The sequence below is a fragment of the Pseudomonas sp. PICF141 genome (assembly GCF_002286815.1).
Taxonomy (GTDB): Bacteria; Pseudomonadota; Gammaproteobacteria; order Pseudomonadales; family Pseudomonadaceae; genus Aquipseudomonas.
Genome location: NZ_MUNM01000024.1, coordinates 1 through 57671, shown reverse-complemented (window position 1 = coordinate 57671; position 57671 = coordinate 1). Strand labels below are relative to the sequence as shown.

Below are 57671 nucleotides of genomic sequence, written 5' to 3'. Positions count from 1 at the left end.
ATGCGTGTAGGGTGGGGCCAATTGCCTTTGCGATGAGGCCGCACGGATCTGCCGATCTCTGCTATCTATAAGAGGTTGTGCAATGTATCTGCGGAACTATCCATCAGAATATTTCTCTATGATGGCATCGGTTAGCCAGCGCGGGGCATTGTAAGGTGCACGCCGCCTGATTAGACTGCGCCGAAACTCGTACACACAGCCCTTTCAAGGACTTATATGATCAAGAAATGCTTGTTCCCAGCAGCCGGTTACGGTACTCGCTTCCTGCCAGCGACTAAAGCCATGCCCAAAGAAATGCTGCCGGTGGTAAACAAGCCACTGATCCAGTACGGCGTTGAAGAAGCACTGGACGCCGGGTTGACCGAAATCTCCATCGTCACCGGTCGTGGCAAGCGTGCTCTGGAAGACCACTTCGATATCAGCTACGAGCTGGAAAACCAGATCAAGGGCACCGACAAAGAGAAATACCTGGTCGGTATCCGCAAACTGCTCGACGAGTGCTCGTTCTCCTACACTCGCCAGACCGAAATGAAAGGCTTGGGCCACGCGATTCTGACGGGCCGCCCACTGATCGGCGACGAACCGTTTGCCGTAGTACTGGCGGATGACCTGTGCGTAAACCTGGAAGGCGACGGTGTACTGACCCAAATGGTCAAGCTGTACAAGCAGTTCCGCTGCTCGATCGTTGCCATTCAGGAAGTCGACCCGCAAGAAACGCACAAGTACGGTGTGATTGCCGGTGAGATGATCCGCGACGACATCTACCGCGTTCACAGCATGGTTGAAAAACCAAAGCCTGAAGATGCACCGTCGAACCTGGCGATCATCGGCCGTTACATCCTGACCCCGGACATCTTCGACCTGATCGAACAGACCGAACCAGGCAAGGGCGGCGAAATCCAGATCACCGACGCCCTGATGAAGCAGGCACAGAACGGCTGTGTCATGGCCTACAAGTTCAAAGGCAAGCGTTTCGACTGCGGTGGCGCCGAAGGCTACATCGACGCGACCAACTTCTGCTTCGAGAACTTCTACAAGACGGGCAAGGCCTACTGATAGCGCCTGAGCTTGTATTGAAAAGCCACCTTCGGGTGGCTTTTTCATTTTCCGGCCCCCAAATAGTTTGCAACGTTTGCCCAACGGCCGCCCGCAGGTATGCTGGTGGCCTGCCGAGGAGATAGAAATGGCCTACGATTTTGACCTGTATGTGATTGGCGCCGGTTCCGGCGGTGTGCGGGCTGCGCGGTTTGCGGCCGGTTTCGGCGCGAAAGTCGCCGTGGCCGAGAGCCGCTACCTGGGCGGTACGTGTGTAAACGTCGGTTGCGTGCCGAAAAAATTGCTGGTCTACGGTGCGCACTTCGCCGAAGACTTCGAGCAATCGCAAGGCTTCGGCTGGACCCCGGGCGAGGCGAAGTTCGATTGGGCGACGTTGATCGCCAACAAGGATCGCGAAATCAATCGCCTGAACGGCATCTATCGCAACCTGCTGGTCAACAGCGGCGTGACCTTGCATGAAGGCCACGCGAAAATCGTCGATCCACATACCGTCGAGTTCGATGGCAAACACTACACCGCCCAAAATATCCTGATCGCTACCGGTGGCTGGCCGCAGATCCCGCAGATTCCGGGGCACGAGCACGCGATCAGTTCCAACCAGGCGTTCTTCCTTAAAGAGTTGCCCAAACGCGTTCTGGTGGTGGGTGGTGGTTATATTGCGGTGGAGTTTGCCGGGATTTTCCACGGGCTGGGCGCTGAAACCACCCTGTTGTATCGCGGTGATCTGTTTCTGCGCGGCTTCGATGGTGCGGTGCGCAAGCATTTGCAGGAAGAGCTGACCAAGCGCGGCATGGGCCTGCAATTCAATGCCGACATCGAGCGCATCGACAAGCAAGCCGATGGCAGCCTGATAGCTACGCTCAAGGACGGTCGTAAGCTGGAGGCGGATTGTGTGTTCTATGCCACTGGCCGGCGTCCGATGCTCGATAATCTGGGGCTGGAAAACACTGGCGTCAAACTCGACCAGAAAGGTTTTGTCGAGGTTGATGAGCTGTATCAAACCGCAGAGCCATCGATCCTGGCTCTCGGTGACGTGATCGGTCGTGTGCAATTGACGCCGGTCGCGCTGGCCGAAGGCATGGCAGTGGCGCGGCGCTTGTTCAAGCCCGAGCAATATCGCCCGGTGGATTACAAGATGATCCCGACCGCCGTGTTCAGCTTGCCGAACATCGGCACTGTCGGCCTGACCGAAGAAGAGGCGCGAGAAGCCGGGCACGAGGTAGTGATCTTCGAAAGCCGTTTCCGGCCGATGAAGCTGACCCTGACCGAGTGCCAGGAACGCACCTTGATGAAGCTGGTGGTGGACGCCAAGACCGATAAGGTCCTGGGCTGCCACATGGTCGGTCCGGAGGCTGGCGAAATTGTCCAGGGATTGGCAATTGCGCTGAAGGCGGGCGCGACCAAGCGTGACTTCGACGAAACCATCGGCGTGCATCCGACTGCCGCCGAAGAGTTCGTCACCATGCGCACGCCGGTCGCGAGTTAATCGTCCTTACGCGCTGATGCGTCTGGCCCTGTCGCAACGACAGCGGCCAGTCGCGCGCTTTCATCCAGGCTTGCCTGCAACTTGATCAGTTCAATTTCCAGTGATTTGTTGATATGCGACTGTTCGTCGATGCTCTGCTTGAGTGACTGATTTTCCAGCAGGGCAATGCGCAAGCGTTCCTGGAGTAGGGTGCGTTCGCTGTCGATACGGTTGACCTGTTCCAGCAACTGATCCTGTCGGCTGTTGGTGTGCTTGAGTTGCTCTTGCGACAGGCTCAACTCTCGCAACGTTCCGCGGTTTTCCGTCAACAAGCGCTCGTTGTCGCGATGCAGTTGGGTGATTTCATCCTGGCGAACCAACGCGCTTTGTTGTGCCTGACGCAACTCCATCTGAATCTGCTGAACCTGACCTTCGTGGCGGCGCTGTTCTTGCTCGCGCTGGTCTTTGACGGCATTGCGGTAGTGCTCCAGTGCTTCGCGAGCGTGCAGGTGCTTTTCTTCCAGCGAGCGAATCTGCTCCTCCTTGTCCTGCAAGCGTAATTCGAAATCCGCCAGCGCCTGATTCAATCCAGCGTTGCGGGTCTGCTCGCCTTGCAGCATGGAGCGGGCGTCTTGCAGTTCTGCCGATTCCTGGGTCAGCGCCAGGCTTTGAATTTCGTATTGCTGCTGCAATTCGGTATTGGTTTCGTGCGCCTCGTGCAGCTGGGTGTCCAGCTCTTTTCGTTGTTGCTCGAACTGTTCGCGTGCCTGATCGATGGGCTCTTGTGCCTGTTCTTTCAGGCGTTGTGCCAGGCGCGACACCAGGCTTGTCAGCTCATCGTCGATAGGCTCGGAAGGTGCTTGTGCGGGCTCGGTGCCGTCCTCGAGCTCCTTCATATAGCGATGGATGGTGGTTTTTGAACCGGTATTGCCCATCTCGATTCGCACTGCATCGATGCTTGGGTGTTCGCCCCGGGCGAGGATTGCTGAGCGTGCTGCTTGCACCAATGCCTTGTTTACGCCGCCACGTGCCATGAATACTCCTACGATTTGATACTGTGGTACGTACCACTAATATATGCACGATACCATGATATGGTAAAAGTTAAAAATTCGTGATTTATCATGCGGGATATACTGGTATTACCCCGTGTGATGCGCTGTAATCCAGGTTTCATCCGCCAAAACGGTACGTTTTAGAGAGCTGGACCCATGACTGAGCTGGATCGCTACCTGCAAGCCGCCACCCGCGACAACACCCGTCGCAGCTATCGCGCGGCCATCGAGCATTTCGAAGTCAATTGGGGCGGGTTCCTGCCCGCGACCAGTGACAGCGTGGCGCGCTATCTCGTGGCCTACGCAGGCGTCTTGTCGATCAATACCTTGAAGTTGCGCTTGTCCGCGCTGGCCCAGTGGCACAACAGTCAGGGGTTTGCCGATCCCACCAAGGCGCCGGTGGTGCGCAAGGTTTTCAAGGGCATTCGCGCCCTGCACCCGGCGCAGGAGAAACAGGCCGAGCCATTGCAGCTTCAGCAGCTGGAGCACGTGGTGGCCTGGCTGGAGCAGGAAGCCCAAACCGCCAAGGAACAAGGCGATCAACCAGGTTTGCTGCGGGCCAAGCGCGACACGGCGTTGATCCTGCTGGGCTTTTGGCGCGGTTTCCGTAGCGATGAGTTGTGTCGCCTGCAGATCGAACATGTGCGGGCCAGCGCCGGCTCAGGCATCACCCTTTACCTGCCTCGCAGCAAGAGCGACCGCGACAACCTCGGTCAGACGTACCAGACGCCAGCCTTGCAGCGTTTGTGTCCGGTGCAGGCCTACATTCAATGGATCACTGAAGCCGCGCTGGTTCGCGGGCCGGTATTTCGGGGTATTGACCGCTGGGGCCATTTGAGCGAGGAGGGATTGCATGCCAACAGCGTAATCCCGTTGTTGCGCCAGGCCCTGGAGCGCGCCGGTATTGCGGCTGAGCATTACACCAGCCACTCCTTACGGCGTGGGTTTGCCACCTGGGCTCATCAAAACGGTTGGGATTTGAAGTCGTTGATGAATTACGTGGGCTGGAAGGATATGAAGTCCGCCATGCGCTATGTTGAATCCAGCCCGTTTATCGGGATGACCCGCATCGCTGAAAAGCCATTGACGCTGTAGATCACGTTTTCTTCTATTAATACTGTCTGCTAATAGCGAAAACCAATCAGCAACATCAGGTTTGCCAATGAGCCAATCGGCGATCGACTGGTTAGGATTCACGCCATCAACTTCTTAACCCCTGACGGAGAGTCAACGATGCCTATCATCAATAGCCAAGTTAAACCGTTCAAAGCTACCGCCTACAAAAATGGCGACTTCGTACAAGTGTCGGACGCTGACCTGAAAGGCAAGTGGTCTGTCGTGTTCTTCTACCCAGCCGACTTCACCTTCGTTTGCCCGACCGAACTGGAAGACCTGGCTGACAACTACGCCGAGTTCCAGAAACTGGGCGTCGAGATCTACAGCGTTTCCACCGATACTCACTTTGCCCACGCTGCCTGGCACAACACTTCGCCAGCCATCGGCAAAATCCAGTACACCATGATCGGCGACCCTACTCACGCTATCTCGCGCAACTTCGACGTGCTGATCGAAGAAGCTGGTCTGGCGGACCGTGGCACCTTCGTGATCAATCCGGAAGGCCAGATCAAAATCGTTGAACTCAACGACGGCGGTGTAGGTCGTGATGCTTCCGAGCTGCTGCGCAAAATCAAGGCTGCTCAGTACGTTGCTGCTCACCCAGGCCAGGTTTGCCCTGCCAAGTGGAAAGAAGGCGAGGCCACTCTGGCTCCGTCCCTGGACCTGGTCGGCAAGATCTAAGTCTGTGACGCGCTTCACCAGGGCGGAACTCCGCACCTCCTAAGTAAGCTGCACCGCCCTCAAAAACGCCCGGGCGAGATTCGCTCGGGCGTTTTTTTTCGACACGAATAAAGGAAATCGCCCGTATGTTGGACGCCAATCTTAAAGCCCAGTTGAAATCGTACCTGGAACGGGTCACCCAGCCGATCGAGATCGTTGCCTCCCTCGATGACGGTGCGAAATCCCAGGAAATGCTCGCATTACTCAAAGACGTTGCCAGTCTTTCTACCCAGATTACGTTGCTCGACAACGGTGACGACGCACGCAAACCATCGTTCTCGATCAACCGCCCGGGAGCCGACATCAGCCTGCGTTTCGCCGGTATCCCGATGGGCCACGAATTCACATCCTTGGTGCTGGCCCTGCTGCAAGTGGGCGGCCACCCATCGAAGGCCGGCGTTGAAGTGATCGAACAGATCCGCTCGCTCAAAGGCGAGTTCCACTTCGAGACTTACTTCTCGCTGTCGTGCCAGAACTGCCCGGACGTTGTCCAGGCATTGAACCTGATGGCCGTGCTGAACCCGAACATCCGTCACGTCGCCATCGACGGCGCGCTGTTTCAGGCTGAAGTCGACGAGCGCCAGATCATGGCCGTGCCAAGCATTTACCTGAATGGCGTCAACTTCGGCCAGGGCCGCATGGGCCTGGAAGAGATTCTCGCCAAGATCGACACCAGCGGCATCGAGCGTCAAGCCGAGAAAATCAGCGCCAAGGAAGCCTTTGATGTATTGGTCGTCGGCGGTGGCCCGGCCGGTGCTTCGGCGGCGATCTACGCTGCTCGTAAAGGCATTCGCACCGGTGTGGCGGCGGAACGTTTTGGTGGGCAGGTGCTCGACACCATGGCCATCGAGAACTTCATCTCGGTGCAGGAAACCGAAGGGCCGAAACTGGCTGTGGCGCTGGAAGAACACGTCAAGCAGTACGACGTGGACATCATGAATCTGCAACGCGCCGACAAGCTGGTGCCAGGCCAGAATGGCGAGCTGCACGAAATCCATTTCGCCAGCGGCGCTTCTTTGAAAGCCAAGACCGTGATTTTGGCGACCGGCGCCCGGTGGCGTGAAATGAATGTTCCCGGTGAACAGCAATACCGCAACAAGGGCGTGGCGTACTGCCCGCACTGTGACGGTCCGTTGTTCAAAGGCAAGCGTGTGGCAGTGATTGGCGGCGGTAACTCCGGCGTTGAAGCGGCCATCGACCTGGCCGGTATCGTGTCCCACGTGACCCTGCTGGAGTTCGACGTACAACTGCGCGCCGATGCCGTGCTGCAACGCAAGTTGCACAGCCTGCCGAATGTGACCGTGATCACCAGTGCGCAAACCACTGAAGTGACCGGCGATGGCCAAAAGGTCAACGGCTTGCGCTACAAGGATCGTCAGTCGGACGAGTTGCGCACTGTCGAGCTGGAAGGGATCTTTGTGCAGATCGGTCTGTTGCCTAACACCGACTGGCTCAAAGGCACCATCGAGCTGTCGCCGCGTGGCGAGATCATCGTCGATGCCCGCGGTGAAACGTCGATGCCTGGCGTGTTCGCGGCCGGTGACGTGACCACTGTGCCGTACAAGCAGATCGTGATTGCAGTGGGCGAGGGCGCCAAGGCTTCCCTGAGTGCATTCGATCACTTGATTCGCACCTCGGCGCCGGCATAAACGCCGACGCCGAAAACACAAAACCCCATGAATGATCATGGGGTTTTTTTGTGTCTTGCTCTGATCGTTACCACACAGAGCGTGGGAACGATCATTTCTGTGCGTGGGGCTTACAGCGGTGCAGGCTGAATGATTTCGACCCAGTAACCGTCCGGGTCCTTGATGAAGGCCAGGCTTTTCATGCGACCGTCGTTCAGGCGCTTCTGGAAATCGCAGCCCAGCGCTTCAAAACGCTCGCACGCGGCGCGAATGTCCGGCACCGAAATGCAGATATGGCCGAAGCCTCGTGGGTCGGTGTTGCCATTGTGATAGGCAAAATCCGCGTCGTTCTCGGTGCCGTGGTTGTGAGTCAGCTCAAGAATGCCGGGAATTGACTTCATCCATTCGGTGCGCGCCGCGGCATCGGTCGGGATCTGGTTTTTATCGACCAGCGCCAGGAAATACAGGCTGAATTCGGCTTCCGGGAAATCGCGTTTCTCCACCAGCGAAAAACCCAGAACGCGGGTGTAGAAATCCAGCGATTGAGTAATGTCCTTGACCCGCAGCATGGTGTGGTTGAAGACGAACTTCTGGGTGGCGGTGTCGGGTTGGGCGGTCACACCGGGGAATGTATTGAGTTCGTGCAGGCTCATGGGGCCCTCCGGAAAATCCAAGAATGGTCACAATGATACGCAAGGGCTGCGGCATCGCCAAACCAAAACCGCAGGCTTGCCTGGCGGCCAGGTGAGGCTCAGACTTTACGGCTCAATTCGTGAGTGTCCATTGCAATGACCCGATTCTGTCAAACGATGTTCGTCCTGATGTGTCTGCTTTCAGCTGTTACTCCTGCTTATGCAGAGGCTCCAGTCGTGACCTGGCCAAGCGGGTGGGCCGTCGAGGCTATTGCGCAAGATGAGGCCAAGCCACAGGTATCCCGGCAACGTGCAGTAAAACATGATCAGGACGGCACGCCGGTGATGGTGATGGAGTTGACCATGACGCAAGTGGAAACCGGTCACCAGGTGAATTTGGAAGGCGTGCTGCTGGAAATGCGCAAGTCGGTACAAAAGGACTTTTTTCAGAGTGGGTATCAGAGCGTTTGCACTAAAATTCACCAGACTACCTTGAGCCGGCTATCGGCACTGGAAACTACCTGCACGATTACGCAGAACGGTCGACATGTGTTGTCTCAAACATTGGTCGCCGCGGTAGACGCCGATAAGGCCTATGTTCTTTCCTACGCGGGGCAGGCAGAGGCTTATAAGGCAAGTCAGGACGACATAGCGGCTGCTCGAAACAGCTTGATACTTTAGTTTAAGGTTTGCGTATCAGTAAATTTCAGCGTGTGCGGAATTTTTTAGATAACCAAAGGGATTAGCAAAAAGTTGGGCGATATGTAACGAGTTGATCGGCGACTTTCGTTGCATTTAGACGCGGACCATGAAAAAGCCCTGCATTGCAGGGCTTTTTTATGAGCGCGAGTGCTTAGCCTCGCAGCCAGGAATCAACGGTGGCAGCACCGTATTGTTCCTTCCAGGCTTTCAGGCCGCGATGATTGCCGCCTTTGGTTTCAATCAGTTCACCGGTGTGCGGGTTCTGATAGACCTTGACCACGCGAGCGCGGCGGGTTTTAGGCGCTGCTGCCTGCTGCAGGCCGGATTTTGCCGGGTTCGGATCGAGGATGGCGATGATGTCGCGCAAGCTCTTGCCGTAGGTTTTCATCAGCCCCTGGAGCTTTTCTTCGAATTCGATTTCTTTCTTGAGCCCGGCATCGTTTTTCAGCGACTCCAACTGCTTGAGCTGTTCTTGAAGGGCCTTTTCAGCTGCACGGAATTCAGCGAGTCTGGACAATATCTTTACTCCAATAGTGTGTTTGGCTGATACCAACCGCAAACAAAGCTATAAGCCAAGAGCCTTGAAGCGACTCGGTGATAATGGCGCACCTGCCAATTCAGCACAGGCATGAAAAATTGTAGTAGTTAATCGGCCAAGAGTAAATCCTGACTTTTTCTTCATGTAACAAGAGTAGTCTATTGGTGCGCATCTTCATGACGTTGACCCTTAGAGCGGTTAGTTAACGATCACTTAATGCGCTAATGAAGTCTGCGCCGGGCATCGGTCGAGCAAACAGATAACCTTGCAGGAAGTCCACGCCGTGGGCCGTCAGATAATCACTCTGTTCTACGGTTTCCACGCCTTCGGCAACAATACCCAGATCGAGTTTGGCCGACAGTTCGATGATGCTGTCCAGAATGTGCCGGGACAGGGCGTCGACCCCAATCATGGCGACAAAACTCTGGTCGATTTTCAGAAAGTCCACATTGAATTGACGCAAATAACCCAGGCTTGAGTGGCCCGTTCCGAAGTCATCGATCGCGACCATCACGCCCATCCCGCGAAGCTGTTCGAACAATTGCACAGTGATGGCTGTCGGCTCGATGAGTTCGCGCTCAGTCAGCTCCAGCACCAGGTTGATGCTGCCCGGGGCGAAAGCGCTGAGGAATTCACGGCAGTCTTCGACCAGTTCCAGATCCCGGCAGTGACTGGCGGTGATGTTGATGCCAATGTGAAATGGCTCCGAGAACGAGGCCGACAAGGGTGCCAGCAATACGGCAGTCTGTCTCATCAGGGAGCGAGTCATCGGCACGATCAGCCCGGAATGTTCGGCAAACGGGATGAACAGATCAGGGCGCACAAGGCCTTCTTTGGGATGTTGCCAACGCATCAATACTTCGGCGCCGGACCACTGCTTGTTGGCGCCATGCACCACGGGTTGAAAATAAGGAATGAACTCTGCTGCCTCCAGCGCCCGCTGCATTTCACGGCTCGGCGACATCGAGCGTTTCTGCAGCACATGTCCGATCGAGCCGGACACCACACCAAAAAACATCAATAGACTGAACAGCGGCGGGTACTCACTGCGCATGTAGCGCCAGGTTTCTCCTTCGGGAAAACCTGCGGCGACAGTAAAGGGATAGCGCGAGGATGCCAGTATGTTCTGCGCCACCGGCAAGGTGGGCAGGGCGTCTTCGTGGACCTTGCCGTCGGCCGACAACCAGTAAGGGCCGACTTGCAACAACAATAATGTCTTGCGACCGATCAGGCGCAGCACGTTACTGAGGTGATAACCGTCCAGCGTGGTCAATGCGCCCTGGTCTCCATCGCTCAGCCGATACACCAGCAACGCGGTATGGGGCGTGACAGGGTTGCCGTTCATGAGCCATAGCTTGCCTTGGGTGTAATCGCCGGGATTGATCTTTTCCTGGTACCCACCGAACAACGAACTGCAATAGAGGTTGGTATTCCATACAAGATTGGTCGAGCGCACGAAGGGTCGGCGGGTGACTTGTTCACGCAGGGCCAGTTTGACGTCGTCGCAATTCTGGCCGGCCAGCGGCAGTAGTTCTTGCGCCGCCTGTGCGGTGTTGTCGAGCATCAGCTCGAATTGGCGAACGGCTTCTTCGCCCGTCAGTTCAGTACTTTGCTTGAGCGTACGTTCAGCCTGCAGATAGAGAATGGCGCCCCCCAACACCATCGGGAGCAGTGCGCTCAGAATAGTCACGACGATCCGGGTACCGCGTTTGCGGCGGCTTTTAACGCTCAGTGGCATTCGCAAATCCATCGCGACAAAAGAAGGCTTTCAAAGGCTGGCAGGGCGACCCCCCTTCCAGAAGCGTTCAGCCATGATAGTTGGCCGACAGCACTTATGCCGTTCAATGTTCATTCAGGCTCGAAGCCAGTTTGATAAAGGCCAGCGTCGCAGGTGATGACTGGCGCTGATCGAGCACCGCCAGCCCGACCAAGCGGCTGACCGGTGGCGACAGCGGTTTTCTCACGTAGCGGTTGTCGTTGTGGTCAGGCAAAGAGCCTTCGGCGACAACGGTCAGGGCATCGCCTCGGGCTACGGTGTCCAGCGTGCTGAGCAACTGCGAGCAGCGATACCGAATATTCGGCGTCAACCGCGCGGCATTGAATAAACGCGACACCAGTTCCGAAGAGCCGGCTTCGGTCAGCACAAAAGGGTCGTGGCACAAATCGCTCAAGCTCAAGCTGTCATGACCGGCCAGCGCATGGTCGGCTGGCAACAGCGCGACCATTTGGTCCTCGATCAGTCTGAACGTGTCGAAACGTTCCTGGGGCAACACCACGAAGCCGATATCGATACGCCGTTCTTCCAGCCACTGGATCACCTGGCGATCCGGCCCCTCATCGATATGTACCTCGATGCCCGGGTGTGCGGCGCGGTAACGCTGAAGGATTTTCGGCAGCAGTTTGATCGATGAAGTGGGGCCAAACGAGCCGATGCGCAGGGTGCCGCGTTTCATTCCTCTGGCATCCGCCGCTTCCTGGCGCAACGTGTTGGCCAACCCGAGCATCGCCCGAGCGCGCAATAGCAGCTGCTGGCCGATGTCACTCAGCTCTACCTGAGACTGATGCCGGCGCAGCAGTTCAACGCCCAACTCCTGTTCCAGCGACTTGAGTGCGTGGGATACCGCGGATTGGGAAATCTCCAAGCGATGGGCCGCCGCCGTGAAGCCGCGCAGTTCGGCGACCAGCGAAAAAATCTCGAGTTGCGTAAGAGTCATGAGTGTTTACTCATTTTACGATGATCTGGCATTAGTCGAATGATACGCCATGTGCCGAGGGCGGTCTCGCAGATCCCTGATCTTGCGACTGCTGCGCAGCCGAACGCAGCCTCGCGGGCTCGGCAGCTGCTACGGGTGCGTTATGGCTTACTGACTGGTTATGCCATGTACCCGATTTCTGATGGGGAGACTTAATGACTACGTACGAACAGACACTTGCGAAAACTTCTGATGTACCGGTTTATTTGAAACTGGCTGCGGTCACCATGATCTGGGGCGGGACGTTCGTCGCCGGGCGATTTCTGGCCGACAGCCTTAGCCCGTTATTGGCCGCGAGCCTGCGGTTCTTGCTGGCGAGCGTGGCGTTGCTGCTGTTTTTGCTGCTGGCGCGGGTGCCTTTGGTGCGACCCAATCCTGGGCAATGGCTACAACTGATGCTGCTGGGTTTTTTCGGCATCTTCTTCTACAACCTGTGCTTCTTTTACGGGCTGCACTACATCAATGCATCACGGGCGTCGTTGATCGTGGCGTTGAATCCGGCTGTGATTGGCCTGGCGTCGTGGCTGTTGTTCAAGGAACGACTGAGCGGGGCAAAAGTGGCCGGTATTGCGATCTGCATTGCCGGCGCCAGCCTGGTGATCGTCAGCCGTAATCCGCAATTGCTGGCCGGTGGTACGGATGCCTGGATCGGCGATCTGCTGATTTTCGGCTGCGTGCTCGGCTGGGGCATTTATTCCTTGTTCTCCAAAGGCCTGAATCAAACGTTGGGGCCGGTGCAGACAGTGACGTACTCGATTTTGCTGGGCACGCTGATGCTGTGGGTGACCAGCGCCGTGCGGGGTGAGCTGAATGTCGCGGCGTTGGCTGAACTCGGCACGCAACAATGGTTGAGCCTGTTGTACCTGGGCGTACTGGGTTCGGCATTGGCCTATATTGGCTATTACGACGGCATCCGCAAAATCGGTGCGACGCGTTCGGGTGTGTTCATTGCCTTGAACCCGCTGACCGCCGTTCTGTTTGGCGCATTGTTGCTGGGCGAGCAATTGACCCCGGTGATGTATCTGGGCGGAGGACTGATTCTGGCGGGGATTTTTCTGTGCAACAAACCGCTTGCGCAAGCCGCAAAAAGGGGGATTTTATAAGAAGGCGGACAAATTGATTTACGCTGTGTAGAATCGGTTTACGCATATAAGAATAATCGTCTTCTGGCAGCAGAAGCCTCGCCCGTAATAGCCTTGGGTCGACAATGAAGAGTTTTGGGTTTCAATTGATCTACGGTGACTTCCTCGCCCGCAGCGTGCGGGGCATCTCCTGCGCGCCACCCGCCAGTCTCAGCATTGCTAGCAACTAACGATCGGTTAATTGATAAGAAATGATGAGGCGCCAAAATGGCAGATTTATACGAAAACCCAATGGGCCTGATGGGCTTTGAGTTCATCGAATTCGCATCGCCAACCCCTAACACCCTGGAGCCGATCTTCCAGATCATGGGCTTCACCAAGGTCGCGACCCACCGTTCCAAAGACGTGCACCTGTATCGCCAGGGCCAGATCAACCTGATCCTCAACAATGAGCCCAACAGTGTGGCGTCGTACTTCGCGGCCGAGCATGGCCCGTCGGTGTGCGGCATGGCGTTCCGGGTCAAGGATTCGCAAAAGGCCTACAAGCGTGCCCTGGAACTCGGCGCCCAGCCGATCCACATCGAAACCGGCCCGATGGAACTGCACCTTCCAGCGATCAAGGGCATTGGCGGCGCGCCGCTGTACCTGATCGACCGTTTTGGTGAAGGCAGTTCGATTTACGACATCGACTTCGTGTTCATCGAAGGCGTGGACCGCAATCCGGTCGGGGCCGGCCTGAAAATCATCGATCACCTGACCCACAACGTGTATCGCGGGCGCATGGCCTACTGGGCCAACTTCTACGAGAAGCTGTTCAACTTCCGTGAAATCCGTTACTTCGACATCAAAGGCGAATACACCGGCCTGACCTCCAAGGCCATGACCGCGCCGGACGGCATGATCCGTATCCCGCTGAACGAAGAGTCGTCCAAGGGCGCCGGGCAGATCGAAGAGTTCCTGATGCAGTTCAACGGTGAAGGCATCCAGCACGTGGCCTTCCTCAGCGATGACCTGATCAAGACCTGGGATCACTTGAAAAGCATCGGCATGCGTTTCATGACGCCACCGCCAGACACTTATTACGAAATGCTCGAAGGCCGTTTGCCGAACCACGGCGAACCGGTCAACGAATTGCAAGCGCGGGGCATTCTGCTGGACGGTTCGTCCGAACCGGGGGACAAACGTCTGCTGTTGCAGATTTTCTCGGAAACCCTGATGGGGCCGGTGTTCTTTGAATTCATCCAGCGTAAAGGCGACGATGGTTTCGGCGAAGGCAACTTCAAGGCACTGTTCGAATCCATCGAGCGTGACCAGGTTCGTCGGGGCGTGCTCTCTACCGATTAACCCGGCTCAGGCGTGAAAAAACCCGGTCAGCAGCAATGCTGGCCGGGCTTTTTTTTGGATCATGCAAAACCATTTTTGGATCATGCAAAAACCACTGTAGGAGCGAGGCTTGCCCGCGAAGGGGACCTTGAAGACGCTAAAAGCTTCGCGGGCAAGCCTCGCTCCTACAATTACATTGGCCGGCGTCGTTGCCGGACCAGATGCTTGAACCCTTCAAACACCAACACCACCACCGCCAACCAGATCGGAATGTAGGTCAGCCATTCGCCGGCCTTGATGCTTTCGCCCAACAGTAACGCAACGCCGAGCAACAGCACCGGCTCGACATAACTCAACAACCCGAACAGGCTGAACGGCAGCAGACGGCTGGCAATGATATAGACCACCAGCGCCGAAGCACTGATCACGCCGAGCAGCGGAATCAGCAGCGACAGCCATGGATGTTGATCAAACACGCCGAACCCTTGTTCACCGCCCAGCACGAACCAGAACGCCACCGGCAGCATCAAGGCCATGTCCAGCCAGAGCCCGCCAAGGTTGTCCGTGGCCAGGCGTTTACGCAGGATGAAATAGATCGGATAGCCGACCACCACCAGCAAGGTCGCCCAGGAAAAACCACCCACCTGATACACCTCGTTGAGCACGCCGAGGATGGCGAAGAACACGGCTATTTTCTGCAGATAGGAAAGGCGCTCGCCATAGACGATTCGCCCGGTCAGGACCATGGACAGGGGCAACAGGAAATACCCCAGCGACACGTCGAGGCTATAACCGTTGAGCGGTGCCCACATGAACAACCAGAGTTGCAGGCCCAACAGCACCGCAGAGCCAATCAGCCCGACAATCAGCTGCGGCTTGCCGGCCAGCCGTCGAACAATCTCGACCACGCGCTCCCATTCGCCGGCCACCACCATGAACACGGTCATGCACGGCGCAGTCAGCAGCATCCGCCAACCGAAGATTTCTACGCCGCTCAAGGGGGAGAGCAGCGATGTGTAGTAATACATGACGGCGAACAGCATCGAGGCTGTAACCGATAGAGCAATACCTTTAGACAAACTGTCCTCGCGAGGTTGAAGGTCAGACGGGGCGCGCAGGATACGTGGTTTTTGTGTTGAATATTGGCCGAGTGATCAATATTTACAACATCCTGCCTGATCCTCAGCCAAAGCATAGTCAGCAGACCAATCCTCAACCTGTGGGAGTTGGCTTGCCTGCTCGTGGGCGAGCCCCCCCCACAGTGACGGTGACCGCCAACAGATATTGTGATCGACACAAAACCCTGTGGGAGCGAGCCCTGCTCGCGATTAATCTCAAGCCGTACGCGGTTTACGCCCAGGCACAAAATGGCTCACGTCATTGAACCCCGGCGTCGAGGCGTGCCCCGGTGTCACCAGCGAATCAATAAACGCCTCGTCCTGCGCCGTGATCTTCACCGCCTGCGCCTTGGTGTAGGCATCCCACTGCTCCTCAGTGCGAGGCCCAACGATGGCTGAAGTCACAGCGCCATTGTTCAGTACCCAGGCAATCGCGAACTCGACGATGCCCACGCCACGATCCTGGGTGTATTCCTGGATCTGTTGGGCAATGCGTAATGACTCCACCCGCCATTCTGTTTCCAGGATGCGTTTGTCCTGACGGCCCGCGCGGCTGTTGGCGTCCGGAGTCACGTCGGGCGCGTATTTGCCGCTGAGCACGCCGCGTGCGAGCGGACTATAGGGCACCACACCGAGGCCATAGTTTTGCGCAGCAGTGATCTGCTCGGTTTCCGCCTGACGATTGACGATGTTGTACAGCGGCTGGCTGATGACCGGCCTGTCGACACCGAGTTTGTCGGCCACACGAATCACCTCGGCAATACGCCAGCCACGGTAGTTCGACAGGCCCCAGTAGCGGATCTTGCCCTGGCGGATCAAATCGCCAATGGCGGACACCGTGACCTCCAGCGGCGTGTTGTGGTCTTCGCGGTGCAGGTAATAGATGTCCAGGTAATCGGTGCCCAACCGCGTCAGGCTGGCATCGATGCCATTGAACAGATGCTTGCGGCTCAGGCCGCTGCGGTTCGGCATTCCGTCCACCGGTCCGAAGCCGACCTTGGTGGCCAGTACCCATTCCTGCCGCCGACTGGCGATCGCTTCGCCGACGATCTCTTCGGAGCGGCCGTTGGTGTACACGTCCGCGGTGTCGATGAAGTTGATGCCCTGGTCCCAGGCCTTGTCGATGATTCGCAGGGAATCTTCGGTGCTGGTCTGTTCGCCGAACATCATGGTGCCCAATGTAAGGGTCGACACCTGTAAACCCGAATGACCCAGCGTGCGATAGCTCATGACGAAATCCTTTTACCGGTCAGAAAGCCCTAATCAAATACCAGAACCGGGACCGGGAGCAATCGGAATTATTGCGCAGTCTCGTGGGCACCCTGTGGCGAGGGGGCTTGCCCCCGTTCGGCTGCGAAGCAGTCGTAAACCCATTACATGCGGTATAACTTTGAAATGCCGGGGCCGCTTCGCGACCCAACGGGGGCAAGCCCCCTCGCCACAAAAGCATCTTTTGATCTTGCCTTTTAAACCCGCAACGTGCGCGTCATGCGCAACGCTAGCAAACTCCCACAAACAATCACGCCCGCCAGCAGATAAAGCGCCGCATCAGTCGACCCGGTGCTGTCCTTGACCCAACCCACCAGGTACGGGCTGAGAAAACCCGCCATCTGCCCCATGGAGTTGATCAACGCCAACCCACCGGCAGCCGCACCCGCGCTGAGCATGGCGGTCGGCACGGGCCAGAACATCGGCAGGCCGGTGAGGGCGCCCATGGTGGCGATGGTCAGCCCGAGAATGGCAATGGCGGGGTTGGCAGCGAAGTTCACCGCAATCAACAGACCCACCGCACCCATCAGCATCGGCACCACCAAGTGCCAGCGGCGTTCTTTGCGCAAGTCCGCCGAACGACCGACCATCAACATGAACACCGCCGCCAGCAGATATGGAATCGCACTAAGCCAACCAATCACCAGGTTATCGCTGAAACCCAGGTTCTTGATGATCGACGGCAACCAGAAATTGATCGCGTAGACACCGCTCTGAATGCAGAAATAAATCAGGCCGAAGGCCCAGATCGCCGGGTTCTTGAACACCGCCAGCAGGGAATCGGTAGCGGTTTTCGGTTTGCTGGCCAGGTCTTGCACGTGATCGGCCTCAAGCACCGAACGCTCGTAAGGGGTCAGCCACTTGGCGTTGGCGTAACTGTCGCTGAGCAGAAAGTAGGCGAGGGCGCCGAGAATAACGGTCGGTATGCCTTGCAGCAGGAACATCCACTGCCAGCCGGCCAAACCAGCCTGGCCTGCGCCGAAGTGGTTGAGGATCCAGCCGGAAAACGGACTGCCAAGCAGACCGGACACCGGGATCGCCGACATGAACAGCGCCATGATGCGGCCACGACGGAACGTCGGGAACCACTGCGAGAGATAAAGCACCACACCCGGGAAGAACCCGGCTTCGGCCGCACCGGTAAACAGGCGCAGGGTGTAGAACTCGGTCGGTGTGGTGACGAATAGCAGGCAGGTCGACAGGGTTCCCCAAGTGATCATCATCAGCGCGATCCAGCGACGCGGGCCGAATCTGGTCAGGGCCAGGTTGCTTGGTACGCCACAGAGTACGTAGCCGATGAAGAAGATCCCGGCGCCGAGGCCGTACACGGTTTCGCTGAATTTCAGTGCGTCGAGCATCTGCAGTTTGGCGAACCCGACGTTCACCCGGTCGAGGTAATTGAACAGGTAACAGATGAAAATGAAGGGAATCAAACGCAGGGTAATGCGCTTGTAGACGGCATGTTTGTCGTCAGCGGTGGCCAGGGTAGCTGCGGCGCTCTGTGACATGGCGGGCTCTCTCTTTATTATGATTTTTTGCGACGCAAGGGTAACGTTGATCGCCCAGTGAGTCTCGGCCACCCCTTGGGTGGTTGTCTTTGTGCCTGAGCACAGGGTTTATGACCAAGGCCTGTGCGGGTGAACAACCCGTTCCGTCACGTTTTCAAGGAACCGCGCTATGTTCGAACTCGATCACGACCTGGCTCAGGACATCGTCGACCGGGCGATGGCCATCCTGCCGTACAACGTCAATGTCATGGACAGCCAGGGGCTGATTCTGGGCAGCGGCGAACCCGAGCGCATCAACACCCGCCACGAAGGCGCGCAACTGGTGTTGGCCAACGGGCGCGTGGTCGAGATCGACGCGCACACCGCGATTCACCTCAAAGGCGTGCAGCCGGGCATCAACCTGCCGCTGTTGCTCGATCAGCGTTTGATCGGTGTGCTGGGCATCACCGGCGAACCCGAACAACTGCGCACCTATGCCGAGCTGGTACGAATGACCGCCGAGATGCTGGTGGGTCAGCGCAATCAACAGGCCGAGCAGCAATGGCGACGCCAGCGTTGCGATGATCTGCTGGCACTGCTGCTCAGCGAGGCGGGGGATTCGCCGCGTTTGCTGGACGAAGCGCAGCAGCTAGGGCTCAAGCCGCAATTGACGCGGGTGCCTTATCTGTTCGAGTTGGGCCTGGAACACGGTCCGGGCCAGACCGTCGAAGCGCTCAGCGCCTGGTTGATGTCGCGCTACCCGGACAGTTGGTGCGTGACCTCGGCCAAGTCTTCTTTGCTGTGGTGTCGACCGGCAACGCCAGCGATCGAGAACGAGCGGCTGCTGGAGAAGCTCGATGGCCTCGGCTGGAATATTTTGCGCATTGCCGTGGGCGGGCAGGCCGATGGCTTGTCGGGATTGCGCCGTTGCTATCGTCGGGTCGGTGATCTGTTGGCCTATGGTCGTGATGTGTTGCCGCATTCACGCTTGCTGACACTGAATCGTTATCGGCTGCCGGTGATGCTCTGGCGACACCGCAACGACGATGCGCTGGATGAGCTGCTGCGGCCGCTGCGCAAAGTCATCGCCAAGGATGGCAACGGCCAACTGCTGGCGACCTTGCGCAGTTGGTGCGAGCACGACGGTCAGAGTCAGGCCTGTGCCGAGGCGTTGGGCATTCATCGCAACAGTCTGCGTTACCGCATGGAAAGAATTGCCGAACTCAGCGGTGTCGATCCGCTGAAACTGGACGGCATGCTCGCGCTTTACCTTGGCGTCCAGCTGCTCCCCCAGGCAGACGCCAACCCATGAATCTCACAATTGCCTGTGGGAGCGGGCTTGCCCGCGAAGAGGCCATCACATTCAACATGCATGGTGATTGACACACCGCCATCGCGGGCAAGCCTGCTCCCACAGTGATTTGTGGTGGTGCACAAATTTGTGAACGACGCTGCTCACGCCGGGTTTTGTGAAAATGAACAATAATCCTCATGCCCGCTTGTGCAACGGACCGGCGTTATTGTTCATGGCGGCTGGCAGCATGGACGCATTGGAACTGGAGAATTCACATGAAAATCGTCATTGCCCCCGATTCGTTCAAGGACAGCCTGAGTGCCCAAGGGGTGGCCGAGGCCATTGCGCAGGGTTTGGCGGACGTCTGGCCGGATGCACAATTGCTCAAGTGCCCGATGGCTGATGGTGGAGAAGGCACAGTCGAATCGATTCTGGCCGCCTGCGACGGCGAACTGCGCCGTACCCCTGTTCGCGGGCCGCTGGGGGCCATGGTCGAGGCCGCATGGGGCTGGTTGCCACAGAGCCGCACCGCGATCATCGAAATGGCCGAGGCCAGTGGCTTGCAGCTGGTTGCGCCGAACCTGCGCGATGCTTGCACCAGCAGCACCTACGGCACCGGTGAATTGATCCGCGCCGCGCTGGATGCCGGCGCGCAACGGGTGATCCTGGCGATTGGCGGCAGCGCCACCAATGACGGCGGCGCCGGGGCGATGCAGGCCTTGGGTGTGAAGCTGCTGGACGCTCAAGGCCAAACCCTGGTGCCGGGTGGCCTGGCCCTGGCGCAACTGGCCCGCCTCGATCTGAGTGAGCTAGATCCGCGTCTGGCCAAGGTGCGTTTCGACATCGCCGCCGACGTCAATAACCCGCTGTGCGGCCCTCACGGTGCTTCAGCGATTTTCGGCCCGCAGAAAGGGGCATCGCCTGAGCAAGTCGAGCAACTGGACCAGGCCCTTGGGCATTTTGCCGAACGCTGCGCGCAAGCCCTGGATAAAGACGTGCGCGACGAACCTGGCAGTGGCGCGGCGGGTGGCCTGGGGTTTGCCGCCAAGGCGTTTCTCGGTGCGCAGTTTCAGGCCGGAGTGGAAGTGGTCGCTGAGCTGGTGGGTCTGGCCGAGGCGGTCAAAGGCGCCGATCTGGTGATCACGGGCGAAGGTCGTTTCGATGCCCAGACGTTGCGCGGCAAAACCCCGTTTGGCGTGGCGCGCCTCGCACGACAGCACGGCGTGCCAGTCATCGTCATCGCCGGGACCTTGGGCGAGGGGTATCAGGCGTTGTATGAACATGGCATCGATGCGGCTTTTGCCTTGGCCAGCGGACCGATGACATTGCAGCAGGCCTGCGCTGACGCACCGCGTTTGTTGCGCGAGCGCACCCGTGATATTGCGCGGGTGTGGCGGGTGGCGGCCGGCAAAATCCAGGACTGACAAAAATCCCCGTAGCAGCTGCCGAGCCAGCGAGGCTGCGTTCGGCGGCGAAGCCGTCGTAGGTCCTGCAAGCAAGGTTTCCCTGACACACCGCGCCGCTTGATTCACGACGGCTTCGCCGCCGAACGCAGCCTCGCGGGCTCGGCAGCTGCTACACCTGAAAAATATTTCTCCACCCCCTGCAAAAAACCTCAAGCCCGGCCGATACAGCTAACAGGCGCGCACAAACCTATTACAACAGTCGCGCCCAACTGAAAGGTGCGCGCTATCGCCCGCGCGCCCGACAGTGATTACCGCAAGGATGCTCGCCGCCTCAATTACCGAGATCATCCTATGTCACTGCGTAATCTGAAAATCGCGCCTCGAGCTTTCCTGGGTTTCGCCTTCATTGCCTTGCTGGTGATTGTGCTGGGTGTGTTTGCCGTGAACCGTATGTCGATCATTCGCCAAGCCTCTGTCGATATGGAAACGACACAGTTACCCAGCATCGGGTTTCTGGGCAACGTGACGGAAAACGTCCTGCGGCTGCGGATTCTCTCGTTCCGCGTGCTGGTCAACCGAGATCCGGCGGCGTTGCAGGAAGCCCAGACCCGCATCGGCGTGCTCGTCGACAAAGTGCGCACTTCCCAAACAAGCTATGCCGCCTTGCCGGCCAGCCCCGAAGAAGCTGCGCTGTACAAAACCTTCGCGACAACCCTCGATAACTACATGCAGGCCCAGAGCCAGATGCTGGAGCTGTCGCGGCAGAACAAACTGGAGGAGATGCGCGCCCTGATCAATACCCGGATCAAGGAAGGCACCGATCAAATGGGCGAGCAATTGAACAAACTGGTGGCGCTCAACGCCGCCGATGCCAAAGCCGCGTCAGCCAAGGCGGGCGAGCATTACAGCGAAGCCTTTATCGGCATCGTGACCGTGGCGGTGATGGCTTCGTTGCTGACCGTGCTGCTGGCCTGGCTGTTGACCCGCAGCATCCTCACGCCGCTGAACCGTGCGGTGCTCGCGGCCGAAACCATTGCTGGCGGCAACCTGAGCAAGGTCATCGAAGTCGACGGCAATGACGAACCGGCGCGTTTGCTCGGCGCCTTGTCCGCCATGCAGAGCAACCTGCGCAAAACCATCGAACAGATTGCCGGCTCCGCGACGCAACTGGGCGCCGCCGCAGAAGAACTCAGCACCGTGACGCAAGAAGCATCCCGTGGCCTGCAGCAGCAAAACAACGAAATCGAACAAGCCGCCACCGCCGTCAACGAAATGACGGCCGCCGTGGAAGAAGTGGCGCGCAACGCGGTGTCGACTTCCGAAGCCTCGAACCAGTCGACCCAGGCGGCCCGTGAAGGTCGTGACCGGGTGGTGGAAACCGTTGACGCGATCCAGACCATGACCCACGACGTGCAAAACACCGCGTTGATGATCGAAGGGCTGGCGACTCAGGGCCGCGACATCGGCAAAGTGCTGGATGTGATTCGTGCCATTGCCGAACAAACCAACCTGCTGGCCCTCAACGCCGCGATCGAAGCGGCCCGTGCCGGGGAAGCAGGGCGTGGCTTTGCGGTGGTGGCGGACGAGGTCCGGGCGTTGGCCCATCGCACCGCGCAGTCGACCCAGGAAATCGAGAAAATGGTCGCCGGTATCCAGAACGGCACCGGCGAAGCGGTCTCATCGATGCAGCAAAGCAATCAGCGCACCCAAAGCACGCTGGAAATGGCTCGTGCTGCGGGAATCGCCCTGGAGCAGATCACCCAATCGATTCAACTGATCAACGAACGCAACCTGGTGATCGCCAGCGCCTCGGAACAACAGGCTCAGGTGTCCCGTGAAGTCGACCGCAATCTGGTGAACATTCGCGACCTGGCTACCCAGTCTGCCGCCGGTGCCAACCAGACCAGCGCCGCCACCCACGAGCTGTCACGATTAGCAGTTGATTTGAACGCGATGGTGGCGCGTTTCGTGATTTGAGATAGGGTTGAAACTGGAACTCGCGCGTTAGGAGAAGTACATGCGCTACTCAGCCTTGACCCAACGAATCGATGGTGACGGAGCGGCAGCCTGGAGGATTCATGATCGAGCGCTGGAGCTGCGTGAGCAGGGCGTCGATGTGCTGCTGCTTTCTATCGGCGACCCGGATTTTGATACGCCGTTGCCGATCATTCATGCGGCCATCGATAGCCTGTTGGCGGGTGACACCCATTACTCGGATGTACGCGGCACCCGCACGCTGCGCAGCAGCATCGCCAGCCGTCATCAGCGGCGCAGCGGCCAGTTGGTGGATGCCGAAAATGTGATCGTACTGCCCGGCGCGCAGTGCGCGGTGTATTCGGTTGCCCAATGCCTGCTCGACCCCGGCGATGAAGTGATCGTCGCCGAACCGATGTACGTGACCTATGAAGGCGTGTTTGGCGCCTGCGGAGCCAGCGTGGTGCCGGTGGCGGTGCATCCGGAAAATGGCTTCCGGGTTGAACCGGCCGATGTCGCGGCGCTGATCACCGCAAAGACCCGCGTCATTTTGCTCAACAGCCCGAATAATCCCTCCGGTGCCAGTCTGTCGTTGAAGAGCTGGCAGGCGTTGGCAGCATTGTGTGTGCGGCATGACCTTTGGCTGATCAGCGACGAGGTCTACAGCGACCTGTTGTTCGAGGGCGAGCACATCAGCCCGGCCAGTCTGCCGGGCATGGCCGAGCGCACCGCGACGATCAACAGTCTGTCCAAATCCCATGCCATGACCGGTTGGCGGGTGGGCTGGATGATCGGCCCCAAACCGTTGGCTGAACATTTGATGCATCTGTCGCTGTGCATGCTGTTCGGCCTTCCGGATTTCGTCCAGAACGCCGCGCAAGTAGCGCTCGATAAAGACTTGCCGGAAGTGGCCCTGATGCGCGAGGAATATCGCCAGCGTCGCGATCTGGTGTGCGCCAGGCTAAGCGGTTGCCCGGGTATCCGGCCGATCAAACCGGATGGCGGGATGTTCGTGATGGTCGATGTGCGCCAGACCGGGCTCGGTGCGCAGGATTTTGCCGAGCGTTTGCTGGAAGGGTACGGGGTGTCGGTGCTGGCCGGCGAAGCCTTCGGGCCAAGCGCGGCGGGGCATATTCGCATTGGCCTGGTGGTGGATCAGGCGAGGCTGGCAGATGCGTGCCAGCGGATTGCGTCGTGTGCGGCGCAGTTGCTGCAGGTGCGGCGGGCCTGATCGATTTGTGTTGAATTTGATGGCCTCTTCGCGGGCAAGCCTCGCTCCTACAGGGTTTTGTAAACGCCAAAAATCCCCTGTAGGAGCGAGGCTTGCCCGCGAAGACTGACTCTCATACGCCGAATGTCTTGAGCCTTCCATGCCCTGGTATCCAACAGATGCCTGCCATACATGCCCAGCGTCTTGCCATGCATATCGAGGCCGATCTCGATTGAGTCATCCATTAGTTTGATTTTGATCAACCTCTCCATTGCTTTGCTGGCTAGACTGAATATCACTACGACGTGTCAGTCGAGGTTGTACTCCATGTACTGGTTCCGCCGTCACCGCCGACGCCTGTTGCACCTTATCCTTTTGGTGTGGATGTCAGCTGTGAGCGTGATGGCAATCCAGGGTTGCCTGGTACAAACGAATCACAATATAACCGTGCCACACAATGCCGAGCTGTATGGGGTGGATGGCCATGCCCTCCACGCCAGCGGTTGCCTGCAAAACTGTGAGGACACTGCCACCGCGATAAAACCTGCTGCGCAGATTCCTGCATTGGATCCTGTCCACTGGGCCGTCCTTTTGCTGTTAACTGCAGCAGTAATAAGGGTGCTTGAGCCCGAGAAAAAATTCTCCTTCGCCGCGCTTGTACTCAAGCGCCCCGCACCGCCGGAAGTCCCAGTCCGCCTGACTTTCGTCCGTTTCAACGATTAACTCCCCTATTTCAGAGTGGCAGAGCACGAGTTGCTCTGTCCTGCTGCGTCGTTTTTTCGCGACTCGGTTATTCCTGCTCACCTCTTCACAAAAAGGCGAACAGCAAACACACCGGACAAAGAGGAGTATCCACCATGAACCCTACCGAATCGGCCTACGGTCTCTGGTCGCTGGTCATCATCAACTCATTGGTGTTTATCTTGTTCGCCTTCAGCTTCGTCCGGCCTAAGACGAGTCGCGATTGGCGCTCCTTCGGTATGTTCTCGGCGTTCCTGGTGGCTCTGTTTACCGAGATGTACGGTTTCCCGCTGACGATCTACCTGTTGATGCCCTGGCTCACTCGCAACTTCCCCGGCATCGACTTCCTCTCGCACGATGCAGGGCATTTGCTCGAAACGGTTCTGGGCTGGAAGGTCAACCCGCACTGGGGGCCATTTCACATTATCAGTAACTTGCTGGTCGCTGGCGGCTTCTGGTTATTGGCGTCCGCGTGGCGCGTGCTCTACAGGGCCCAAGGTAGTGGGCAACTCGCGCTCGAGGGGCCCTATGCACGGATCCGGCACCCGCAGTACGTTGCCTTCGTGCTGATCATGTTCGGCTTTCTATTGCAGTGGCCGACATTGATCACTCTGGTGATGTTTCCAATCCTCCTGTTCGTCTACACCAAGCTGGCGAAGCGGGAAGAACGGGAGATGTTTGCGCACTTCGGCAACGCCTACCGCACTTACTGTGAACAGACGCCGGCGTTCCTGCCCTGGTCAACCCCCCGCAGTCCCGACATCCCTACTGACGCGCCTCCCAGTTCAGGAAAACAATCATGAACGCTCCCTGGAAAACCGGCATTGCTCTGGCCCTGACCATGGCCATTTCCTACACGGTCTGTGCGCTGCTCTATGCGCTATGGCCGGCGCAAGGTATCGCTTTTCTCAACGCCTTGTTCCATGGACTCGACTTCGGTCGTCTTCAAGCTCCGCAAGACTACGGGTTGACGGCTTTCGTCGGGCCACTGCTGGTCTTGACCGTATGGGGCGCGATAGTCGGCACCTTGTTTGCCTGGCTGTCCGGCAAGCTCCACGGCAAGTCTTGATAGCCGCATCAGGCGGGAGACAGTGATGAACGAATCACACATTCAGCACAGCCAGCACCAGCCGGCGTTTGCATCAGGGAACATGGCGAAAGATCCGATCTGCGGGATGATGGTCGATAAGACCACAGCATTGTCACGGGAACGTGGCGGGCGCAGTTATTACTTTTGCAGCGATACCTGCCTGCGCACCTTCGAGTCGCCAGAAAGAGAACTGAAGGCGATGAAAACCCGTGTGACTATCGCCCTCACCGGTGTACTGGCCCTGGCGCTTCTGCGTGCGGGCGCCTTCATCGCGCTGGCCGCCGGTGCCACGCTACTGACTTGGGTACCGATCCCTGCGCTTCCTTGGTTCACGTGGGGTATATGGCTTTTCCTGTTGGTCACTCCGGTGCAGTTCATCGGTGGCTGGAGTTTCTATAAGGGGGCGTGGAACGCCATTCGCACCCGAAACATCAACATGGATTTCCTGATCGCCCTCGGCACGTCGGTCGCCTATTTCTACAGTGTCGCGGTGCTGTTCTTCCCCGACGTCCTGCCGGTCAAGGTGGCCGAGCGCGACGTCTATTTCGAGGTCTCGGCGGTCATCATCGCCTTCGTCCTGCTGGGCAGGTACATGGAGGAGATCATCAAGAAAAAGTCTTCGGCTGCGGTACGGCGCTTACTCGATCTCAAACCGGCGATCGCGCATGTGATTCGTGATGGGCAAGAGGTCGACTTGCCCGCTGAGAACGTCATGGCCGGCGAGTTTCTGGTAGTCAAGCCTGGCGAAAAAATCCCTACCGATGGCGATGTCAGTGACGGTCAGTCAACGGTAGACGAGTCCATGCTGACTGGCGAGTCGATGCCGGTCGACAAACACCCGGGCAGTCCGGTGATCGGAGGTACGCTCAATGGCAGTGGGGTGTTCACTTTCAAGGCAAGCAGGATCGGTGCGGATACCGCACTGGCGCAGATCATCAAAATGGTCGAGGAGGCACAGAGCAGCACCGCGCAGATCCAGCGCCTGGCCGATCAGGTCACTGGCTATTTTGTGCCTGCGGTGGTGGCCGTCGCGCTATTGGCGCTGGTCGGCTGGTCGCTTGCGGGGAATTTCCCGCAGGGGCTGTTGGCCTTTATCGCGGTTCTGATCATTTCCTGTCCCTGCGCATTGGGCGTGGCGACGCCTGCCGCGTTAATGGTCGGTGTTGGCAAAGGGGCTGATAACGGCATCCTTATCCGGGGCGGCGAAGTACTGGAGCGGGCAGAAAAACTGAGTACGGTGGTGTTCGACAAAACCGGCACCATTACCCGAGGCGAACCCGATGTAACCGATGTGATTTCGTTAGGCTCAGCGTTGGAGAACGAGGTCTTGAAGCTCGCTGCCGCCGTGGAGTCCGGTTCAGAACATCCGCTTGGAGCTGCGATAGTGCGCGCCGCCCGGCATCGTGACATCAACCTGCCGAAAGCGACCGGCATCAACGGGATCGCCGGTCACGGCATCGAAGGCAGTATCGACAGTCGTAAAATCTGGCTGGGCAATCGGCGCTTATTCGCCCGCCAAGGCATTTCGACCGAAGCTGGCGAGGAGCACCTTATCCGCCTGGAAGCCGATGGCAAGACCGCCATGCTGGTCGGTGTCGACGACCGTTTGGTCGGGGTGATTGCGGTGGCCGACACCATTAAACCCGAAGCGGCTGAAGCCGTTGCGGCATTAAAGGCAAGCGGTATCAAGGTCGTGCTTCTGAGCGGTGATAACCACCGTACTGCCGAAGCGGTCGCGCGACAGGTCGGCATTGAGCGAGTGATTGCCGAGGTCTTGCCGGACGACAAGGTCGCAGTGATCCGTCAATTGCAAAGCGAAGGGCAGGTCGTGGCCATGGTTGGCGATGGTGTCAACGATGCACCGGCCCTGGCCACCGCCGACATCGGCATCGCCATTGGGTCGGGTTCCGATGTAGCGAAGGAAACCGGCGGCATCATCCTGCTCAAAAACGATGTGCGCGACGTGGTCAACGCGATCAAGCTGTCGCGCGCAACCATGGTCAAGATCAAGCAAAACCTGTTCTGGGCATTCATCTACAACAGTATCGGCATTCCAATCGCGGCCTTTGGGCTGCTTAATCCCATCATCGCTGCCGCCGCTATGGCACTCAGCTCCCTATCGGTAATCGCCAACTCCGCGCTGCTCAAGCGTGCCCGCATTGGCTTGGGTCAGGAGGCTAATTCATGAACCGCGAAGTTTTAATTATCTGTCTTCTGGTGAGCATCGTGGGCATTGCAACGGTGGTTTACCTGTTGGGGCTGACTGGCAAATCGTTCGCTATAGCAGCGATTTTCCTGATGTGCCCGGTCTTGGTCGGGGTGCAACTTTTTCGCGGTGTGCGCCAATTCGATAAGGACATGGAAGAGGCCCGTCGCAAACTGCAAAGGAAGAATCTGCCATGAAACCCCATTACGTTCCCGTTCGCAGCGCCGGCCGCATCAACGGGTTCTTCCTCGGCTTCCTCGCCATTGCCGCGTACTTCCTGTTGAATCGACTTGCTGCGGCAAACCGCCGAAGGGAGCGTGATCATGCCGATACACAGTGTTCTTGAGTTGCGCGTGCGCCGGCTTGGCATTGATACCCACCAGCAGCCGGTGGCGTTCATGCCGCGTGATTGCCACGTCTGCCGCTCGGAAGGTTTTTCCGCCTTGTCACGCATCGAGCTGGTCAAAGGCACGCACCGCGTGATCGCGACGCTGATGGTGGTAGATGGACAGTGGCTAGGCGGCGGTGAAGTTGGACTATCGGAGTCGGCGTGGAGGCTGCTCGGTGCGCAGGAGGGCGAAAGCGTTACCGTGCATCACCCGGCGCCGGTAGAGTCGATGAGTGCCGTGCGCGGGAAGATCCATGGAAGTGCGTTGTCGCGGGAGGCGCTGACGGCGATCGTGAATGACATCGATGCCGGCCGATTCAGCGACGTGGAGCTGGCGGCCTTTCTAACCGGTTGTGCCGGCAACCAAATGTCGCTCACCGAAATCCGCTACCTGACCGACGCCATGGTTGAAGTCGGCGAGCGTCTGCACTGGGACCGACCGCTGATTCTGGACAAGCACTGCGTGGGTGGGCTGCCGGGGAATCGGACCACTCCCATTGTGGTGGCCATCGTCGCGGCCAACGGCCTGTGCATACCCAAGACCTCCTCGCGAGCGATTACCTCCCCAGCGGGCACAGCCGACGCCATGGAGACCCTGGCCCCGGTTGATCTCGATTTGCCAACGATGCGCAGGGTCGTGGAACAAGAGGGTGGTTGCGTCGTCTGGGGCAGGGCCGTGCAACTGAGTCCGACCGATGATGTTCTGATCCGGGTCGAACGAGCCTTGGACCTGGACAGCCAGGGCCAGTTGGTAGCCTCGGTGTTGTCGAAGAAACTGGCGGCCGGTGCGAGTCATGTATTGATCGACATCCCTGTCGGCGCTACCGCGAAAGTACGCGATATGCCAGCAGCGATCCAACTGCAAACGTTGTTGGTCGAAGTCGGCAGCCTGCTTGGCCTCAACGTCCAGGCACATGTATCGAACGGCGATGGCCCAGTGGGGCGGGGCATTGGCCCGGCACTGGAAGCACTCGATGTGCTGGCGGTGCTGCGCGGCGATGCGCAGGCGCCACAGGACTTGCGTGAGCGTGCCCTCGACCTCGCCGGCCTGTTGCTGGAAATGGCCGGCAAAGTGCCGACCGGTCGTGGCTATACGCTCGCCGCCGCAACTTTGGCGAGTGGCAGCGCCTGGCGGAAATTCCAGGCCATCGCGAACGCCCAAGGCGGGCTGCGCGAGCCGCCGCAGGCGCGCTATAGGCACCCGGTTTTGGCTGACTGCGACGGCCGTGTGTGTCGCATCGACAACCGCATACTGTCGCGCATTGGCAAATTGGCTGGGGCGCCGGCGGCCCCCGCAGCCGGGCTGGTACTCGGTACCGCGCTCGGACAACGGGTCGAGGCCGATCAGCCGCTCTATACCGTGCATGCTGAAAGCCCGGGCGAACTGGCTTATGCGTTGGAATATGCGCAGCAGCACTCGGAACTCTTCTTCATCGAGGAGGACGCACCATGAATCCCCTGCTGTTTTGTCTCGACGGTAACCTGGCCTTACAGACCGGGCTCGCGACCCATGCGCGGCTGCAACCCGCTGCCTGCCAGCTGCGGCAGTTTCCCGACGAGGAAAGCTATGTGCGTGTGTTGAGCGACGTGCAGGGCCGCGATGCGGTGGTTTTGTGCAGCCTGCACCGCCCGGACACCCTGTTCATACCGCTGTGCTTGCTCATGGAAACCCTGCGCGAGTTGGGTGCCCGCTCCGTGGGCCTGGTTGCTCCCTATTTGGCCTATATGCGTCAGGACCAGCGTTTTCATCCGGGGGAGGCCGTCAGCGCGCGCCTGTTCGCCGCCCTGTTGGCACCGCACATCGACTGGTTAGTGACGGTGGACCCGCACCTGCATCGTATCCATGATCTGGGCACTCTGTACCCGGTACCGCATCGAGTCGTACATGCCGCACCGGCCCTGGCCGCCTGGGTTACCAGTGAGATCGCGCAGCCGTTGTTGATCGGTCCCGACAGCGAAAGCGAGCAATGGGTGTCGGAGGTCGCCCGGCTGGCGAAAGCGCCATTCATCGTGCTGCAGAAAGTGCGACTCGGTGATCGGGAGGTCGCGGTCTCCGTGCCCGATATCGAGCGTTGGCGTGAACACACTCCGGTGCTGATCGACGACATCATCTCGACGGGGCGTACCCTGCTCGAAACCGCCAGTCATCTGCAACGAGCAGGTATGCGCCCACCGGTGGCCCTGGCGGTACATGGAGTGTATGCAGAACACGCCGAACGGGATTTGCAAGCGGCCGGCATTCAGGCCTTCACTAGCAATAGCATCTTGCACGCCAGCAACACCATCGATCTGTCCGAACTGGTTGGAAAAGCCATCGAGGAGCTTGCTCCATGACTTTAAATGGATAACCGAAAGGTGACGCGGGTTGCTATCGAACCGGGCTGCCGCATGCCTTTGAACGAGGCCATGCGCCAAGCGGTGCAAACCTTGCGTATGCGCACCTGTGCGACATCGAGCGGACCCTTGCGCGTTTGGTGCGCGGCGATTTACCTGCCTTCTGATAAAAGGGCCTGATCGATTTGTGTTGAATTTGATGGACTCTTCGCGGGCAAGCCTCGCTCCTACAGGGGATTTTTGGCGTTCACAAAACCCTGTAGGAGCGAGGCTTGCCCGCGAAGACTGACTCACAGACGCCAAATGTTCTCAGCCCTTCCACGCCCCGGCATTCACCAGATTAACCGGCCGCTCCCCAGCCAACGCCGCCAATAGATTATCCACCGCACACCGGGCCATCGCCTCCCGCGTCTCATGCGTCGCCGACCCGATGTGCGGCGTCGCCACCACGTTGTTCAACTGCAACAACGGCGAGTCATTCCCCAGTGGCTCACGTTCGAACACATCCAGCCCCGCCGCGCGAATCCGCTTGTGCTGCAACGCCTCGATCAGCGCCGCCTCATCCACCACCTTGCCTCGGGAAATGTTGATGAAGATCGTCTCGGGACGCATCAGGGCGAACTGTTCAGCGCCAATCAACCCTTCGGTTTCAGCGGTCAGTGGCAACGTCAGGCAAACGAAATCGGCCTGTTGCAGCAGATCCCTCAGGCTGCGGTATTGCGCGTTGAAACGCTGCTCCACCGCCGGTTTCGGCGAATGGCTGTGATACAAAACCGGCATGCCAAAACCGAAATGCCCACGTTGCGCCAAGGCTTCACCAATCCGCCCCATGCCAATAATGCCCAGCGTCTTGCCGTGTACATCGCTGCCGAATTGCGTCGGACCGATGTTGCGGTTCCACTGGCCGGCACGAACCATGTTCGCCAATTCGACTACGCGCCGGGCGGTGGCCAGGATCAGCGCGAAACCGGTGTCGGCGGTGGTTTCAGTTAACACATCGGGGGTGTTGCTGAGCAGAATTCGCCGCTCGGTCAGGTAGTCGATGTCGTAGTTGTCGACACCGACGGACACGCTGGCAATGGCTTCCAGGTTCGGCGCCAGATCCAGTAACCCGGCATCCAGTTTCAGACTGGCGCCAAGCAGACCTTGAGCGTGGGGCAGGACCTGGCGCAGCTTTGCCAGCCCCTCGGCGTCGAGATTGTCGATCAGCGTCACCTCGGTCTGCTCATGCAGGCGAGCCATCAGCAGCGGCGAGAGTTTCTTGTACAGCACAACCTGTTTTTTCATCGTCGTCATATCAACATCCATTCAGGAATGAGCCGCCATCGGCCGGCGCACAGCGACCCGGTCACTGGCACCGGGCTTGAGGAAAATCGTCAGCACCACTGACAGCAGCAACGCGCCGCTCATCAGCAAATAGGAAGCGCCGGGCGATCCGGTGGAGCTGTTCAGGTAACCCACCAGATAAGAGCCACCAAACGAACCGAGTGCGCCCATGCTGTTGATCAACGCCATGGCCCCACCGGCGACGTTGGCCGGGAGGATTTCCGGGACGATGGCAAAAAACGGCCCGTACGGGGCGTACATGCAGGCGCCGGCGATCACCAGCAGCGTGTAGGACCACCAGAAATGTTCCGCGCCCAAAACGTAGGAGCCATAGAACGCAATCGAGGCGATCAACAGCGGTGGCCAGACGAAGCGCTTGCGTTTTTGCAGCTTGTCCGAGCCCCAGGATACCAGCAGCATGCCGATCACTGCGGCCAGGTAGGGCAACGCCGACAGCCAACCGGCTTCGATCATGTCCATCTGCGCGCCGGCCTTGAGAATCGATGGCAGCCACAACACGAAACCGTAGACGCCGATGCTCCAGCAGAAAAACTGCAAGGCAAGGATGATCACTTTTGGCGAGCGGAAGGCTTCGGCGTAGTTTTTCACCGCTTTGATGCCAACCTGTTCGGCGGCCAGGGCGCTTTCCAGATCCTGCTTTTCCTGCTCGCTCAGCCACTTGGCCTGGGCCGGACGATCATCGGCCAGCCGCCACCAGATAAACGCCCACAGCACCGCCGGCAAGCCTTCGATGATGAACATCCAGCGCCAGCTGAAATGCTCGATCAGGTAGCCTGAGACCACCGACATCCAGAGCATGGTCACCGGGTTACCAAGGATCAGGAAAGTATTGGCGCGCGAACGTTCGGCACGGGTGAACCAATGACACAGGTACACCAGCATCGCCGGCATCACGGCCGCTTCGACCACGCCAAGCATGAAGCGAATCACGATCAGCCAGTAGGCGTTGGAGACAACGCCAGTCAAGGTCGCCAGGCTGCCCCAGAGGATCAGGCTGATGAAAATCAGCTTCTTCACGCTGTGCTTCTGGGCATAGATCGCGCCCGGAATCTGGAAGAAAAAATAACCAAGGAAGAACAGCGCGCCGAGCAGGGACGACAGCCCGGGGGTAATCATCAGGTCCGCCGCCATTCCGGAGGCGGCGGCAAATCCATAATTGGCGCGGTCCAGATACGCCAGGCTGTAGGTGATGAACACGATCGGCATGATGTACCACCAGCGGCGGGTGGCCAGTGTTGCGGTTTTCATAGTGATGCTCCTGAGCTTGTTGTTTTTGTCGCAGCAGGTAACGGGGGTGAATCAACTTTTTGCAGTGACTGTTATGGCCTCTTCGCGGGCAAGCCTCGTTCCTACGGGACCGCGCAAGACCTGTAGGCGCGAGGCTTGCCCGCGAAGGCGGCCTCAAATTCAGCGTCCATTTCAGCTCGGGTCGGCAATCCCTCCATATCCCCACGGCTCTGCACCGCGCGGCTACCGATCCAGTTGGCACGTTGCACCGCTTGGGCAACGCTGTGGTTTTCCAGCAGGGCGCTGATCAGGCCGACGGCAAACCCGTCACCGGCGCCGACCGTATCGACCACCGTTGCCACCGGCACGCCTGCAACGAAGCCTTCATTCAGATGGGTTCGGTAATACGCACCGGCCGGCCCGAGTTTGATCGCCACGGCTTCAGCGCCTTGGTCGAGATAAAACGCCGCAATGTCGGCGGGGGCTTCGAAGCCGGTCAGTAAACGTCCTTCGCTCAAACCCGGCAGCACCCAATGGGCGAGGGCGGCGAGACGGTTGATCTCGCCGATCATCTGTTGTTCGCTGGCCCATAGACTCGGGCGCAGGTTGGGGTCGAACGACACGCTGCGCCCGGCATTGCGCATGCGGGTCATCAGCTCCAAAGACATTTCCCGGGCCGACGCAGACAGCGCCGGGGGAATGCCCGTGGCGTGCAAGTGCCTGGCCTCGAGCAGTTGCGGTGCAATGGTCTGTACCGACAAATGACTGGCCGCCGAGCCGCGCCGGAAGTACTCGACAACCGGATCGCTGCCATCGTCGCTACGGGACTTGAGCTGAAAACCGGTAGGGTGCGCCGGGTCAATCTCAACGTGGCTGCAATCCAGGCCTTCTTTCTCCAGCGTATCGATCACGAACCGACCCAACGAGTCCGCGCCAACCCGGCTCAGCCAGGTGACGTTAAACCCCAACCGCGACAAACCAATGGCGACATTACTGTCGGCTCCGGCAATGCGTTTGTGGAACTGGCCTACGTCAGCCAGATCTCCGTTCTGTTCGGCGACGAACATCGCCATGGTTTCACCGAACGACAGAATATCGATCTCAGACATGAGCGGGCTCCAGACGGGATTGACCGAGGCGGGCGAGGGTGGCGACGTGCTCGGTGGTCAACTGCACCAGATCATCGCCTTGCAGCGGATACTCCGCCGCGCGCATCACGCCTTGATCCATGTGCTGCAGCAGTTGGCTCCACAGACGCAAGTCGCTGGCGGCCGGCGGCACCGCGACCCGTTTGCCGTCGGCCCGGCGCGCCACGGCTTTGCAATGCACATAGCCGACGTATCGACCAAGCAGCCGTGCGGCGTTGGTGGCGGACTGATCCTGCCATTGCCAGTTGCCGATATCGAAAGTCATTTTGATCGGCAGCTCGTGCTGTTCCACTTCGGCGAAGAAGCGCTGGAACGGTTCGATGCGGCCACCGTGCAAGGTCTGATCGTTCTCCACCAGCAACTGCACCGCGCTCTGTTGCAACTGCAGCGCCAGCGTTTGCAGATCGTTGTTGTCGGTGAAATAGCCCAGGGAGACTTTCAGCCATTGGGCGCCGAATGACTCGGCTCGCTTCAGGGTCGGGACCAGTTCAGGATTGGGGGCCGACTGCCCGGCCAGCCACAATTCCATCGGTGAGGAATACACACTTTCCAGGCCCCGGGATTGCGTGGCAGCAGCCAAATGCGCAGGGTCTTCGAGCGTCAGCAGCTCTTCGCGCCATTCAATGTGGGTGGCGCCGGCGGCGGACAAAACCTCGACAAAACTGCCTTGGCCTCGTTGGCGGACGAGGTCGGCGCCGTAGCTGGACAGACTGATGGAAACGGGTGGTTTGTTCATTGTTATTCACCTCTGAAACCGGTTTCATTTTTGGTCAAAAAAATATTGATGTGAGTTGCGGGGTGGTCTTTGGGGACTCTTCGCGGGCAAGCCTCGCTCCTACAGGGATCTGTGGTGTTCACAAGACCCGTAGGAGCGAGGCTTGCCCGCGAAGAGGCCCGAACATTCACCGAAGATTTCCAAGAGTCGACCCCCGCACTATCAACCGCGCCGAAAAATCCAGGTTCCGCACCGGCCCGTCATCCCCACGCAGCCGCTTGAGCAAACACTCGAACGCACTCGCGCCAATCTCGGTCGTCGGCTGGGCCAGCGCGGTAATCCCGCTGCCCACCAACGGATACCAATCCAGATCATCCAGGGCAATCAGCCCGACATCCTCGAACAGGTTGCACTGCAACTCACGCAACGAATGGGTGCTGGCCAGTGCGGCGATACCGTTGGCGCAAAACAGCGCTTTCGGCCCGCGACCAGGCGTCTTCAGAAAATGTTTCAAACGAGCGGTCAGATCGTCGCCAGTTTCAACTACCGCGCCGGAGAGCGCCGGACGCCGCTCGATCTGCGCCTTGAAACTGCTGACCCGTTCGATCCGCGAACTGGTGCCGTCATAAGGTTCGGTGACCAACAACACATCGCGATAACCGCGTTCTTCAAGGTGGGCAATGGCCATCTCGACAGCGGCCGGATTATCCAGCCCCACCAGATCGCTCTCGAGCTGCTCGACCTTGCGATCCACCAGCACCATAGGCATTTCCTGATGAAGTTCATGCAACTCATCCAGGTGGTGGCCGAGGGTGTTCACGATCAGGCCTTCGATGTTGTACGAGCGCAGCAACGCCAGGTGTTGACGCTCTTGCTCATCATCGCGATCGGTATTGCACACCACCAGGCTGTAACCGTGCTGACGGCATGCGGTTTCCACCCCGTGCATCACGGCAATCGAATAAGGGTTACGGATATCGGCCACCAGCATGCCGATCAGACGCGTGCGCCCACGTTTTAGGCCGCGGGCCATCTGGTTCGGGCGATAGCCCAGTTCGCTGATCGCCTGCTCGATGCGCAGGGCAATGGCATCGGAGAGCAGGGCGCGGTCGTCGCCGATGAACCGCGAGACGCTGGCCTTGGACACGCCCGCGTGTTCGGCGACGTCAAGCATGGTCACGCGGCTGCGTTGGGCGGCTGAGAAATCGTTCAAAGTCTGAGTCTTCTTGTTATCTGAAACCGGTTTCAGCTAACACCAGTCTCTTTGGTCGCGTCAAGTGAAGATGCTTCCGGCTGCAGGGTAAAAAGTCACTATATCCGACAGACGGTAGCAAAACCTGTCAGATCTGACAGTTGGAAATAACCACGTTGACGCGCCTAATTCCCTCGACTGGACAGCAAGTTTAAAAAAAAAGCCTTTCGAATGTTTTGTATGAGTCGGTGATAGAAGAATGACCTCGATGACATTTTATCAATCACGAAATGCAGGCGTATTGGCAAAGCCGCTTTCAGTGGAGGGCGTCGACGACAACGATCCGACCGGACATATTCCCCGCGACTTTCTGATTATGGGGACTCGTATCGTTATTCCGTATTGGATTGATCCGGTACCTAACGATGAACTGTGGGTGGTATTGCGTCAGAACGGTGTGGAGCGCAGGCTCTACACGGAGTTTTATCCAGCGCCTCTGACCGTCCCGTTCTTGTATTTCGATTTGACAGCACTACACTTGGCAACTGACGGCATCGCATTCCTGTATTACAAAATCTGGAAAGGTTCGGGCGGTACCGATGACCCTTCACCGGAAAGACAACTGACCATCGATCACAGGCCACCTTTAACTTTGGCAGAACCCCGGTTTCGGCATGCCACACTTTGGGGTTATCTGAATAACAATACGGATCCTCCTCTGACAAATGGCGCCACGGTTGTAATTCCCGCTTTTATAAACATCGCTGTGCCCGGCGATGTTGCAAAAATCCACTGGCGGGGATACAGCAGTCTCAACGGCAGTGGGCCAGAGGTCCCGGGGACTTACGGTGTTTGGGATAAACCGCTCTCCGCTGCAGATATAACAAACGGATTTGATCATGTGGTGCCATTTCTGTCGCATATAAGTCTCTTATTCAATGATGATTCGGCCGTTGTGATTTGCCAATTGTTCAGGGGCGGGCGACTCATTGCGGAGTCAAACAAAGGCTTAGTGAAAATTGACAGAGTAACACCTGGTGAAAGTGGCCCGTCCGGCCTTAACGATGGAGAAATAAAAATGACAGCTCAAGAAAAGATTGTACGGCAACCAAGGCCTCGCCCTGAAAGTCTCGGTCAAGAACCGTTCGGTGTTTTGGCTACATCGGTCAACATCGACAAGTTGGCTGATGAGTCTATTGCTATCAGTGTTCTGGAGTCGGGGGAATTAACTTTCAAGTTGGCTCGCTTCACTGAAGAAGATGATGCCGACGAAGTAGATGTGTACTTTGCGAAAGGGACTGGCAGCTTAGAGTTGTTGCAGGGATTTATTCCACTGGGACCGATCGCGGGCCGTGATCCGGCTGCGATTGAGATCAAGGTTCCGACAGATATGTTTGTCGAGGACGCGCAGCCGGCCACGCCGACTCCTTATCAAGTGCAACTGATTGTCTACAAGGGCGGCGGCGGTACCGATGACCCTTCGAACATCGTAACGTTCAATATTGACCGTACCGCGCCGTTCGAGGTCAAGTATCCGTCGCGCATCAAAAATCCTCCGACGCCTGCCCCAACGTTTACCAATGCCCCAGCGGATGCTCAAAGGCTTGTTAATGAGGCATGGATGAAAGATCCCGCGAATGCGGAACTGAAATTCACCGTGAATGTCGGTTATCCATTACGTCGGCTCGATGATGACCTTGAAGTTCATTTGACATCAGCCGGCGTGAGCATACAGGTGTTCAAAGGCATGGTGGACGCCACCGGTGCATTTACGGTGCAGAGCACTGAACTGCGGAAACTGCCGAACGGGCGGGTCATGATCCATTATTTCTGGACAGACCTTCCTGGCAACAGAAGCGCGAGCTCTACGCCTGCCGCCGTTTTGACTTTGGGGCTTGCACTTGATCCGAAATTGAACAAAGCACCTCTGGTGCCGTTCACTGATCCGAACGCAACGACCACGATCTATCTTGATAACATTGCAGGCCTGACTGCAATTGTCGAGCGTGCATCCATTGACAACGCCGAGCCGGGCGATGAGATCACTCTAACTATAGAAGATCCGAACGATCCAACGATTTTTGTGGAAATTGGTACTCAACCGCTTGCAGATGCGGATGTGCCATTCACTGTTACTTACTCGCAACTTAATGAAATCTATGGCACGGCGCAAAGCGATAAACAAATAAAAGTCTATTTTGATCTCGTCCGGGGCATGGACTTATTTCGCTCTCCGGCGTTTTTTTTCACAACGAATCTCTACCCTTCAGGAGGGATTTATCCGGAATTGCCTGATTTGACAAACCCGGCTTTCGCTTTGCCCGTGGTGACCGGGGCCTCTAATACGACAGACCAACTGCTACCTGGCGATCGCGACAAACCAGGTAAATTTACAGTGACCCTTGCCCTGACTGATCCGCCCATTACATCCGGTGAAACGGCCAAGTGTTATCTTAATAATCAACTCGTGGGGGACTTTTCGCCCTTTGGTGACGCCACTGCCATTGAATTTTCTGTCACCATTTCCGCTCTTATCATCGCCGCGCTACCGACCCCAACAGTGCCGGCCCGCTGGACGCGCCAGAAATCGGGAATCGACAAAAACGTAATTAGTTCCAGTCCGAAAACTGTGACGGTCAGTGGTAAAAAAATCGATTTGCTGGCACCGGCCGTGAAAGTGCGTAATCCGGAACTCAAAAATCAAATTGATTGCTTTGCAATGATTAATGCCACGACCACCTGGCAGTTGGGGGTTTTGATTCCCGAAGATCTAATCAATTTGCCAATAGGAAAAGTAATCACCGTACATTTTGCTGCCTACAGAGACCCCGAAGGTACCGACTTGATTCTACGTACCGAGGCCTCGGCTCCCTATACCATCAAAGCGGCTGTAAAACTCGTAGTTACACCTGCTCGGACCGGTAAGCCTGAAATCTCTTTCATGGGAAATCTCGGTGCAGTTGGCGAAGCTGATAATTTCAAGGCGGCGCAGCCGGTGACAGGTACGAAAGCTTTTGGCAAGTACTGGTATACGGCCGATATAGGTGGCACACAAACTTCCGAGCCGATCATCATGCCGCTGGACTCCATTACTTCCAGCAGTGAGTACTGTGACCGGTTACCTGTTCCTGCTGCTGTTTAATATTCAATGAGGTCAATCGCCGGGGAGATTGTTCTCCCCGCGCTTTTGATGTTCTGTGGAAGATCAACATCCAAAAATCCCGCTCAGTTTGAAGATAAATCCGGCAGGGGTGAGGACTATTCCTACATCTAACTTGCAGATTGGTGATTAGTCTGTCGGACGTTTTTGGGGGCGGTATTTCTTGGTGCAAGAAAGCTCGCTTTCGAATTGGAGCATTAATAGGGAACCCTCATGCCACTTCTATCGAGCTTCAAACGCTGCAAAACAACCGGATTTCTATTCGCCGCCATCATGCTGTGCGCCCCTGCGGTGTACGGCAGGATACTCTTGCCCGGTGAGAACGCGACCGTAACCAATCCACCTGCGCCAGAAGCATGGTCGGTATCCCAAGGCGGAATACTGACGGTCGATAATGCCGAAGCACTGACGATCTTTTCACAAAACGCCAGTGTCATTTTCAACGGTGGTCAGAGTCAGCGGGTCGATGCCCGTGAGGGATCCAGGCTTGCACTGACAGGTGCAACAGTAAACAGCGCATCGGGAAGAGGCGCCATTTCGCTTAGCGACAGTTCTGCCACTATTGATAGCAGCATCATCACGAGCACCAATAGTTTTGGGCTTCTGTTGGGACGTGACATCAATACTCCGACGTCGTCCAGTGCGACGGTTACTGGCAATAGCGTAATCACCGGCGTTCCGGGAGGCGCGAATGCCGTTGGTTTTGCGGTGTTGAATCTCGAAAATTCAACCGTACTTGGCACCGGTGCAACCAGCTACGGTGTGCAATTGGGCGGCGCAACACTCTCGTCGACAGGCAGCACCATTTCTGGCGGGCAGGATGGCCTGCAAATCGTTACTGACAGCACGGGCGTCAATGCCAGCACTGTTACGCTCAACAGCACTCGCGTAACGGGCGGTACAGGGTCGGCGATCGTGCTGGGTTCGTCCGGCAGTGCCGGAACCGCCGCCAACATCAATGTTCTCGCTGGTTCCGAACTGATCGGCGGCAACGGCACATTGTTGCAAGCGACCAATCGTTCCACGGCCAACCTTAAAGTCGATGCAAGCAACGTGAGTGGCAATGTCATCGCCGATACCGGCAGCACTGTTGCGCTGCTGATGCAAAACGCGGCCTCCCTTGACGGCAATTTGCAGAACGTCACTCAGGTTAATCTCGATACCCGTAGTACCTTGAACGGCAATGTGTTGGCGGTTGCAGGCACCGGAGCCACGGTCAGTCTCGACAACGGATCGGTGATCAACGGCAATGTCGAGGATGTCTTCAGCTTGTCATTGAACAATGGCAGCAGCATGACCGGTGACGTGACCACCGACACCAATGGCAGCGTGCAGCTGGACAACGGCTCGCTGCTGACCGGTCAGATCAACAATTCAGGCAACCTGAATATCAGCAACGCAGCTCAATGGGTGATGACCGCAGACAGCAACGCCCAGCGTCTTGCCCTGAATGGCGGCGTGGTTCAGATGGGCACCAACGAACAGTTCCAGCAACTGAATGTGGGCGATCTTTCCGGTAACGGTACCTTTGTAATGGGCACCGACCTGGGCAACGGCAACACCGACTTCCTGAACGTGACGGGCAACGCCAGCGGACAACATCAACTGCAAATTTCCGCAACGGGTACCAATCCGGTAACTGCCGAGGCGGTGAAGGTCGGTAATATCGCTTCCGGTGATGCGAGCTTCTCGTTGGGCAATCGCGAAACAGTGGATGCGGGTACGTTTGTCTACAGACTGGCGAAGGAAGGCCAGGGCTTGTACCTGAACCCGGACAAGGAAACAGTCAGTACCTCGGCCAATACGGCACTGGCTCTGGCAGGCAGCGCACGCAGTGTGCTGAATGCTGAAATGGCCATGCTCAGCGATCAGTTGGGTGATCGCAGCATGAGCGTCCGACCCGAAGCATCGATGCGCGCGATGAACGACAGCTCGGTGAAAAATCTCAGCAACAGTGTCTGGGTTCGCACTTACGGCAATCAGTACAACGTCGATAACGCCTACGGTGATGGATACACCCAGAACCAGACGGGTATTACTGGCGGCGCCGACACAACGGTGGACCTGGGCGGCAGGTTGTGGGTGTTGGGCGGATTCGTCGGGACCAGCCACACCAAAATGGACCTCAAATACGGCTCCAGCGCCACTGTTGACAGTCTGAATGCCGGTGTCTACGGCAGCACCTTCGACGTTGAGAGCGGGGTGTTCGTCAATGTCATGGCCAAGATCAATCAGTTCGATAACAAGGCCAAAGTCACCATGAGCGATGGCACACGCACCAAGGGCGATTACAAAGCCTTGGGCGCCAGCGGCTCGGTTGCGGTGGGCAAGCATATTCGTTTGAAAAACGACTACTTTGTCGAACCTCAAGTGCAGCTATCGACCGGCGTTACTCAAAGCGACAAGTACCGGCTCGACAATGGCCTGGAAGTGAAAAGCGACACCATGCGTTCAGTGCAGGGCAAAGTGGGGGTCAAAGGCGGGCGAGTCATCATCCTCGATAATGGCAGCCTGGTGGAGCCCAGCCTGATGACGGCGGTCAATCACGAGTTTGTGAAAAGCAATGAGGTCAAGATCAATGACGACAGTTTCGATGATGACCGCGCCAGTAGCTCGATTGAGTATGGGGCGGGTTTGAAGTGGACTCCGGCTCAACGTAATTGGCAGGTTTCCGGTCAGGTGGGTGGCAGTAAAGGCACCACAGTCAGTCAGGACTGGAGCGGTAGTTTGAGAGTGAGCTATTTCTTTTGATGTAAGTACCGGCCCAGTCCGGTACGACGCGTAGTCCTTCCAAACCTGACGGCGGCGAACGCGAGTTGGGTATTCCGACGGTCACCGCCCGCTCGATCCAGCAAGCGTTGTTGCAAGTGCGGTGCGGACCCGGGAGGGTATGGCAGGGGAGCGGCCTATGAAGGCCGTCCCCCATGCCGATTTCTGATTGGGGTTGAAAGCACCCCAGCAAAAATCATCTTGCTCGATAACGCCCGGATAATTGCCATGCCGGCACGGGCAGTGCGTGTCTGCTCTGCCGGTTTTCGGCGCGGTTCACGGATCAGCGTTTTGCCTGTTTGATGTCAAAAATGCCGCTGACATGTATAAGGACGTTCTCAGCGGTCCGGAAATCCGCGTCCAATCTGCCTTCAGTGTGCCCGGTATTGGGAAGGGTGGTGAATTCCAGCGTCCCGTTAACAGCAGGGATAATACCTACATCGGGTTCCTGAAAATAACTGGCCCATGCATCCGGGTTGTTTCCCAGTGTATGTATTTTGGTTTCAACATGTTCCACAACTTGAAGTGCAATATGTGACCTTTGTGGATGGGGAAACTCAGGCTTCTCCATTCGGCCAATGATCTGCCAGTAATTCGGGAGACCGACGTGGGATCTATCCTTGAGTTCAATGCTGACCTCTTGGGCCTCGAAGCTGCCCAATTGATCACTGTAGGCTGTGAATGTACCGACGCCATAAATGGAAGAGTTGCTGACCCCGTCGACAATACCGGTCAAATCGAAAGTGCCATCGCTGATTTGTACGATAGTGGAACCGTTTTGGATTTCAAAACTGAAGTTGCCCTCCATCCTTTTTGTTTGCCAGTCATATTTCATTAGAAGTCTGCCGCTCCTCGCACGTAAAGCGACACCGTCCGGGAATCGGCTGTAGGATGCGAGATTGCCGCCATTTGCAGCCAATGACAGTTCAATTATGGAACCGTCACCGGGAATGTTAGCGGGAATCCAGAAATCGATATATTGGCTAACACCTTCAAACGCCATGCAAGCCTGCAGAAAGAATCTGTCAGAGTACTTCACGATCGCGAACTTGCTATTTGCGACAAAGTTTTCGTTGTAATAGCTGACGTTAGCCGACATGGTGCCGGTGGTATTGTGGGGGGTTCCATTATTCATCGCAGTGCTCCTTGGCCTTGGGCCGATGTTGAGATTCACTATGAGCAGTGAAAGCACAGAGTACTCGCAATAAAAAAGCCCGATAACTATCAGAGTTGACAGGTCAACCAAACAACCCCGCCGCAATATTGATCGAAAACCCCAGAATCGCCGTATTGAACACAAATCCGATTAACGATTGCGCCAGCACGATCTTGCGCAAATCCCGCGTCGCCACGCCGACGTCGGCCGTCTGCACCGCCACGCCGATGGTGAACGAGAAGTACAGAAAGTCCCAGTAATTGGGCGTTGTCAGGCCCTCGGCAAAACGCAGCGCCGGTTCCTTGCCGTCCCAAGTGTAATACAACCTTGCATAGTGCACGCTGAAAATCACTCCGATCAGCAGCCACGATCCGATTACCGTCAACGCCGTGACGCCATAACGCAGCAGTTTGCCGGTGGTTTCCAGATCCCGGCTGCCGGCGAGTTCGAAAGTGATGGTGGCGAGGCTGGCCAGCGCCGCGATGCTCACCAGCAGCAACACCAGACCGGCGTTTTCATCTTCGACTTCGGCAATGCGTTTCACGTCCGGGGCCTTGGCCCGCATGGTGAGCCAGAGCATCAGCACCAGATACGTCCAGACCCCGGTGTTCCAGCCAATGAGGATTTTGCTGATGATCGAGTCGGCGGGGGCCAGAATGCCGACCGCGAGGCCGAATGTGGCCGCGGCGGACAGGCGTGGGTGGGTGCGGGCGAGCAGGGGCATGGGAACTCGATGGGCCTGGGTGTCTAAATACCTTAGCCCAGGTTGTGACCACAACGATAATCCCTCGTAGGAGCGAGGCTTGCCCGCGAAGAGGCCGTCACATTCAACATTGATGTCGACTGACGCACCGTCTTCGCGGGCAAGCCTCGCTCCTACAGGGGATGTGTTGTGGCTTAGATGTTTTTGTGGCGCTTGCGTACGAGCTTCATCACCACGACGAAGAAGACTGGGACAAATACCACTGCCAGGGTCGCGGTGATCATCCCGCCGATTACGCCGGTGCCAATGGCTTGCTGGCTCGCCGAGCTAGCCCCGGTGGCGATTGCCAGCGGTACCACGCCAAGGATGAATGCCAGCGACGTCATGACAATCGGCCGCAGGCGCAGGCGCGCGGCTTGCAGGGTGGCGTCGATCAGGTCGTGACCTTCGTCGTACAAGCTCTTGGCGAATTCAATGATCAGGATCGCGTTTTTCGCCGACAGACCGATAATGGTGACCAGCCCGACCTTGAAAAACACATCGTTGGGCATCCCGCGCAACGTCACGGCCAATACCGCACCGAGTACACCCAGCGGCACCACCAGCAATACCGAGGTCGGAATCGACCAACTCTCATACAGCGCCGCCAGGCACAGGAACACGATCAGCAGCGACAGCCCAAGCAGAATTGGAGCCTGACTGCCGGACAAACGCTCCTGCAACGATAACCCGGTCCATTCCTGACCCAACCCCGCCGGGCCTTGCGCCACCAGCCGTTCGATTTCCGCCATGGCTTCGCCGGTGCTGTAACCGGGCGCCGGTTCGCCGGAAATGCTGATGGCCGGGTAGCCGTTGTAACGGGTTAATTGCGCCGGGCCCTGGGTCCAGTTGGCCCGAACGAAAGCCGACAACGGCACCATCTTCTCGCCGTTGTTGCGTACATGAATCTTCAGCAGGTCGTCGACCTGACTGCGCTGATCGCCTTCAGCCTGGACCACCACTCGCTGCATCCGCCCCTGGTTGGGGAAGTCATTGATGTAGGCCGAACCTACGGCGGTGGACAGCACGTTACCGATATCGGCAAAGGAAATGCCCAAGGCGTTGGCTTGCTTGCGGTCCACTTCCAGTTGTACCTGCGGTGCTTCGGCGAGGGCGCTTTCGCGCACGTTCATCAGGACCGGGCTCTTCTCGGCGGCGGCCAGTAATTGGCTGCGCGCCTGCATCAGCGTGGCATGGCCCAGGCCGCCACGGTCTTGCAGGCGGAACTCGAAACCACTGGAAGTGCCGAGGCCATCGACCGGCGGCGGCAAGACCGCAAAGGCCATGGCATCCTTGATCTGACTGAGCGCGATGTTGGCGCGGTCGGCAATCGAGCTCGCCGAGTCGTCACTGCCCCGATCCGACCAGTCCTTGAGCGTGGTAAACGCCAGCGCGGCGTTCTGCCCGCTGCCGGAAAAGCTGAAACCGAGAATCACCGTGCTGTCGCCGACGCCTGATTCGGTGGCGTTGTGCGCTTCGATCTGCTCGACCACCTGCACCGTGCGATTCTTGCTCGCGCCGGGTGGCAGTTGAATGTCGGTGATGGTGTAACCCTGGTCTTCCACCGGCAGGAACGAGGAGGGCAGGCGAATGAAACACAGGCCCAGGCCGACCAGCAGCACACCGTAGATCAACAGATAACGACCGGTGCGTTTCAGCGCATAGGCGACCCAGCCCTGATAACGCTCGGTCAGTTGTTCGAAGTGCCGGTTGAACCAGCCGAAGAAACCGCCCTTGGCGTGGTGTTCACCCTTGGCAATTGGCTTGAGCAGGGTTGCACACAGGGCCGGAGTCAAAGTCAGGGCGAGGAATGCCGAGAACAGAATCGACGTGGCCATGGAGAGCGAGAACTGCTGGTAAATCACCCCGACCGAGCCCTGCATGAACGCCATCGGAATGAACACCGCCACCAGCACCAGGGTAATACCGATGATCGCCCCGGTGATCTGCTTCATCGCCTTGCGCGTCGCGTCCTTGGGCGACAGGCCTTCGGTGGCCATGATCCGCTCGACGTTCTCCACCACCACAATCGCGTCATCCACCAGAATGCCGATGGCCAGCACCATGCCGAACATGGTCAGCACGTTGATCGAGAAGCCCAGCGCGAGCATGGTCGCGAAAGTGCCCATCAACGCCACCGGCACCACCAGCGTCGGAATCAGCGTGTAGCGTATGTTTTGCAGGAACAGGAACATCACCGCAAACACCAGCACCATCGCCTCGAGGAGGGTGTAGACCACTTTGGTAATCGAGACTTTGACGAAAGGCGAGGTGTCATACGGAATCTTGTATTCCACCCCGGCCGGGAAGTAGCGCGCCAGTTCGTCCATCTTCGCCCGCACCAGCGTCGCGGTGTTCAGGGCATTGGCGCCTGGCGACAGTTGCACGCTGACGGCGGTCGACGGTTTGCCGTTCAGGCGCGTGGAAAATTGATATTCCTGGCTGCCGATCTCGACCCGCGCCACATCACCGATGCGCACAGTTGAACCGTCCGGATTGGCTTTGAGCACGATGTCGGCGAATTCCTCAGGTGTCGACAGCTGACCTTTGACCAGAATGGTCGCGGTGATTTCCTGGGTGGTGCGGGTCGGCAAGTCGCCGATGCTGCCCGCCGAAACCTGAGCATTCTGCGCAACGATGGCGGCGTTGACATCGGCCGGGGTCAGGTTGAACCCGATCAGCTTGCGCGGGTCGATCCAGATCCGCATCGCTCGTTCGGCACCGTACAACTGGGCCTTGCCGACGCCGTCCAGACGCTTGATCTCGTTCATCACATTGCGCGCGAGGTAATCGCTGAGCGCCACGTCGTCGAGCTTGCCATCGCTGGAGGTGAGGGTGATCAGCAACAGGAAACCGGCGGAGACTTTCTCCACCTGCAAGCCTTGCTGAGTGACCGCTTGCGGCAAACGCGACTCGACCACTTTGAGGCGGTTTTGCACATCGACCTGCGCCATTTCCGGGTCAGTGCCCGGCTGGAACGTTGCGGTGATGGTCGCGCTGCCGAGGCTGCTCTGGGATTCGAAGTACAGCAGATGGTCGGCGCCGTTGAGCTCTTCCTCGATCAGGCTGACCACGCTTTCGTCCACGGTCTGCGCCGAGGCGCCGGGGTAGGTGGCATAGATTTCGACTTTTGGCGGCGCAACGTTCGGGTACTGCGCCACCGGCAACTGCACAATGGCCAGCGCACCGGCCAGCAGGATGAACAAGGCGATCACCCAGGCGAACACCGGACGGTCGATAAAGAACTGCGGCATAAAAAAGCATCCTGCTTACTGACCAGAAACCTGGGCAAGGGGAAGAGGGGTGTTATCTACCTGGACTTTTTCACCGGGGCGCGCATGTTGCAGGCCTTCAGTGACGATGCGGTCGCCGGGTTTGAGGCCGTGGGTGACGATCCAGCGATCGTTCTGCACCGCGCCCAGTTCGACCGGTTGCTGGCCAATGCGCTGTTCGGCGTCGAGCACCAGCACTTGGGCGATGCCGGCACTGTCACGCTGGATAGCCCGTTGCGGCACGCTGATGCCTTGCTGATTGAACGCTTGCTCCAGGCGCACGCGCACGAAGCTGCCCGGCAACAAGTCGAGGTCCGGGTTGGGGAACTCGCTGCGCAGGATGATCTGACCAGTGCCCGGGTCGACGGTGATGTCGGTGAACAGCAATTTGCCCGGCAGCGGGTAGAGGCTGCCGTCGTCCTGAATCAAGGTGGCTTTGGCCTGACCTTGGCCCACTTCCATTAATTGACCGGAACGGAACGCTCGGCGCAGATCGTTGAGTTCACGGGTCGATTGCGTCAGGTCGGCGTGGATCGGGTTCAACTGCTGAATCAATGCCAGCGGCGTAGTTTCGTTCTGCCCGACCAGCGCGCCTTCGGTCACGAGTGCGCGACCGATGCGCCCGGAAATCGGCGCGGTGACGGTGGCATAACCCAGGTTCAGTTTCGCCCGCTCCACGGCAGCTTTGTTGGCGGCGACATCGGCGGCGGTCTGCCGGGCATTGGCCCGGGCGTTGTCGTAATCCTGACCGCTGATGGCATTGCCTTCGATCAACTGGGCGTAACGCTGTTCTTGCAATCTGGCCTGGAATGCATTGGCTTCGGCCTTTCGCAGCGCGGCTTCGGCGCTGTCCAGGTCAGCCTTGAACGGTGCGGGGTCGATGCGGAAGAGAACGTCGCCTTTTTTAACGTCGCTGCCTTCACGGAAGGCCTGCTGCAATACCACGCCGGCCACACGGGCGCGCACTTCGGCAATGCGGGGTGCGACAATCCGCCCGCTCAGTTCGCTGCTGATCGACAGCGGCCGGGCTTCGACGGTTTCAACCCGCACGGTGGCCAGCGGCGCCTGTTCTTCGGCGGTCGAGGACTGATCACAAGCACTCAGCATCAACGCCAGTGCAATCAGGCTGAGCCGGGCAAGCAGATTCTTTGACATGTAAACACCCCAATATTGACCCCCTTATCCTACGGGGGGCCGACGAGGGTAGCGGTGAAGCTTTGTAGGCGCTGTGTGAAATTGTGTAAGGGTTTTGCTCACGCGGGCGTGAGGGCGTATATCCTTGGCGGCCGCTTCGCGCTCGATCGCGGGCAAGCCTCGCTCCTACAGGATTTGTGCCGGACGCCAATCCGCCGACCAACCGCAACCCTGTAGGAACGAGGCTTGCCCGCGAAGAGGCCCTAATGGTCACCACAGCACTTTCTGGAAACACCCCATGCCCAACATCCTCCTGGTCGAAGACGACTCCGCGCTTTCGGAACTGATTGCCAGCTACCTGGAGCGCAACGGTTATTGCGTCAGCGTGATCAGCCGTGGCGATCATGTGCGCGAACGGGCGCGGCTCAATCCTCCGGACCTGGTGATTCTCGACCTGATGCTGCCGGGGCTCGACGGTTTGCAGGTCTGCCGCTTGCTGCGCGCCGATTCGGCGACTTTGCCGATCCTGATGCTCACCGCTCGCGACGACAGCCACGATCAAGTGTTGGGCCTGGAAATGGGGGCCGACGATTACGTCACCAAACCATGCGAACCACGCGTTTTGCTGGCCAGGGTACGCACGTTGCTGCGCCGAAGCAGCCTCAGCGAACCGATGACCGCCAACGACCGCATTCTGATGGGCAATCTGTGCATCGACCTGTCCGAGCGCACCGTGACCTGGCGCGAGCAACCGGTCGAACTGTCCAGCGGTGAATACAACTTGCTGGTGGTGCTGGCCCGGCATGCCGGCGAAGTACTGAGCCGCGACCAGATTCTGCAACGCTTGCGCGGTATCGAATTCAACGGCACCGACCGCTCGGTGGATGTCGCCATCTCCAAGCTGCGGCGCAAATTCGACGATCACGCTGGCGAGGCACGCAAGATCAAGACCGTGTGGGGCAAAGGCTACCTGTTCAGCCGCTCCGAGTGGGAATGCTGAGTCGATGTTCAGAATCCTGTTTCGCCTCTACCTGGTGACTATCGTCTCGTTCAGCGCGGCGATCTACCTGGTGCCGGACCTGGTGATCCAGGTGTTCCATGAGCGTTTTGTCACCTACAACCTCGATTATTCCCGAGGTTTGCAAACGCTGATCGTCAAGCAGTTTCGCGCGGTGCCTACTGAGCAGTGGCCGGCGCTGGCAGACGAAATGGACAAGGAATTCCAGCCGCTGAACATTGTGTTGGCCCGGAACAATGATGCCGAATTTACGCTGGATGAACGTGCGCGCTTGCAGCGCGGGGAAAACGTCGTGCGCATCGGTGATTGGGGCTGGCGTACCTTGGCCGTGGCACCGCTGAACGAGAAACTGGTCGTCAAGATGGTCGTGCCGCCGGACCCGACGGACGTCAGCTGGTTGTACTGGAGCATCAACGTGCTGATCGGCGCGACCATGCTTGCCTGTCTGTTGCTGTGGTTGCGCCCTCACTGGCGCGACCTGGAGCGCCTCAAAAGTACCGCCGAACGTTTTGGCAGGGGACACCTGAGCGAGCGCACACAGATTTCCCCCAGCTCCAACATCGGCAACCTGGCCAATGTTTTCGACACCATGGCCGGCGACATCGAAAACTTGCTCAACCAGCAACGCGATCTGCTCAACGCCGTGTCCCATGAGTTGCGCACGCCACTGACGCGGCTGGATTTCGGCCTGGCCCTGGCGCTGTCCGATGACTTGCCGGCCACCAGCCGCGAACGCCTGCAAGGCCTGGTCGCGCACATTCGAGAGCTGGATGAGCTGGTGCTGGAGTTGCTGTCTTACAGCCGTTTGCAAAACCCGGGGCAACTGCCGGAACAGGTCGATGTGTCGCTGGATGAGTTTATCGACAGCATTTTGGGCAGCGTCGACGAAGAACTTGAATCACCGCAAATCGTCATCGATGTGCTGCTCAACGGCCAGCTCGAACGCTTCTCACTGGACCCGCGCTTGACCGCGCGGGCGATCCAGAACCTGCTGCGCAACGCCATGCGGTACTGCGAAAAACGGATTCAGATCGGCGTGCAGGTGTGTCCCAAAGGCTGTGAGATCTGGGTGGATGACGATGGTATCGGCATTCCGGAAGAAGAGCGGGAGCGGATTTTCGAGCCGTTTTATCGGCTGGACCGCAGCCGGGACCGCGCCACTGGCGGGTTTGGTCTGGGGCTGGCGATCAGCCGCCGGGCGCTGGAAGCACAGAGCGGCACACTCACCGTGCAAGCTTCGCCGCTGGGGGGCGCGCGGTTTCGGCTTTGGTTGCCGACACTTGTTTGAATTCTTTCACCGTCCCCTGTGGCGAGGGGGCTTGCCCGCGTTCGGCTGCGAAGCAGTCGCCAATCCTGTCCCCCGTGATGTGACTGAAGAAATGCAAGGGGCCGCTTCGCGACCCAACGGGGGCAAGCCCCCTCGCCACAAGAATTACCAGTCTTGGTGAGCGTTCAGCTTCGGGCAAGCCTCGCTCCTACAGGGGAATGGTGTCGGATACATAACGTGCGACCGACACATAACCCGTAGGAGCGAGGCTTGCCCGCGAAGAGACCGGTGCAGACACCACAGAACCCGGAACAGTCCCGCATTTGGCCGAACCGCAGCCTTACTGCCAGTACGGATGCCTTGTTATAGTTCGGGCCTCGTTTTCTACCCGGTAAAGGATCACTGCCATGTCTCAATACACCGCCTTCAGCGTCGAACTGGCCGATAACATCGCCCATGTGCAGATCAATCGTCCGGAAAAGATCAATTCGATGAACGCCGCGTTCTGGAGCGAGATCATCGAAATTTTCCGGTGGATCGACGACACCGATGAAGTCCGGGTGGTGGTGCTCGGCGGTGCCGGCAAGCATTTTTCTTCCGGGATCGACCTGATGATGCTCGCCGGCGTGGCCAACGAGTTGGGCAAGGATGTCGGGCGCAATGCACGTATCCTGCGGCGCACGGTCCTCAGGCTGCAAGCTTCGTTCAATGCCGTCGACAACTGCCGCAAGCCGGTGCTGGCGGCGATTCAGGGTTATTGCCTGGGTGGCGCCATCGACCTGATTTCAGCCTGCGACATGCGTTACGCGGCCCAGGATGCGCAATTTTCCATCAAGGAAATCGACCTCGGCATGGCGGCCGATGTAGGCACTTTGCAACGCTTACCACGGATAATCGGTGACGGCATGCTGCGTGAACTGGCTTACACTGGTCGCACCTTTGGCGCCGACGAAGCGCGTTCCATCGGCTTGGTCAACCGCGTCTACAGCGACACCGTCAGCCTGCTTGAAGGTGTGATGGGCATTGCCCGCGAGATCGCCAGCAAGTCGCCGATTGCCGTCGCCGGCACCAAGGAAATGATCAGCTACATGCGTGACCATCGCATCGACGACGGCCTCGAATACGTCGCTACCTGGAACGCCGCCATGCTGCAATCCACCGATCTGCGCGTGGCCATGGCCGCCCATTTGAGCAAACAGAAACCCGAATTTCTGGATTGATTAACCATGATTTCACGCTGGACCACCGCAGTACTGGACACCGATCAACCCGGCGGCTGGGCCGTGGCGCGCAGCCCTGAAGGTTTTTTGTTCGATGACAATGGCGCGCTGTTTCCGCGCGAATGGCTCAAGCGCCAGGACCTGTCGATTCTCGGCGAGCATGGCATTGGTCTTCTGGATGGCGAACCGGTCTACTTGCTGGAGCTGCGTAGTCACAGCGACGTGCCAGGCTGTAACTGGAAAGGCTTGCGAGCGTTCATGCTCGAGGACGATCACACCGTCTACAAGGTGCTTGGCTACGCGGCGCAAATCGGTACATGGGCCCGTGAACACCGTTTTTGTGGCAATTGCGGGCAGGTGATGAACCAGGTGCCCCGTGAGCGAGCGATGTACTGTGAACCCTGTGATATTCGCCACTATCCGCGCATTTCACCGAGCATGATTGTGCTGGTGACCCGTGGCGACGAGGTTCTGCTGGCTCGCTCGCCGCGTTTTGTCACCGGGGTCTACAGCACGCTGGCGGGGTTTGCCGAGCCGGGTGAATCGGCCGAGGATTGCCTGATTCGCGAGGTCCGCGAAGAGGTGCAGATCGAGGTCAAGAACATCCAGTACATGGGCAGTCAGTGCTGGCCGTTCCCGCATTCGATGATGCTCGGTTTTCATGCCGAGTACGCCGGTGGCGAGATTGTCTGTCAGGAGGACGAGATCGAAGACGCCCAGTGGTTCAACGTGCATGAGCTGCCGCCGTTGCCGGCGTCGCGCTCGATTGCCCGTTACCTTATCGACGTCTATGTGGCGCGGCGCTTAGGCCACGCTGAACCAGTGCTGCCAGGCTAACCGGACGGTCAGGCCGAGTACCACGGTGATGAACACAGGGCGAATGAATTTCGCACCGCCGCTGATGGCGGTGCGCGCCCCGAAGAAGGCGCCGACCATCACCGACAGGCCCATGCTCAGGCCGATGATCCAGTCCACCTGTCCGGAAAAGATGAACACCGACAGCGCCGCGATGTTGCTGACGAAGTTCATGCTGCGTGCCACGCCACTGGCCTTGACCAGGTCGATGGGGTAGAGCAGCAGGCTGCTGACGGTCCAGAACGCCCCCGTTCCCGGACCGGCCACGCCGTCGTAGAAGCCGAGGCTGAAGCCCTGGCTCGACTGCCACTTCTTCTTGATCGGTGCGTCGCTGTCCAGTGGCGCCTTTGGTGTGCCGCCGAACAACAGGTACAGACCGCAGGCGAACACGATCACCGGCAGCATCTTGTTCAGCCATTCCGCCGGCAGGTAATGAGCGACCACGGCACCGGTGAGTGCGCCCACCAGCGTACCGACAATGGCGTGCATCCATTGCCGTGGATGAAACAGTTTGCGCCGGTAGAAGGTGAAACTGGCGGTGGCCGAGCCGAAGGTCGAACTGAGTTTGTTAGTGCCCAGTACCAAGTGCGGCGGCAGGCCGGCGGTCAGCAGCGCCGGGGTGGTCAACAGACCGCCACCGCCAGCGATGGCATCGATAAAACCGGCAATGAAAGCGACGAGGGCCAGAACGGCCAAGGTAGTGAGGTCAACGCTGAGTTCGAAAGGCATGGAATCGGCTTATTCGGCAGGGCGCAGAAGATGGGCTGCGGGGGAAGGCCGGTATCTTACCCATAAAGTTATCCTGATACAGCCGATCGTTCCCACGCCTTACGTGGGAATGCCGGTATGTGCGCTTCGGATGTGGCGCGGAGCGTCATGGGATGCATTCCCACGCGGAGCGTGGGAACGATCATCGAGGTGAGGTGAAGTTACAGACCCAGATCGGACAAGCCCGGGTGATCATCCGGTCGGCGACCCAGCGGCCAGTGGAACTTGCGCTCGCTTTCCTTGATCGGCATGTCGTTGATGCAGGCGTAACGGTTGAACATCAAGCCGTTCTCGTCGAACTCCCAGTTCTCGTTACCGTAGGAACGGAACCAGTTGCCCGAATCGTCATGCCATTCGTAGGCATAACGCACGGCGATACGGTTGTCGCCATGGGCCCAAAGCTCCTTGATCAGCCGGTAGTCCAATTCCTTGGCCCATTTACGGGTCAGAAAGCTTTTGGCTTCTTCGCGGTTGTGAGCGAACTCGGCGCGGTTACGCCACTGGGTGTCCAGGGTATAGGCCAGCGACACCCGTTCCGGGTCGCGGGAGTTCCAGCCATCTTCGGCCAGGCGAACTTTTTCGATGGCCGATTCCCGGGTAAAGGGTGGCAATGGCGGACGAACTTCGGCAGTAGACATATCAAGTCTCCCTATCAAATTAATGTTCCAGCAAGTTGTCGGCTTATTTAAAGTGTTACAGGTCCAATAACTTTCGCGCCATGCATTGCGCATTATCGGCGGCACTGTGATCACCCATCACAAGCGCTACGGTAATGGCACCGTCGATCAGGATCAGCAGCTGTCTGGCCAGCGTCTCCGGGTCTGTAGCGCCATGTTCGGTACAGAGCTCGCACAGGTAGTCGAGCAGTTTCTGTTTGTGGTCTTTGGCAACCAGGCGAACCGGGTCTTGGGCATCGCCGGTTTCGCCGCTGGTGTTAATGAAGGCGCAACCGCGAAAGCCTTCGGAATCGAACCAGGTCCTGAGCACGGTAAACAGGTTGAGCAGCCGCTCGGCCGGGGTTTTTGCCTTGCCGACTTCCGTTCGGTACCACTGCATCCAGCGCACATCACGGCGTTGCAGGGCCGCGACGGTAAGCTCCTCCTTGTTGGCGAAGTAGCGGTAAATACTTTTTCTGGAAACGCCGGCGGTTTTCACCAGAAGATCCATGCCAGTGGCCGCGATGCCACTTTTGTAGATCAACTTTTCGGTGACATCCAGAATGATGTCGCGTGTGTCGTTGCTAGTGATTTCGTTCATGTGGCCAACAGTAGAATGATCGTTCTCCTTGGTCAAGAAATTATTTCTGGTGGCTGTGAGATTGTCTTCGCGGGCAAGCCTCGCTCCTACAGGGGAATGCAATCAACCGCAGGAACGAGGCTTACCGCGAAGAGGCCATTACAGACAGTAACAAGACCCAAACCCATCCATGGTGTAAGCTCTCGGGTTCTTCGGATTCGACCCTTTGCGAGCCCTATGCCGTCGCTTTTCAAACGCTCTCTGCTGCCTAAACTGCGCAGTTTTCCGCTGACCGCCGATGCCGTCACCATCCTTTCCGGCGCTGCCGAATTCCGTCGTTGCCTGCTGGAGCAAATCGCTCAGGCAACCCGGCGCATCTATATCGTCGCGCTGTACCTGCAACAGGATGAGGCCGGGCAGGAAATTCTCGATGCCCTGCATGCCGCCAAACTGGCGCGCCCGGAACTGGACGTGGTGGTGGTCGTGGACTGGTTGCGCGCCCAACGCGGTTTGATCGGTGCCGGCAAGCAGCCGGGCAACGCGGCCTGGTATCAGGAGATGACCCGGACCCACGAAAGCGTTGTGCCGGTGTACGGCGTACCGGTGCAGACTCGCGAACTGTTCGGCGTGCTGCATTTGAAGGGCTTCGTGATCGATGATTGCGTGCTCTACAGCGGCGCGAGCCTGAACAATGTTTACCTGCATAAATTCGGCAAGTACCGCTTCGATCGTTATCACTTATTGCAGAATCAGGCGCTGGCCGATTCGATGCAGCACCTGATTCAGCACGGCCTGATCGCCTCCCAAGCGGTGCATCGCCTCGACCTGCCGAACCTGCCGACCACCCGCAGCTTGCGTCACGACATTGGCGATTTGCGCAGCCGTTTAAAGCATGCGGCATACGACACCACGGCAGGCAGCACGGTGAAGGGCGGTTTATCGGTCAGTCCATTGCTCGGTGTGGGCAAAAACAACCCGTTGAGTCGGGTGATTTGCGAGCTGATTGCCAGCGCCCAGCATCAGCTGACCATCTGCACGCCGTACTTCAACCTGCCGCTGGCCGTAACCCGGGAAATCAACCGGGCGCTGGCGCGGGGGGTGAAGATCGACATCATCGTCGGCGACAAAACCGCCAATGATTTCTACATCCCGCCCAGCGAACCGTTCAAGGTGATCGCGGCGCTGCCCTACCTTTACGAAATCAGCCTGCGACGCTTCGCCAAGCGCCATCAGCGCAGCATCGACAGTGGCAGGCTGAACCTACATTTGTGGAAAGATGATGACAACACCTATCACCTGAAGGGCATGTGGATCGATCAGCGCTACACCTTGCTGACCGGCAACAACCTCAACCCGCGTGCATTCCGTCTCGACCTGGAAAACGCGTTGCTGATCGATGATCCGAAAGGCGAATTACTGGCGCCGCGTGACAAAGAGCTGGCGGAGATTTTCCTGCACACCCACCGCATCGAGCGGTATCAGGATCTGGAAACGCTGCCGGATTATCCGGCGGGGGTGGCCAAGTTTCTCAAGCGTGTGAGCCGGGTACGGATCGAGCGGTTGTTGTATCGGATTTTGTAGGTCCCCGCACGGCGAGGCAGGTGTGGTGCCTGTGCGTTAATATGCTCACCACTCAAACAACAAGGCTCGCCTCGGTCAATGTCGGAAAAAGACACCATCGCCGTTCAACTGGTGCGTGAAGCGCTGTTGCAAAGTTGCGCCCCGGGCGCTGCCACCGCAGAGGTGTTGAATAAGGTCGGCATCGATCCTGCGCTGCTGCAAACCAGCGACGCCCGTGTTCCTGCCACTGCTTATGCACGGCTGTGGCGCTTGCTGGCCCGGCGCGGGGACGATGAATTCTTTGGCATGGACCCGCGCAAACTCAAGTCCGGCAGTCTGGAGTTTCTGTGTCGCTGCTCCATGGCTCAGCCGACCCTGTCCGCCGCGCTGACCTCGGGCTTGAGCTTTCTGTCGTTGATGCTCGAGCGCTTGCCCGCGCAATTGGTGCGCCAGCAAAGCCTGGCGGAAATCGTCCTGCTGGAGGACGACGAAGACCCGCGCCGCGCCTTTACCTACTTCACTTACTGGATGATCGTGCATGGCGTGGCCTGCTGGCTGGCGGGGCGGCGGATACCGATCCTGGCCATCGAACTGCGTTGTCCGGCGCCGGATTTTTGCGATGACTACCGGGTGATGTTCTCCGAGAACCTGCGGTTCGACCGACCGCGCACGCGGATGATTTTCTCGGCTGACTGCCTGGACTTGCCGATCAAGCGCAGCCCTGAAGAACTGAAGCGATTCCTCGCTCATGCGCCAGCGAATATCCTGGTCAAATACCGCGATCCCGAGAGCCTGGCCAGCCGAATCAAATACAATTTGCGGCAATTGCCCGCCGAGCACTGGCCGGAAACCGAGGCGCTGGCGCAGCGATTGTGCATGTCCGCCTCGACCCTGCGCCGCCGCCTGGCCGAAGAGGGCCAGACTTATCAAGGGCTCAAAGACAGTGTGCGCAAGGAGCTGGCGATCGTCTGGCTGGCCGAGCCTGCCATCAGCTTCGCCGAAATCGCCACCCGTTTGGGGTTTGCCGACACCAGCTCGTTCTACAAGGCCTTTCGCAAGTGGTCGGGGTCCAATCCTGGGCATTATCGGAGTTTGATTCTTAACGAAGCCGACTGATCCGGACCTTGTGCTGATTGGTCTGGCGCCTTCGCGGGCAAGCCTCGCTCCTACGGGGGCGGTGGCGAACTTGGCGATCCGGGACCTAATGAAATGGCTACCCCCGCCTCCCCCCCTGTGATCGCCCACTAAGCTTTCACCGGGGGCTCATCGGAGATCATTGCCATGAACAACGTAGCTAT

The 57671-nt window shown here is 58.3% G+C and carries 49 protein-coding genes; 28 read left to right on the top strand and 21 right to left on the bottom strand.

Going from position 1 to position 57671, the window contains the following annotated elements:
• Window positions 1-216: 216 nt before the first annotated feature.
• A complete protein-coding gene (galU, locus tag BZL43_RS03740) occupies window positions 217-1056 on the top strand; it encodes a UTP--glucose-1-phosphate uridylyltransferase GalU (protein WP_007900040.1) in 840 nt (279 codons plus the stop codon).
• A gap of 127 nt (window positions 1057-1183) precedes the next feature.
• The gene (gorA, locus tag BZL43_RS03735; protein ID WP_095631055.1) at window positions 1184-2542 is read left to right on the top strand and encodes a glutathione-disulfide reductase; all 1359 of its coding nucleotides are present in this window, start codon (window positions 1184-1186) and stop codon (window positions 2540-2542) included.
• Here gorA and BZL43_RS03730 read toward each other — a convergent pair.
• Window positions 2539-3555 carry a DNA-binding protein gene (locus BZL43_RS03730; protein WP_095631054.1) on the bottom strand — a complete coding sequence of 339 codons (1017 nt, stop codon included), beginning with the start codon at window positions 3553-3555 and terminating at the stop codon, window positions 2539-2541. The two genes, gorA and BZL43_RS03730, sit on opposite strands and share 4 nt — an antisense overlap.
• Before the next feature lie 177 nt (window positions 3556-3732).
• On the opposite strand from BZL43_RS03730, the gene BZL43_RS03725 reads away from it, so the two are divergent.
• The 3 genes from BZL43_RS03725 to ahpF all read left to right on the top strand — a co-directional run bounded on the left by BZL43_RS03725 (window position 3733) and on the right by ahpF (window position 7061).
• Window positions 3733-4671 (top strand): site-specific integrase, encoded by a 939-nt coding sequence (locus tag BZL43_RS03725; RefSeq protein ID WP_095631053.1) that lies wholly within the window; start codon window positions 3733-3735, stop codon window positions 4669-4671.
• 138 nt (window positions 4672-4809) lie between these two features.
• Window positions 4810-5373, top strand: coding sequence for an alkyl hydroperoxide reductase subunit C (gene ahpC / locus BZL43_RS03720; protein WP_095631052.1), 564 nt, complete (start codon window positions 4810-4812; stop codon window positions 5371-5373).
• Window positions 5374-5498: 125 nt separating this feature from the next.
• Complete coding sequence (ahpF, locus tag BZL43_RS03715) at window positions 5499-7061, top strand: alkyl hydroperoxide reductase subunit F (protein ID WP_095631051.1); 1563 nt, start codon at window positions 5499-5501, stop codon at window positions 7059-7061.
• Window positions 7062-7171: 110 nt separating this feature from the next.
• Here the strand turns inward: ahpF and gloA are convergent, their stop codons facing one another.
• Window positions 7172-7693 carry a lactoylglutathione lyase gene (gene gloA, locus BZL43_RS03710; RefSeq protein ID WP_095631050.1) on the bottom strand — a complete coding sequence of 174 codons (522 nt, stop codon included), beginning with the start codon at window positions 7691-7693 and terminating at the stop codon, window positions 7172-7174.
• A gap of 156 nt (window positions 7694-7849) precedes the next feature.
• Here gloA and BZL43_RS03705 point away from each other — a divergent pair, with 156 nt between their 5' ends.
• Entirely contained in the window at window positions 7850-8353 is a 504-nt protein-coding gene (locus BZL43_RS03705; RefSeq protein ID WP_371916199.1) for a DUF4946 domain-containing protein, read from the top strand.
• Between the two features lie 172 nt (window positions 8354-8525).
• Here the strand turns inward: BZL43_RS03705 and BZL43_RS03700 are convergent, their stop codons facing one another.
• From BZL43_RS03700 to BZL43_RS03690, 3 genes are all read right to left on the bottom strand, one after another.
• Window positions 8526-8891 carry a histone-like nucleoid-structuring protein, MvaT/MvaU family gene (locus tag BZL43_RS03700; protein ID WP_008075430.1) on the bottom strand — a complete coding sequence of 122 codons (366 nt, stop codon included), beginning with the start codon at window positions 8889-8891 and terminating at the stop codon, window positions 8526-8528.
• Between the two features lie 223 nt (window positions 8892-9114).
• Window positions 9115-10650, bottom strand: coding sequence for an EAL domain-containing protein (locus tag BZL43_RS03695; protein WP_095631048.1), 1536 nt, complete (start codon window positions 10648-10650; stop codon window positions 9115-9117).
• Window positions 10651-10753: 103 nt separating this feature from the next.
• Entirely contained in the window at window positions 10754-11626 is an 873-nt protein-coding gene (locus BZL43_RS03690) for a LysR family transcriptional regulator (protein WP_095631047.1), read from the bottom strand.
• Between the two features lie 194 nt (window positions 11627-11820).
• On the opposite strand from BZL43_RS03690, the gene BZL43_RS03685 reads away from it, so the two are divergent.
• Window positions 11821-12768, top strand: a complete 948-nt coding sequence (locus tag BZL43_RS03685) for a DMT family transporter (protein WP_095631046.1) — start codon at window positions 11821-11823, stop codon at window positions 12766-12768.
• A gap of 246 nt (window positions 12769-13014) precedes the next feature.
• Complete coding sequence (gene hppD / locus BZL43_RS03680; protein ID WP_095631045.1) at window positions 13015-14091, top strand: 4-hydroxyphenylpyruvate dioxygenase; 1077 nt, start codon at window positions 13015-13017, stop codon at window positions 14089-14091.
• A gap of 170 nt (window positions 14092-14261) precedes the next feature.
• Here the strand turns inward: hppD and rarD are convergent, their stop codons facing one another.
• The 3 genes from rarD to BZL43_RS03665 form a co-directional block, all read right to left on the bottom strand.
• Window positions 14262-15149: an EamA family transporter RarD gene (rarD, locus tag BZL43_RS03675; protein WP_095631044.1), complete on the bottom strand. Its 888-nt coding sequence runs from the start codon at window positions 15147-15149 to the stop codon at window positions 14262-14264.
• Window positions 15150-15404: 255 nt separating this feature from the next.
• Window positions 15405-16418 carry an aldo/keto reductase gene (locus BZL43_RS03670; protein WP_095631043.1) on the bottom strand — a complete coding sequence of 338 codons (1014 nt, stop codon included), beginning with the start codon at window positions 16416-16418 and terminating at the stop codon, window positions 15405-15407.
• 236 nt (window positions 16419-16654) lie between these two features.
• Window positions 16655-17965, bottom strand: coding sequence for an MFS transporter (locus BZL43_RS03665; RefSeq protein ID WP_095631042.1), 1311 nt, complete (start codon window positions 17963-17965; stop codon window positions 16655-16657).
• Window positions 17966-18134: 169 nt separating this feature from the next.
• Here BZL43_RS03665 and BZL43_RS03660 point away from each other — a divergent pair, with 169 nt between their 5' ends.
• The 12 genes from BZL43_RS03660 (at window position 18135) to BZL43_RS03605 (ending at window position 30587) form a co-directional block, all read left to right on the top strand.
• Entirely contained in the window at window positions 18135-19256 is a 1122-nt protein-coding gene (locus tag BZL43_RS03660; protein ID WP_095631041.1) for a sugar diacid recognition domain-containing protein, read from the top strand.
• 257 nt (window positions 19257-19513) lie between these two features.
• Window positions 19514-20662 (top strand): glycerate kinase, encoded by a 1149-nt coding sequence (locus tag BZL43_RS03655; RefSeq protein WP_095631040.1) that lies wholly within the window; start codon window positions 19514-19516, stop codon window positions 20660-20662.
• A 333-nt stretch (window positions 20663-20995) separates the two neighbouring features.
• Window positions 20996-22621 carry a methyl-accepting chemotaxis protein gene (locus BZL43_RS03650; RefSeq protein WP_095631039.1) on the top strand — a complete coding sequence of 542 codons (1626 nt, stop codon included), beginning with the start codon at window positions 20996-20998 and terminating at the stop codon, window positions 22619-22621.
• Between the two features lie 40 nt (window positions 22622-22661).
• Window positions 22662-23849, top strand: coding sequence for a pyridoxal phosphate-dependent aminotransferase (locus BZL43_RS03645; RefSeq protein WP_095631038.1), 1188 nt, complete (start codon window positions 22662-22664; stop codon window positions 23847-23849).
• 306 nt (window positions 23850-24155) lie between these two features.
• Window positions 24156-24551, top strand: a complete 396-nt coding sequence (locus BZL43_RS03635; RefSeq protein ID WP_095631036.1) for a hypothetical protein — start codon at window positions 24156-24158, stop codon at window positions 24549-24551.
• A gap of 134 nt (window positions 24552-24685) precedes the next feature.
• Entirely contained in the window at window positions 24686-25372 is a 687-nt protein-coding gene (locus tag BZL43_RS03630) for an isoprenylcysteine carboxylmethyltransferase family protein (protein ID WP_095631035.1), read from the top strand.
• Window positions 25369-25638: a DUF5676 family membrane protein gene (locus BZL43_RS03625; protein ID WP_095631034.1), complete on the top strand. Its 270-nt coding sequence runs from the start codon at window positions 25369-25371 to the stop codon at window positions 25636-25638. The genes BZL43_RS03630 and BZL43_RS03625 overlap by 4 nt, the downstream gene beginning before the upstream one ends.
• The gene (locus BZL43_RS03620; protein ID WP_256582796.1) at window positions 25601-27847 is read left to right on the top strand and encodes a heavy metal translocating P-type ATPase; all 2247 of its coding nucleotides are present in this window, start codon (window positions 25601-25603) and stop codon (window positions 27845-27847) included. Before BZL43_RS03625 ends, BZL43_RS03620 begins: the two co-directional genes overlap by 38 nt.
• A complete protein-coding gene (locus tag BZL43_RS03615; RefSeq protein ID WP_095631032.1) occupies window positions 27844-28062 on the top strand; it encodes a hypothetical protein in 219 nt (72 codons plus the stop codon). The genes BZL43_RS03620 and BZL43_RS03615 overlap by 4 nt, the downstream gene beginning before the upstream one ends.
• On the top strand, window positions 28059-28211 hold the full coding sequence (locus BZL43_RS28225; RefSeq protein ID WP_168185060.1) for a hypothetical protein: 153 nt from the start codon (window positions 28059-28061) through the stop codon (window positions 28209-28211). The genes BZL43_RS03615 and BZL43_RS28225 overlap by 4 nt, the downstream gene beginning before the upstream one ends.
• Window positions 28189-29706, top strand: a complete 1518-nt coding sequence (locus BZL43_RS03610) for a thymidine phosphorylase family protein (RefSeq protein ID WP_095631031.1) — start codon at window positions 28189-28191, stop codon at window positions 29704-29706. The genes BZL43_RS28225 and BZL43_RS03610 overlap by 23 nt, the downstream gene beginning before the upstream one ends.
• Window positions 29703-30587, top strand: coding sequence for a ribose-phosphate diphosphokinase (locus BZL43_RS03605; RefSeq protein ID WP_095631030.1), 885 nt, complete (start codon window positions 29703-29705; stop codon window positions 30585-30587). Before BZL43_RS03610 ends, BZL43_RS03605 begins: the two co-directional genes overlap by 4 nt.
• A gap of 309 nt (window positions 30588-30896) precedes the next feature.
• Here the strand turns inward: BZL43_RS03605 and BZL43_RS03595 are convergent, their stop codons facing one another.
• The 5 genes from BZL43_RS03595 to BZL43_RS03575 form a co-directional block, all read right to left on the bottom strand.
• A complete protein-coding gene (locus BZL43_RS03595) occupies window positions 30897-31874 on the bottom strand; it encodes an NAD(P)-dependent oxidoreductase (RefSeq protein ID WP_095631155.1) in 978 nt (325 codons plus the stop codon).
• A gap of 21 nt (window positions 31875-31895) precedes the next feature.
• The gene (locus tag BZL43_RS03590; protein WP_095631029.1) at window positions 31896-33182 is read right to left on the bottom strand and encodes an MFS transporter; all 1287 of its coding nucleotides are present in this window, start codon (window positions 33180-33182) and stop codon (window positions 31896-31898) included.
• A 101-nt stretch (window positions 33183-33283) separates the two neighbouring features.
• The gene (locus tag BZL43_RS03585) at window positions 33284-34270 is read right to left on the bottom strand and encodes a sugar kinase (protein ID WP_095631028.1); all 987 of its coding nucleotides are present in this window, start codon (window positions 34268-34270) and stop codon (window positions 33284-33286) included.
• The gene (locus BZL43_RS03580) at window positions 34263-35045 is read right to left on the bottom strand and encodes a sugar phosphate isomerase/epimerase (RefSeq protein ID WP_095631027.1); all 783 of its coding nucleotides are present in this window, start codon (window positions 35043-35045) and stop codon (window positions 34263-34265) included. The genes BZL43_RS03585 and BZL43_RS03580 overlap by 8 nt, the downstream gene beginning before the upstream one ends.
• Window positions 35046-35211: 166 nt before the next feature.
• Window positions 35212-36237 (bottom strand): LacI family DNA-binding transcriptional regulator, encoded by a 1026-nt coding sequence (locus BZL43_RS03575; RefSeq protein ID WP_095631026.1) that lies wholly within the window; start codon window positions 36235-36237, stop codon window positions 35212-35214.
• Between the two features lie 247 nt (window positions 36238-36484).
• Between BZL43_RS03575 and BZL43_RS03570 the strand changes: the two genes are divergently transcribed.
• Window positions 36485-39358 (top strand): hypothetical protein, encoded by a 2874-nt coding sequence (locus BZL43_RS03570; RefSeq protein ID WP_177409306.1) that lies wholly within the window; start codon window positions 36485-36487, stop codon window positions 39356-39358.
• Between the two features lie 215 nt (window positions 39359-39573).
• On the opposite strand, the gene BZL43_RS28455 is transcribed toward BZL43_RS03570, so the two are convergent.
• Complete coding sequence (locus tag BZL43_RS28455; protein WP_256582793.1) at window positions 39574-39819, bottom strand: hypothetical protein; 246 nt, start codon at window positions 39817-39819, stop codon at window positions 39574-39576.
• Window positions 39820-40084: 265 nt separating this feature from the next.
• On the opposite strand from BZL43_RS28455, the gene BZL43_RS03565 reads away from it, so the two are divergent.
• The gene (locus BZL43_RS03565; RefSeq protein WP_256582792.1) at window positions 40085-42127 is read left to right on the top strand and encodes an autotransporter outer membrane beta-barrel domain-containing protein; all 2043 of its coding nucleotides are present in this window, start codon (window positions 40085-40087) and stop codon (window positions 42125-42127) included.
• A gap of 301 nt (window positions 42128-42428) precedes the next feature.
• On the opposite strand, the gene BZL43_RS03555 is transcribed toward BZL43_RS03565, so the two are convergent.
• From BZL43_RS03555 to BZL43_RS03540, 4 genes are all read right to left on the bottom strand, one after another.
• Entirely contained in the window at window positions 42429-43280 is an 852-nt protein-coding gene (locus BZL43_RS03555; RefSeq protein WP_095631025.1) for a hypothetical protein, read from the bottom strand.
• Between the two features lie 103 nt (window positions 43281-43383).
• A complete protein-coding gene (locus BZL43_RS03550; RefSeq protein WP_095631024.1) occupies window positions 43384-44025 on the bottom strand; it encodes a DUF1345 domain-containing protein in 642 nt (213 codons plus the stop codon).
• 173 nt (window positions 44026-44198) lie between these two features.
• The gene (locus BZL43_RS03545; protein WP_095631023.1) at window positions 44199-47297 is read right to left on the bottom strand and encodes an efflux RND transporter permease subunit; all 3099 of its coding nucleotides are present in this window, start codon (window positions 47295-47297) and stop codon (window positions 44199-44201) included.
• A gap of 15 nt (window positions 47298-47312) precedes the next feature.
• A complete protein-coding gene (locus tag BZL43_RS03540; protein WP_095631022.1) occupies window positions 47313-48470 on the bottom strand; it encodes an efflux RND transporter periplasmic adaptor subunit in 1158 nt (385 codons plus the stop codon).
• A gap of 277 nt (window positions 48471-48747) precedes the next feature.
• Here BZL43_RS03540 and BZL43_RS03535 point away from each other — a divergent pair, with 277 nt between their 5' ends.
• The 4 genes from BZL43_RS03535 (at window position 48748) to nudC (ending at window position 52791) form a co-directional block, all read left to right on the top strand.
• Window positions 48748-49449: a response regulator transcription factor gene (locus BZL43_RS03535; RefSeq protein WP_095631021.1), complete on the top strand. Its 702-nt coding sequence runs from the start codon at window positions 48748-48750 to the stop codon at window positions 49447-49449.
• 4 nt (window positions 49450-49453) lie between these two features.
• A complete protein-coding gene (locus BZL43_RS03530) occupies window positions 49454-50755 on the top strand; it encodes an ATP-binding protein (RefSeq protein ID WP_095631020.1) in 1302 nt (433 codons plus the stop codon).
• A gap of 386 nt (window positions 50756-51141) precedes the next feature.
• The gene (locus tag BZL43_RS03525) at window positions 51142-51954 is read left to right on the top strand and encodes a crotonase/enoyl-CoA hydratase family protein (RefSeq protein WP_095631019.1); all 813 of its coding nucleotides are present in this window, start codon (window positions 51142-51144) and stop codon (window positions 51952-51954) included.
• A gap of 6 nt (window positions 51955-51960) precedes the next feature.
• On the top strand, window positions 51961-52791 hold the full coding sequence (nudC, locus tag BZL43_RS03520) for an NAD(+) diphosphatase (RefSeq protein WP_095631018.1): 831 nt from the start codon (window positions 51961-51963) through the stop codon (window positions 52789-52791).
• Here nudC and BZL43_RS03515 read toward each other — a convergent pair.
• The 3 genes from BZL43_RS03515 to BZL43_RS03505 form a co-directional block, all read right to left on the bottom strand.
• Window positions 52759-53538 carry a TSUP family transporter gene (locus BZL43_RS03515; RefSeq protein ID WP_095631017.1) on the bottom strand — a complete coding sequence of 260 codons (780 nt, stop codon included), beginning with the start codon at window positions 53536-53538 and terminating at the stop codon, window positions 52759-52761. The two genes, nudC and BZL43_RS03515, sit on opposite strands and share 33 nt — an antisense overlap.
• Before the next feature lie 200 nt (window positions 53539-53738).
• Window positions 53739-54215, bottom strand: coding sequence for a nuclear transport factor 2 family protein (locus BZL43_RS03510; protein ID WP_095631016.1), 477 nt, complete (start codon window positions 54213-54215; stop codon window positions 53739-53741).
• Window positions 54216-54270: 55 nt separating this feature from the next.
• Complete coding sequence (locus tag BZL43_RS03505; RefSeq protein WP_095631015.1) at window positions 54271-54834, bottom strand: TetR/AcrR family transcriptional regulator; 564 nt, start codon at window positions 54832-54834, stop codon at window positions 54271-54273.
• A gap of 216 nt (window positions 54835-55050) precedes the next feature.
• On the opposite strand from BZL43_RS03505, the gene pssA reads away from it, so the two are divergent.
• Together pssA and BZL43_RS03495 are read left to right on the top strand one after the other, a co-directional pair.
• Window positions 55051-56394: a CDP-diacylglycerol--serine O-phosphatidyltransferase gene (gene pssA, locus BZL43_RS03500; protein ID WP_095631014.1), complete on the top strand. Its 1344-nt coding sequence runs from the start codon at window positions 55051-55053 to the stop codon at window positions 56392-56394.
• 78 nt (window positions 56395-56472) lie between these two features.
• The gene (locus BZL43_RS03495) at window positions 56473-57489 is read left to right on the top strand and encodes an AraC family transcriptional regulator (protein WP_095631013.1); all 1017 of its coding nucleotides are present in this window, start codon (window positions 56473-56475) and stop codon (window positions 57487-57489) included.
• Window positions 57490-57671: the final 182 nt, after the last annotated feature.

Coding starts and splice junctions, on each gene's coding strand:
- BZL43_RS03660 (WP_095631041.1), top strand. CDS start 18,135: ATGTTCGAACTCGATCACGACCTGGCTCAGGACATCGTCGACCGGGCG.
- BZL43_RS03645 (WP_095631038.1), top strand. CDS start 22,662: ATGCGCTACTCAGCCTTGACCCAACGAATCGATGGTGACGGAGCGGCA.
- BZL43_RS03570 (WP_177409306.1), top strand. CDS start 36,485: ATGACATTTTATCAATCACGAAATGCAGGCGTATTGGCAAAGCCGCTT.
- gloA (WP_095631050.1), bottom strand. CDS start 7,693: ATGAGCCTGCACGAACTCAATACATTCCCCGGTGTGACCGCCCAACCC.
- BZL43_RS03685 (WP_095631046.1), top strand. CDS start 11,821: ATGACTACGTACGAACAGACACTTGCGAAAACTTCTGATGTACCGGTT.
- BZL43_RS03635 (WP_095631036.1), top strand. CDS start 24,156: ATGTACTGGTTCCGCCGTCACCGCCGACGCCTGTTGCACCTTATCCTT.
- BZL43_RS03530 (WP_095631020.1), top strand. CDS start 49,454: ATGTTCAGAATCCTGTTTCGCCTCTACCTGGTGACTATCGTCTCGTTC.
- BZL43_RS03655 (WP_095631040.1), top strand. CDS start 19,514: ATGAAAATCGTCATTGCCCCCGATTCGTTCAAGGACAGCCTGAGTGCC.
- BZL43_RS28225 (WP_168185060.1), top strand. CDS start 28,059: ATGAAACCCCATTACGTTCCCGTTCGCAGCGCCGGCCGCATCAACGGG.
- BZL43_RS03625 (WP_095631034.1), top strand. CDS start 25,369: ATGAACGCTCCCTGGAAAACCGGCATTGCTCTGGCCCTGACCATGGCC.
- ahpF (WP_095631051.1), top strand. CDS start 5,499: ATGTTGGACGCCAATCTTAAAGCCCAGTTGAAATCGTACCTGGAACGG.
- BZL43_RS03610 (WP_095631031.1), top strand. CDS start 28,189: ATGCCGATACACAGTGTTCTTGAGTTGCGCGTGCGCCGGCTTGGCATT.
- pssA (WP_095631014.1), top strand. CDS start 55,051: ATGCCGTCGCTTTTCAAACGCTCTCTGCTGCCTAAACTGCGCAGTTTT.
- gorA (WP_095631055.1), top strand. CDS start 1,184: ATGGCCTACGATTTTGACCTGTATGTGATTGGCGCCGGTTCCGGCGGT.
- BZL43_RS03540 (WP_095631022.1), bottom strand. CDS start 48,470: ATGTCAAAGAATCTGCTTGCCCGGCTCAGCCTGATTGCACTGGCGTTG.
- BZL43_RS03690 (WP_095631047.1), bottom strand. CDS start 11,626: ATGACTCTTACGCAACTCGAGATTTTTTCGCTGGTCGCCGAACTGCGC.
- BZL43_RS03495 (WP_095631013.1), top strand. CDS start 56,473: ATGTCGGAAAAAGACACCATCGCCGTTCAACTGGTGCGTGAAGCGCTG.
- BZL43_RS03525 (WP_095631019.1), top strand. CDS start 51,142: ATGTCTCAATACACCGCCTTCAGCGTCGAACTGGCCGATAACATCGCC.
- BZL43_RS03505 (WP_095631015.1), bottom strand. CDS start 54,834: ATGAACGAAATCACTAGCAACGACACACGCGACATCATTCTGGATGTC.
- BZL43_RS03595 (WP_095631155.1), bottom strand. CDS start 31,874: ATGAAAAAACAGGTTGTGCTGTACAAGAAACTCTCGCCGCTGCTGATG.
- BZL43_RS03550 (WP_095631024.1), bottom strand. CDS start 44,025: ATGCCCCTGCTCGCCCGCACCCACCCACGCCTGTCCGCCGCGGCCACA.
- ahpC (WP_095631052.1), top strand. CDS start 4,810: ATGCCTATCATCAATAGCCAAGTTAAACCGTTCAAAGCTACCGCCTAC.
- BZL43_RS03510 (WP_095631016.1), bottom strand. CDS start 54,215: ATGTCTACTGCCGAAGTTCGTCCGCCATTGCCACCCTTTACCCGGGAA.
- BZL43_RS03615 (WP_095631032.1), top strand. CDS start 27,844: ATGAACCGCGAAGTTTTAATTATCTGTCTTCTGGTGAGCATCGTGGGC.
- BZL43_RS03665 (WP_095631042.1), bottom strand. CDS start 17,965: ATGTCACAGAGCGCCGCAGCTACCCTGGCCACCGCTGACGACAAACAT.
- BZL43_RS03605 (WP_095631030.1), top strand. CDS start 29,703: ATGAATCCCCTGCTGTTTTGTCTCGACGGTAACCTGGCCTTACAGACC.
- BZL43_RS03705 (WP_371916199.1), top strand. CDS start 7,850: ATGTTCGTCCTGATGTGTCTGCTTTCAGCTGTTACTCCTGCTTATGCA.
- BZL43_RS03725 (WP_095631053.1), top strand. CDS start 3,733: ATGACTGAGCTGGATCGCTACCTGCAAGCCGCCACCCGCGACAACACC.
- BZL43_RS03590 (WP_095631029.1), bottom strand. CDS start 33,182: ATGAAAACCGCAACACTGGCCACCCGCCGCTGGTGGTACATCATGCCG.
- BZL43_RS03650 (WP_095631039.1), top strand. CDS start 20,996: ATGTCACTGCGTAATCTGAAAATCGCGCCTCGAGCTTTCCTGGGTTTC.
- BZL43_RS03535 (WP_095631021.1), top strand. CDS start 48,748: ATGCCCAACATCCTCCTGGTCGAAGACGACTCCGCGCTTTCGGAACTG.
- BZL43_RS03585 (WP_095631028.1), bottom strand. CDS start 34,270: ATGTCTGAGATCGATATTCTGTCGTTCGGTGAAACCATGGCGATGTTC.
- nudC (WP_095631018.1), top strand. CDS start 51,961: ATGATTTCACGCTGGACCACCGCAGTACTGGACACCGATCAACCCGGC.
- BZL43_RS03555 (WP_095631025.1), bottom strand. CDS start 43,280: ATGAATAATGGAACCCCCCACAATACCACCGGCACCATGTCGGCTAAC.
- BZL43_RS03515 (WP_095631017.1), bottom strand. CDS start 53,538: ATGCCTTTCGAACTCAGCGTTGACCTCACTACCTTGGCCGTTCTGGCC.
- galU (WP_007900040.1), top strand. CDS start 217: ATGATCAAGAAATGCTTGTTCCCAGCAGCCGGTTACGGTACTCGCTTC.
- hppD (WP_095631045.1), top strand. CDS start 13,015: ATGGCAGATTTATACGAAAACCCAATGGGCCTGATGGGCTTTGAGTTC.
- BZL43_RS03630 (WP_095631035.1), top strand. CDS start 24,686: ATGAACCCTACCGAATCGGCCTACGGTCTCTGGTCGCTGGTCATCATC.
- BZL43_RS03695 (WP_095631048.1), bottom strand. CDS start 10,650: ATGCCACTGAGCGTTAAAAGCCGCCGCAAACGCGGTACCCGGATCGTC.
- BZL43_RS03730 (WP_095631054.1), bottom strand. CDS start 3,555: ATGGCACGTGGCGGCGTAAACAAGGCATTGGTGCAAGCAGCACGCTCA.
- BZL43_RS03580 (WP_095631027.1), bottom strand. CDS start 35,045: ATGAACAAACCACCCGTTTCCATCAGTCTGTCCAGCTACGGCGCCGAC.
- BZL43_RS03670 (WP_095631043.1), bottom strand. CDS start 16,418: ATGAGCTATCGCACGCTGGGTCATTCGGGTTTACAGGTGTCGACCCTT.
- BZL43_RS03545 (WP_095631023.1), bottom strand. CDS start 47,297: ATGCCGCAGTTCTTTATCGACCGTCCGGTGTTCGCCTGGGTGATCGCC.